Origin of the sequence: Levilactobacillus senmaizukei DSM 21775 = NBRC 103853, assembly GCF_001592085.1 — a bacterium.
Classification (GTDB): domain Bacteria; phylum Bacillota; class Bacilli; order Lactobacillales; family Lactobacillaceae; genus Levilactobacillus; species Levilactobacillus senmaizukei.
Window position 1 is genome coordinate 1 of the sequence record NZ_BCWD01000012.1, and the last position, 57,671, is coordinate 57,671.

The following is a 57,671-nucleotide window of genomic DNA, read 5'->3' on the forward strand; positions in this document are numbered from 1 at the left end:
AACGATAAGAGAGTCATCGAGTTCTGCATCTAATTCTTCACGTTGAGGGAAGCGGGTAAGGGAACCTTCCAGCTTGTCAGCGTCGAATTGGACGTATTGTGGACGGCCAACAACGGCTTCCACAGCACCCTTGATAACTGGCATGTCCTTAGACTTTTCACGTACGGAGATGACTTGGCCAACTTCGACTTCGTATGAAGGGATGTCAACGCGCTTGCCATCAACGGTGATGTGACCATGGTTAACCAATTGACGAGCTTGGCGACGAGTCGTTGCCAAACCTAAGCGGTAAACCACGTTGTCAAGACGACGTTCGAGCAAGATCATGAAGTTGGTCCCATGGGTACCTTCCTTGATCTTACCAGCACGCTTGAACAAGTTGAAGAATTGACGTTCAGTCATGCCGTAAGTGAACCGGAGCTTTTGCTTTTCACGCAATTGCGTACCGTATTCAGATAACTTTTGACGACGACCTTGACCATGATCACCAGGTGCGTAGGGACGACGGTTTAATTCTTTACCAGTGCCGGAAAGGGATACCCCTAAACGACGGGAAATACGCCAGCTTGGGCCAGTGTAACGAGACATAGATAGTTCCTCCAATAAAATAAGTTATTTGGAGTAAAATAAGCTGTTTATAAGTTTAGTATTCGTGCAGATTGCTTTGCAGGTTTCACCGTATGCAGCCGCAGGTTACTTCCTGAACCAATGTAACGGCAACAATCTGTTGACGAGCTTACCACTTATCGCTGCATTATTTTACACAAACTCCATTATACCCAGATTAGTTAGGCTTTGTCAATGTGTGACAATAAAACAGCTGCAAATTTTTCCAGAATGGCTTGATCAGCCGTGGTGAACCGTCCCTTAAGTGGGGAGTCGATATCCATGACGCCCAGTTTAGTGCCATCTTTTAAGGTCAGTGGCACCACAATTTCAGCGTTGCTGGCCGAATCGCAGGCAATATGACCGGGGAATTGATGAACGTCCGGGACCAGTTGAGTGGTTTGGGTAGCTAGGGCCGTCCCGCACACCCCGTTGTTGTTTTCGATGTGGACACAGGCCACATTTCCCTGAAAGGGCCCCAGGATCAGATCGTCGGTATCCGGTTGGTAAAGATAGAATCCCGACCAGTTGATGTCGGTCAGAGTTTGCATCAATAGTGCGGAGGCATTGGCTAGATTAGCCACTAAATTGGTTTCCCCATGAAGTAGGGCGTCGAGCTGGTCGTTAATAATCGGATTAATTGGTTCACTCATGAAAAGGCCTCCAAATTTTTTGTCATTCTGATTCGCTCATAGCGAAAAACGTTCAGTGAATCCCGAAAACCTAGTGAAGCGTAGGCGTCACTTATGCTATAATCGAAATTAGATTAAATTGTAAAATGAACGACGCTTTTTTGCAACTTGTTAGCGTTTTTAAAAGCGGATGAAGGATGGGGTCAAAATGATTGGTGTGCTAATTGGAATCGTTATTCTGGCGATTATCGTCTACCTGGGCGTACTCGCTTACCAGCAACGGGTACGGAAACAGGTGGCAGCCCTCACCACTAAGAAAGAATCCATGATGACCATCCCCTTAGCGGATGAAATTAAATTAGTGGGGGAGATGAGCCTAACTGGCCATTCTCTTGAAAATTACGAAGACTTACAGGCGGATTATACGGATATTAAAGAGAATCGGTTTGAACGAATTGACCAACAATTGAGCCAGTTAACCGATGATTCTCGGGGGATTAATTTACCCCAACTACGACAGTCCTTAAATAAGGTGACCCAGTTAGTTGATGAGACCGACGAGTTAATCCAATCCGTTCAAGCTGACTTGGCCAATCTGCAAGAGGTGGACAAGCAACATCGTCAGGCCGTCCATGAATTAGAGCAAAAGTATCAGGGACTCCGTAAGACCCTGTTGGCTAAGAATTTTGCCTTTGGCCCCAGCATTGACCAGCTCGAAGAACGGCTCAGTCAATTGGAAGATGATTTTGATACCTTTACCCAGCTGACTAAAGAAGGGGACCACGAGCGGGCAGCAGATGTCCTCGAACAGTTGAAGGAAGATACCAGTATTCTTGATGACTTGATTGCCGATATTCCGCCATTGTACAGGGACTTAACGGTGACCTATCCTGATCAGGTTAAAGAGTTAAAGAGTGGATACCAACAACTCAGCGATCAGCATTATCACTTCGGTGAAATGAACTTACCTGATCTGATTCAAAAGATTGAGGGCCGGATCAACGAGAACTTGGCGACCCTGAAGGATTTACGTCCCGAGGATGCTCAGGTGGTTAACGACCGGATTGCCAATCAGATTGATCAGGTCTACGACTTGATGCAGACTGAGCTTGATGCGAAGGCCCCAGTGACGGCTAATCTAGATGGTGTGGCTAAGTTTATTGCCCACGCCCAGAACCAAAGTCATACCTTACTTAATGAACTTGACCGGCTCGGTCAGAACTACACCTTGGACCATCAAGAATTGGAAACTGCCCGCGAACTTAATGAGCAGATTCGGACGATTGATGGTATTTACCAGGCGGACGTTCAGGCCATTGCCGACAAACAAGCTACATATTCTCAAATCTTGGAACATCAGGAACATCAAAATAAAGATCTCACTCAGATTGAAGAACAACAGGGGCAAATTCTGAAGAGCGTGGCTGGTCTGGTCGATGAGGAACGGCAAGCCCGCGAAACGCTACAACAATTCGACTTTAACCTGCACAGTCTCCGTCGTCAGGTGGAGAATCTTAATTTACCCGGGATTCCCCAAACTTACCTGGACTATTTCTTCGTGGTTCGTGATGAGGTGGCGCAACTGGCTACTGACATGGATCAGCCGCAGATCGACATGGAACGCATCACCAAGCAATTGCTGATTATCCAGACCGACCTAGATACCCTAAAGGAGAAGACTGAGGACTTGATTGATAGCTCGCAGTTGGCCGAGCAGTTGTTGCAGTATGCCAATCGCTATCAAGTCAGTCACGAAGACGTGGCGACCGCCAGCAAGAAGGCGTCGCAGCTCTTCGAAAAAGACTTTCAGTATGCTCAAGCATTGGAAACCATTGCCACCGTCCTGGATGAAGTTGAACCTGGATCGTACAAGCGCCTAGAGGATGCCTATTACAATCGTAAGGGAACCCAAAAGCCAGAGAAAAAGCCAGCTGAATAAGCATGAGTAACGAGGTGGGACCATTGAGTCGGCGCCTCGTTTTTTTGTGACGGGACCGGTTTTGCCCGAACAACAGGACTTGTGGTTAAGAACATTTGTGTTTATAATGAAAAAGAATTTCTATCGGAGTCGAACCAATAGAATAGATAAGAGGGTTCTGTATGATTTATTTTGATAATAGTGCAACGACTAAGCCCGCGCCGGCCGTCGTTGATACGTATGCCAAAGTGAGTGCTAACTACTGGGGAAACCCATCTAGCCTGCATAATTTTGGTGAGCAAGCCTTCAATTTACTGGAGCAGTCTCGCCAGCAAATTGCCGATTTGGTGGGGGCGTCGCTGAGTGAAATTTTGTTCACTAGTGGTGGTACCGAAGGTGATAACTGGGCCATCAAGGGTACAGCGATGAAGAAACGGGAATTTGGCAACCATTTGATTACGACTGAGGTTGAACATCCAGCCGTTCACAATTCCATGGAGCAATTAAAGCAATTGGGGTTTGAGGTTACCTATCTGCCTGTTGACGAAAACGGCCGGGTCTCCGCAGCCGACCTGCGGGCCGCTATTCGTCCAAGTACGATTTTGGTTTCAACCATGGCCATCAATAACGAAATTGGGGCCGTGCAACCCTTGGCAGAAATTGCGGATGTCTTACGGGACTTTCCTAAGATTCACTGGCATATCGATGCCGTGCAAGGAATCGGGAAGGGTCTGTTCAAGCAGATCTTTAACGATCGCGTGGACTTCGTGACCTTCTCCGGTCATAAGTTCCATGCGCCACGAGGCATTGGTTTTATGTACAAACGTCAAGGCCGGATGATCGCGCCATTAATGGCCGGTGGTGGTCAAGAGCGCGATTTGCGTTCCGGGACCGAAAACTTACCAGCAATCGCCGCGATGGCTAAGGCCATGCGACTACTGTTGGAAGATGAAGAGGCCAAGGTTAAGCAACAACGTGAGATTCGGTTAGCCATCTTGCAGCATGTTGAAAAATTTTCGAATGTGACGATCTTCTCGAAGGACTTACCAGTCTTTGCCCCACACATTCTGTGTTTTGCCATCGCCGGTGTCCGCGGGGAAACGATTGTCCACGCTTTTGAGCAACATGATATTTACATTTCGACCACGAGTGCCTGTTCATCCAAGAAACACGTCGAATCTAGCACTCTGCAGGTCATGAAAATTGATGATGGCCTTGCCACGAGTGCGGTGCGGATCTCATTGGACGAGCATAACACGATGGCCGAAGCTGAGAAATTTAACCAAGTCTTTGATGAACTGTACACGGAGTTCGCTAAGCTAAGCTAAACGACGAAAGGGGTCGCGGAATGAAATACAGCGAAATCATGGTACGCTATGGCGAGTTGTCGACGAAGGGTAAGAATAAGAAGGACTTCATCAAGCAACTCGGTCACAACGTCCGCAAAGCCTTACAACAATTCGACGATGTCGAAGTTAAGGCGCAACACGACCGGCTACACGTCACCCTAAACGGCGCAGATTCTGCCGCCGTGATGGACCGATTGGGCGGCGTCTTCGGTATTGAGAATTTTTCACCTTCCGTTAAGGTGGAAAAGGATATCGACGCCATCAAGGCGACAGCCTTGGCCATGGTCAAGGAAATCTTTAAACCGGGCATGACGTTTAAGATCAACACGCGTCGCCAGGACAAAGCCTTCGAATACGATACCAACCATTTGAATGATTTGCTTGGAGGCTACATCTTAGAGAATGTTCCGGGCATTCAAGTTAAAATGAAAAAGCCCGATCTTACCTTACGAGTTGAGGTGCGGATGAACGGGGTCTTCTTGTCTGGTCAAACTATCCAAGGAGCCGGGGGCCTGCCGGTTGGAACGGGTGGTAAAGCCGTAATGATGCTTTCTGGGGGGATTGATTCGCCGGTCGCTTCATATTACGCCATGCGTCGGGGGGTTAAGTTGGATATGGTGCATTTCTTCAGTCCGCCATACACCTCGGAGCAAGCCCTAGCTAAGGCTAAGGAATTGACCGCCCGAATGGCCGGTTACTCCGGTGGCATTCAGTTTATCCAGGTGCCGTTCACGAAGATCCAAGAGACCATTAAGGAACAGGTGCCAGAGGGTTACCTGATGACCATTCAACGACGGCTAATGTTGCGCTTAACGGCCGCTATCGCCGAGATGCGGCATGCTAAGGGGATTTTTAACGGTGAATCGTTGGGCCAAGTGGCTTCACAGACGCTGGAAAGCATGATGGCCATTAACGATGTGACCACAATGCCAATCTTACGACCACTGTTGTCGATGGATAAGACGGAAATTATCAAGGTTGCCGAAGACATCGACACCTACGACCTGTCTATCCTGCCGTACGAAGACTGCTGTACCATTTTCACGCCGCCAGCACCAAAGACGCGGCCTGATTTGGAAAAGTCGCGGAAGTATGAAAAGTATATCGACGTTGAGGGCCTGATGAAGGAAGCCCTGGACGGCATCACGATTACGGATATCCGGCCAAACGATAAGTTCTTGAACCAAAACGAGGACGTTTTCGCGGAGCTGCTTTAATCAATCAATGCTCAAGGATCTGGCCTAGCGCCGGGTCCTTTTTGGATTGGTGGGCCGGTAGATAGAGTTTTTTGGCTTTTTCGATGAAAACGCTTGTCAGGCCAGGGGGCAATGCGCGATAATTAAGCTAATGATCGGTGGAAGCCGGTTAATCAATTTGAAGGGGTTGATCTGCGTGGAAGTATCATGGCGCGGCGACAAGATGGCTCTCTCTGGGACTGTCCCAGACGTAGGAGACCAATTACCAAAGTTTAAACTGTTTGATCAGAGCAATGCCAAGGTCAAGACGGCTAATTTGATTGGCAAGGTTGCTTTGATTAGTGTTGTTCCAGACTTGGCAACACCAGTTTGCACCCTGCAAACTCGCAAGTTTATTCAGCAGGCGGATCACTACCCAGACGCTAAATTCCTGACGGTTTCGAACAATACTATTGCGGAACAAACCGGTTGGTGCGCGGCTCAAGGCGTGGAGAACGTTGACTTATTATCCGATGAAGAACTCTCCTTCGGTTACGAAATGGGTCTGTACGTTCCCAACGCCGGGAACCTGGCACGGTCAATCTGGATCATTGATGATACTGGTAAGGTAACTTATCGGGAAATTGTTAGCGAACAAACTGACGAACCAAACTACCTGGCAGCCATTGAGGCACTGGAAAAGTTGGTTTCACGAGTTGACGCTGACTAAATAATTGAGTACACTATTAAAAAGTGGCGTTGATCAAGTCAGTAGCGCTAGTGGGATTGCTTAGAGAGCCGGGATTGCTGGGAACCGGTCAAACCACTGGGGTGAATGTAGCTTGGGAGCCGAAGGACTGAATTTGAGTAAGTCCTGTCCGGAGCACACTCCGTTAACAAAGAAGTTAAGTGGGGCTTGAACGCCCAATTTAGGTGGTACCGCGAAGAGACTTCGTCCTAATGATTTTAGGAGGAAGTCTTTTTTTGTGCGTTTTGCCACAGACTTCGATGTCAAGAAAGGAATTGAAAATATGGCAGATAAAGAAGTTGACATGGCCACCAAGTATGACCCGACTGCGATTGAGGCAGGCCGGTATCAGACTTGGTTGGACGAAGATGTATTCAAACCCAGTGGGGACCAAAAGGCAACCCCGTATTCAATCGTTATTCCACCGCCAAATGTTACTGGTAAGCTGCATTTAGGCCATGCTTGGGACACGACCCTGCAAGATATGATTATTCGCCAGAAGCGGATGCAGGGGTTCGATACGCTCTGGTTACCAGGGATGGACCATGCCGGGATTGCGACGCAAGCTAAGGTTGAAGCCAAGTTGCGTGAACAAGGTATTTCCCGTTATGACCTAGGTCGTGAGGGTTTCATCAAGAAGGTTTGGGAATGGAAGGACGAATATGCCGCAACCATTCACCAACAGTGGTCCAAGCTGGGCCTGTCCCTTGACTACTCACGGGAGCGTTTTACGCTGGATGATGGGTTATCGGATGCCGTGAAGAAGGTCTTCGTAACCCTGTATAAGAAGGGCCTGATCTACCGAGGCGAGTACATCATTAACTGGGATCCGCAAGCCCGGACCGCTCTTTCTGATATCGAAGTTATTCACAAGGATGACAAAGGGGCCTTTTATCACGTGAAGTACCCATTTGCCGATCCGGACTTTACCTTCAATGGCGAACATTACATTGAAATTGCCACGACTCGTCCCGAAACGATGATGGGGGATACGGCCGTTGCCGTTAACCCTGGTGATGAACGCTATAAGGCGCTGGTAGGCAAAGAAGTTGTGTTGCCATTAGCCGACCGGAATATTCCAATCATCGCCGACCAATATGTTGATCCTGAATTTGGGACGGGGATGGTGAAGATTACGCCGGCCCATGACCCAAATGACTTCTTAGTGGGTAACCGGCATGACTTGCCACGGATTAACACCATGAACGAAGACGCTTCGATGAACGACAAGGCCGGCAAGTACGCCGGTATGGACCGTTTCGACGCACGTAAGGCCATGGTTGTCGACTTGGATGCCCAGGGCTTGATGTTGAAGATTGACCCAATTGTGCACTCCGTTGGTCATTCCGAACGGACCGGGGTTCAGGTTGAAGCCCGGCTCTCGACACAATGGTTCGTGAAGATGAAGCCATTGGCCGAGGAAGCCGTTAAGAACCAGTCCGGTGACAACGCTGTTGACTTTGTTCCCGAACGATTCGAACATACCTTTACGCAATGGATGGATAACGTTCATGACTGGGTTATTTCTCGGCAGCTTTGGTGGGGTCATCGGATCCCAGCCTGGTACAACAAGCAAACGGGTGAGGTTTACGTTGATACGGAAGCCCCTAAGGATCCAGAAAACTGGGAACGAGATCCTGACGTCTTGGACACCTGGTTCTCCAGTGCTCTGTGGCCATTCTCCACGATGGGTTGGCCCGATGAAAACAGTGCCGATTACAAGCGTTACTTCCCAACTGACACTTTGGTTACGGGTTATGACATCATCTTCTTCTGGGTTTCTCGGATGATCTTCCAAAGTCTGGAATTTACGGGTAAACGGCCATTTAAGCACGTGCTGTTACACGGCTTGATTCGTGATGAAGAGGGTCGTAAGATGAGTAAGTCCCTGGGTAACGGGATTGACCCAATGGATGTGATCGATAAGTATGGTGCCGATGCCTTACGGTGGTTCCTGTCCACCGGTTCGACGGCCGGGCAAGACGTTCGTTTCAGCTACGAGAAGATGGACTCCGCTTGGAACTTCATTAACAAGATCTGGAATGCTAGTCGGTTTGTCATCATGAACTTGGGTGAAAATACCAAGCCAGTGGTGCCTGCCGAAAGCAAATGGGACCTAACGGATCGCTGGATTCTGAGCCGATTGAATGACACGGTTAAGCATGTTACCGAAATGTTCGACAAGTTCGAATTTGGTGAAGCGGGCCGGGCCCTTTACAACTTTATCTGGAACGACTTCTGTGACTGGTATATTGAAATGAGTAAGGAAGTCCTGACCGGTGATGATGCCGCTGCCAAGGCAACCAAGCAGGATCTGTTGGCCTACGTTTTAGACCAAACGCTACGCTTATTGCAACCGATTATGCCATTCGTTACTGAGGCCATCTGGCAAGCCATGCCACATGACGGTCAATCTTTAGTGACCGCCGCTTACCCAGTGGCCCATGCTGAATTCGATAACCCAACGGCCGAAAGTGAAATGACCAGTCTAATTGACTTGATCAAGGCCGTTCGGAATATCCGTGCGGAAGCCAATGCACCAATGTCCACGCCAATTGACCTACAGATCAAGACGAGTGACGCCCACTTGCAAAGGGTCTTCGAGAATAACCGGGACTACATCGACCGGTTTGTTCACCCGAAGGACTTCGCCATTGGTGCCGACCTCGTGGCGCCTAAGTTGGCCATGACCAGTGTGATCACGGATGCGGAAGTTTCCGTACCGTTGGCTGAATTGGTGGACTTGAACGACGAAGCTCAACGCTTAGACAAGGAAGTTGCCAAGTACACGGCCGAAGTTGACCGGGCAACCAAGAAACTTGGGAACGAACGCTTCGTGGCGAACGCACCGGAAGAGGTCGTGGCCGCCGAACGTGAAAAACAAGCGGATAACGAAAAGAAGTTAGCTGCAATCAAACAACGATTAACTGAAATCAAAGCCCAACTTTAATGTGGGAAAACGAAAGAGCCTGGGGCAAAACCCCAGGCTCTTTTGCTTGGCCATTTTATGTAAATAGACGTTAGCAAGCAGCCGGGACCGCCTAAAGCTGATCAGTAACCAGGCTAAAAGCAGACGCTTTGGGCGTTCAACCAGACGGTTTGTTGGCTAACCCCGTTTCGTTCACTTTCTTTTTTCGTCGTTCGCCAGGAAGTCTGCTACACTGGATAACAGAAGCTTGACGGGAGGTTTTAGAGTGGTTAAAACATATGCGGAGGCCTTGCAATTCATTCATGGCCGGGATCGGTTTAAGAAGAAGCCCACGCTGGATCGGATGCGGCAGTTCATGGCACGGTTGGGTGACCCCCAGCACGAATTAACGATGGTCCACGTTGCCGGGACCAATGGCAAGGGGTCTACGGTAGCATTCCTTCGGGACTTGTTCATGGCCAGTGGGGATACGGTGGGAACTTTCACCTCGCCGTTTATCACCCGTTTCAACGAACGAATTAGTCACGATGGGGAACCAATTAGTGACGATGAGTTGGTGGCCTTGGTGAATCAGATTCAGCCAATAGTTGCTCAACTAGATGATGAATTAGCGGAGGAGGGGCCAACGGAATTTGAAATTGATACGGCGCTAATGTTCTGCTATTTCGCGGCTCATCCGGTAGATATTGTTGTGGTTGAAGTGGGCCTAGGTGGTTTGTATGATTCGACCAATATTATAACGCCGTTGGTCTCAGTCATCACAACGATCGGGATGGACCACATGCGGATCCTGGGGGATACCATTCCGAAGATTGCGACGCAAAAGGCCGGGATTATTAAGCCTAGGGTGCCGGTAGTCTGTGGCCGATTACCTGAGGATGCCTTGGCGGTGATGGATCAGACAGCGGCGGCTAATGTGACGACAGTTGCTGCGCTGGGTCGAGATTTTCGGGTAAAAAACGAACCAGAAGCCCAATGGGGTGAACGGTTTGCCTATGAATTTGGTCCGGAACACTGGGAACAATTACAGGTCGGCTTGTTGGGGCAATATCAAATTGATAATGCGGCGACCGCACTGACCGCCTTTACGTTGGCTCAGCGATTACGAGGATTAACGGTGACCACGGCTGAAGTTCGTCAAGGGCTGAAGGGGACTCGATGGCCGGGTCGTTTCGAACGGGTCAGTGAGCAACCGCTGATTGCCATTGATGGTGCGCATAACGAACCGGCAATGGTGGAAATGGCGACCTTGTTACGACGCCACTTTGCCCAGAATGACGTTTATATTGTTTTGGCAATTCTGGCCGATAAGCAGTATCAGAAAATGGTGGCCACACTCCTTGAGGTCCCCAATGTTCATCTGATCTTGACCCAATTTCAGGGGCCGGGTCAGCGCGCTGCGGCCACCCCTGATGAATTAGAGGGAGCCGTCAACCAGTCTGATCGGGTAACGATGGCGCCAGACTGGCCCACGGCGTTACGGACAGCCTTGGGGACGATGTCGGCGGAGGATCTCCTTTTGTTAACGGGTTCCCTGTATTTTATCTCAGAGGTTCGGCATTACTTTAAGGATGATGAAAAATAATCGTACCAGTTATCGGAGTTAGGCCCTAAGGGGATGACGACTGTGAAACGAGTACGACTGACGAGGGTAAACGAACGACAACTGGTTCGGCGCGTGTTACGCCAATTAGGATTACCAGCGATAGCCGAGGTAGATCGTTTCTTTGCGTTCTTCACGAGCGGGGATCAGTTGCGCTATGCCAGCCAGCAACAGCGTCGGGCGTATGTTGCCGGTGACTCACGCCGTTGGGGACTTTTGACGGCGATCGAGCTGGGTCGATGGGTGCAGCTGGCACCGCGTCAATTTGTCGGTCAGGTCTTGAGTTCTAGCCAATTGGGACAATGTCTGATCGATGAACTACGATATCTGGGCCAAGAGCGAGTGGATGTCTTATTACTGGATAATCAACACCGCATTTTGTTGCGGCAACCCGTCTTTCAGGGAACCTTAAACCAATGTCCCGTCCATCCTCGAGAGATTTTTCAATTGGCGGTGCTTCACGAAGCGGCAGGACTCATCATCGCACATAATCATCCGAGTGGTAGCGTCACGCCATCCACGGAAGACCTGGCCTTTGTGCGGCGGGTTGTCCAGTGTGGCGAATTGATGGGGATTCCCTTGCTAGATGCTTTCGTGGTGGGCGCAACGACCTATTTTAGTTGGCGGGAGCAGGGTGTGCTTCCATTACAACAGTGACGAAATAAGTCATAACCTTTAAAAACTGATTAAAATCACTTAATGCTATTTCTTTCTGATTAAAAGTTCGGTATTCTTGACATTGTCGACGTGTTCTCACTTAGATGAGTATGTTATAATACGTCTATCGATCAATAATAAGTCAAAAATCCATTAAAATTTTGTTGACAATGAAGGGATGAAACACTGTGTTCGGATTAGGAACGAAAAATATAGGAATCGATCTTGGTACCGCCAATACAATTGTTTATGTTGACGGTAAGGGCATCGTTCTTCGCGAACCTTCCGTTGTCGCCAAGAACACGAAGTCCGGAGAAATTGTGTCCGTTGGTGAAGACGCACGGGCAATGATTGGCCGGACGCCAGCAAGTATTGTTGCCATTCGCCCAATGAAAGACGGGGTCATTGCGGACTACGATACGACGGTTGCCATGATGAAGTACTTTATCGAAAAGACTGTTGGGAAGTCTAGCGGTAAGCCATACGTGATGGTCTGTGTTCCAAGTGGCGTTACGGAAGTTGAAAAGCGGGCCGTCATTGACGCTACTCGAGTAGCCGGTGCACGAGACGCTTACGTCATTGAAGAACCATTTGCAGCCGCAATCGGTGCCGGGTTACCAGTGATGGACCCAACCGGTAGTATGGTTGTAGACATGGGTGGTGGGACCACCGATGTGGCAACAATTTCCCTTGGTGGGATCGTTTCCAGTCGTTCAATCCGGGTAGCCGGTGACAAGCTGGATGACGCTATTGCCACCTATGTTCGTTCCAACTTCAATCTGTTGATTGGGGAACGGACTGCTGAAAAGCTGAAGATGGACATTGGCTCCGCTTCAGTGGAAGAAGCCGACAAGATTGAGGGCGCAACCATTCGTGGGCGTGACTTAATCACTGGGTTACCTAAGGCTGTGGAAGTCTCCGCTGTTGACGTAGCCAAGGCTATTCAAGAACCTGTACAAGATGTCATTTCCGCCATTAAGGAAACCTTGGAAGAAACGTCGCCAGAAATTGCTGCCGATGTGATTGACCATGGGATCGTCTTAACCGGCGGTGGGGCATTACTTAAAAACCTCGCTGAAGTTATTGCTGATGCGACTAAGGTTCCGGTTTCCATTGCTAGCGACCCGTTAGATTGTGTTGCTGCTGGGACCGGTGAATCCTTAAAGAGCATCGACGTCATGAAGAAAAAGTAAGGACTAGCGGGAAGGCAGCTTCCCGCTTCTTTATTGTGACGACATTGGTAGTGATCCAATGTTAATTAAGATGGAGGTCAAACATGCAGAAATTTTCTTTCAATCGGCGACTGGTAATTATTATCGTCTGCTTGATTGTTAGTTTTGCCTTGATGACGGTGTCCGTGGCTATTCGTAATAAGAAATCGACGCCCCCATTGATCCAACAATTCGGTAATGACATTGTCGGTCTGACGGACCGGGTCGTTGCAATTCCAGCGAATGGACTGAGTGGTTCAGTCGGCGCGGTTTCCGAATTGTTGAATACGTATCAAGAGAACCAGCAATTAAAGCAACAAGTTAGCGAATTAGCCCAAACCAAGGTGCGTGACCAAACCCTGGCCAAGGAAAATAAGCAATTAAAACAAGAGATCAAACTAAACGAGTCTTTAACCGATTATGCCGCAATTTCAGCCGCTGTGATTACGCGGACGCCATCTTCATGGCAGAACCAAGTCATCATTAACAAGGGGTCTTCTGCCGGGGTAGTTAAGAATATGCCGGTCATGTCTGGTTCCGGTTTAGTTGGCCGGGTTGCCGAAGTGAACAAGACCAATTCCAAGGTTGAACTTATTACCGACAACAATGATTCTGCTAACCGGTTTGCCGTTCAGATTACCACTAAGTCTGGCAAGACGGTTAATGGAGTTCTGAGTGGCTATAACAACACTACGGGTCAGATTACCATGAACAATATCACCACGAAGGCCAAGATTGGTAAGGGTGATAAGGTCGTGACGAGTGGCCTTGGTGGCGTAACGCCGAAGGGACTTTACGTAGGTAAGGTTGCCAAGACTAGTGGGGATGACTACGGGTTGTCAACGAAGCTGAATATTAATCCAGCTACCGATTTAAGTGACCTGAACATTGTGACGGTTGCTGTAACGAAGCAGTAGGGAGGAACGGCACGTGTATCGATTATCAAAGTTACGCTTTGGCTTTCCGATTATCCTGTTCTTAATGCTGCTGCTCGATGGGTCGATCAGTCAAAACTTTAGTACCCACATGTTCCATTATCCAACGGCTATGGTCAGCCATCTGGTTGTTTTATGGTTAGTCTGTGGGGTCTTATTTGAGGCGGATGCCAATGATTTTGACATGCCGATTGGTCGGTGGGCAGTAGTTGCTGGGATCGTATTTGATGTCTATTACACGGGGATCTTTGGGATCTATATCTTTATTTTCCCGTTAGTGGTCTACATTACGCGATTACTGGTTAGCTATATCCGGCCAAATTTTTTGAGTGGGTTGTTGATCTACTTTATCGACATTACTGTCTTGGAAGCGTTGGGATACCTGGCCGGCCGGGCAGTTCACTTGTCGTCAATGTCGGGAAGTGACTTCATGGTGAACACGTTAGGGCCAACTTTGGCCTTTAATCTAGCCATGTTTGTCCTCTTATTCTTCCCCATTCGATGGGTGTATAATTGGTTAAAATAGGCGAAGGGAACGAAGACTATGCAAGCTGCCGTATTACGGGGAACGCAAAACGGTTATGATTTAGTACTAAAACAGTCCGCCAGCTTCGAACAAGTCATGGTGGATCTTAAGGACCTGTTGGAGAACTTGAAGGCCGACCCCCAGGCTCTCGAAGCCAGCAAGGTTTCGTTAGATGTCTTGACGGAAGACCGGATCTTAACCGCGGATGAACGGACTCAAATTGAACAATTGGTGGGTAATTACTCCCGGTTTGAAATCCATAAGATTACCGCGAATGTTATGACTGTGGCGGATGCCATTCAATTGCGTGAACGTGAGAATGTTCACCTGTTGAGTAAGGTTATTCGGAATGGTCAGGAGGTTTCTATGCAAGGGGATGTCCTTTTCTTAGGAACGATTCACGAGGGTGGAAAGCTTCGGACGACCGGTAACATTTTCTCAATGGGGAATGTGGCAGGAATCTTGCAGGCAGGTTACCCGGATGACGAATCCAAACTGATTATGGGAAATCTTCAAACGGCGCAACAAATTAGAATTGCTGAACAGTTTGACATTATTGAACCGGACCAGTTGACGGATTCAGGCCAAACGATTGCCTACGTCAATGACTTACACGTCCTGTCGTATGGCCATCTGGACAATTTAAAGAAGATTAATCCGAAGTTATATAACCGGATTGGAGGAATTTGAGATGGGAAAAGCGATTGTAATTACCTCCGGTAAGGGTGGTGTCGGTAAGACGACCACCAGCGCTAACATTGGGACAGCGCTGGCCTTAATGGGCAAACGAGTCTGCATGATGGACCTGGATATTGGTCTGCGGAACTTGGACGTTGTCTTGGGCTTAGACAATCGGATCATCTACGATATCGTGGATGTTGCTGAGGGCCGGGCCAAGCTCGTCCAAGCACTGGTTAAGGATAAGCGATTCGATGACAAATTATTCTTGTTGCCAGCCGCTCAAAACACGGATAAGACAGCTCTTCAACCCGAAGATGTGAAGGAAATTGTTGACGAACTCAAGCCGGATTACGACTACGTGTTAATCGATTGTCCGGCCGGGATCGAACAAGGCTTCATGAATGCCGTTGCCGGTGCCGATGCCGCAATTGTCGTCACGACACCAGAAATTTCCGCTGTCCGAGACGCCGATCGAGTCGTGGGCCTGTTGGAACAGCATCCACTGAAGGAAGCACCGCGCCTGCTAATCAACCGGATTCGCCGGAACATGATGCAGGATGGTTCCATGATGGATATCGACGAGATTACCCGGCATCTGGGGATTGAGTTGTTGGGGATCATCTTTGATGATGATGCCGTGATTACGACGTCTAACCAAGGTGAGCCGATCGTCTTAAAGACCGACAATCCGGCGGCTCAAGGTTACCGGAACGTGGCTCGGCGACTTGAAGGTGAAACGGTGCCCCTCATGAAGTTAGAGGAACAGGAAACCGGTGGCTTCTGGCATACCATTAGCAGCTGGTTCCATCGCGGCTAAAAAATTAGCTTGACGGTACGGGAAAAAACTCGTAGTATATTGGCAATGAATAAAAAGACATTGAACGGAAGAGTAGTTTCGTGTTGGACCAACAGAAAGCCCCGGTGATGGAAAGGGGCGGTCGACGGGAAACGAACCACATCTGTGAGTCGGTCGTCTGAAGCAAGTAAGACGATTCGGGTTAGCCCGTTACAGCTGGAGTTGTTAACAACTCACTGAGGTCGTCTTAGCGATAGAACGACAAACAGAGGTGGAACCACGATTTAATCGTCCTCTTAGTCCCGAATTTCTGGAGACTAAGGGGATTTTTTTATTGAGGTCAGTTAGCAACTCACTGAGTCAGCGTGGCGTGAGCCCGTTGTAAACGTGAGGTGGAACAGCGTCTGGACGCCCTCTTGAGAACTTTTCTCAGGAGGGCGTTTTTTGTTTGCTAAAGGAGGAGAATTACGATGCACTATGTTGAACAGATCTTACCATCATTAATTTCCGGGACGGGGATGACCTTATCCATCTTCTTCTGGACGATTATCATTGCCATTCCACTAGGCATTCTGGTGGGACTGGGAATGACGACCCGGTTCAAACCACTGACATGGCTGATCAACATTTACGTTTGGTTGATGCGTGGAACCCCGCTATTATTGCAATTGATCTTTGTCTTCTATGGCCTACCAATCATTGGCGTGGTCTTTCAACGCTATGATGCAGCCCTCTTCGCCTTTATCTTGAACTACACGGCCTACTTTGCGGAAATCTTCCGTGGGGGGCTACAAGCCATTCCTAATGGTCAGTACGAAAGTGCTCGGGTCCTCCGATTAACCAACTGGCAAACATTACGGAAGATTGTCATTCCTCAAGTTGTGAAGATTGTCCTGCCATCAATTGGTAATGAAGTTATTAACTTAGTTAAGGATTCTTCGTTAGTTTATGTGATTGGTTTAGGAGATCTGTTACGGGCCGGTAATGTGGCCATGGCCCGCGACGTGACCTTGCTACCAATGCTGCTGGTTGGCGTGATCTATCTCTTGCTGACGGCGGTCTGCACGCTGATTCTGAAACGGCTTGAAAGACACTACAGTTACTGGCGTTAGAGAAGGGATGGTCAATCATGTTAGAACTTAAAGGGATCACTAAAAAATTTGACGGTAAAACAATCTTGGACAAAATTAACCTGACTGTGTCAGACGGTCAGATCCTAACGATTGTTGGACCATCCGGTGCTGGAAAGACGACGTTACTCCGTTGTATCAGTGGGTTAGCAAGCGTTGATGGCGGGTCATTTATGCTCGATGGTGTCGCCTTTGATCCGGCAACCAATCGGGACAACGACGCCGTTATCGGGGTTGTCTTCCAAGACTTCCAATTATTCCCCAATCTGACTGTCTTACAGAACGTCACGCTCGCACCGACGATGGTCTTGAAGAAGTCCGCTGCTGAGGCGGAACAGGAAGCTCGCCAACTGCTAAAACAATTGAATTTGGAAGGCAAGGCTGACTTATTTCCTTACGAGTTGTCGGGGGGGCAGAAGCAACGGGTCGCGATCGTCCGGGCGTTGGCTATGCATCCTAAATTGCTGTGTTACGACGAACCGACGTCAGCCTTGGACCCCGATTTACGGCGGGAGGTTGAGCAGATCATTCTCGACTTAAAGCAGGAAGGGATGACTCAAATCGTCGTGACTCATGACATGCCTTTTGCGGAATCGATTGCCGATCAAATGTTACGGGTCGAACCAAAAGCTTAGGAGGGACCAATTGAATGAAAATTAAACCATTACGATTCTTGGTCATCTTGGGTCTGGTCGTGGGCCTGAGTGGGATGTTGGTTGGTTGTGCGCAGACCAGCGTCACCCACCGGGCAAATACGGCCGACACGTGGTCGAGCATCCAGAGAAAAAAACGGGTGGTCATCGGATTAGATGATAGCTTTGTCCCGATGGGGTTTCGGCAGAAGAGCGGCAAGCTGGTAGGGTACGACATTGATCTAGCCGAAGCAGTCTTCAAACTGTATGGTGTCAAGGCGGACTTCCAAAGCATCGATTGGAATATGAACGTTACGGAACTTCACAACGGGACGATCGATTTGATTTGGAACGGCTTTTCAATCACGCCACAACGGCAAAGACAGGTGGCCTTTTCCGATACTTACCTGAACAATGACCAAGTCCTGGTGTCCCTGAAGAAGAATCGGATCGATTCGTATGCCGACATGCAGGGCAAGGTGCTGGGCGCCCAAACGGGTTCGTCGGGGGCCAACGACATTGACACCTATCCCAAACTGTTAAAGGACCGGATTAAGAATCACGACGCGGTCACCTATGATTCCTTCACTAACGCATTCATCGACCTGAATGTGGGCCGGATTCAAGGTTTGTTAATCGACAGTACCTACGCGAACTACTATATCAAGCACCAAGCGCATCCGGAAGATTATCGAGTCACCGTGGGCGCCTTCCCTAAGGAACGTTTTGCCGTGGGGATGCGTAAGGGCGACGTGACGATGCGTCGGAAGATCAATGCCGGCTTGAAGCAATTGGCCGCCAATGGTGACCTAGAAAAGATTAATGAAAAGTGGTTTGGTCACAACGTCGATACGCCGTTGTTGCAAAATCATTGAGAATAAATAATCCCGGGCTGATGTTGCCATGTCAACGTTAGCTCGGGATTATTTCGTGGCCTTCGCTTGTATTTGGTCAGGGGTTCCCTTAAAATTAAAAGTCGATTGAACTTTTTTACTAGAGGAGGCATTGGTTCGTGCGTGAACGTAAACCAGAGGGTGTAACCCTCGATGTATCATCCACCCAACAATTTAAAACCATTGGAATCAAGGTGGACTTTGTGGCACCACTAACTGTCGATGCCATTACAGCGCGGGCGTTACTGGACCAAGTGCTGGAGACTAGTACGGCAGCCTACCCCACCCAAACGGCCTTGTCGCGGGAGTTATCACGACTGTATGGGGCCAGTTTTGGTATCAGTGTCTTGAAACTTGGCACGAAGCACGTGATTCGGTTGACGTGCTCCGTGGTTAATGAAAAGTATTTACAGAATTTTACTGACCAACGGCCGTTATTCGAACAGGCCATGGCCCTATTAAAGGCCGTCATTTTCGCACCATTGATGCCAGCAGGGCAGTTTGATGAAACGACTTTTAATCAACAGCGGCAGAACTTATTTGCTGCCGTGAAGTCACTGGATGATGATAAGCAATATTTGGCGAACCGTCGTTTACAGGAGTTGGTCTTTAAGGATGAACCAGCGCAGGCGATGAGTGCCTTAGGTGACATGGCAACCTTGCGTCAGTTGACGCGGTCAGATATTGCCGCGACGTATCAGAACATGTTGGCCAACGATGCGGTGCATGTGGCCGTGATTGGCGACGTAACCGAAGAACGAGTAGCCACGGCCTTGGCCGCCTGGCCACTGACCGATCGACCAGGTGATGAAACAACACCATATTATGATTGGGCAGCCCAATCTGAGGTGACCCATGCCGATGATGTGGCACCCGTGGTTCAAGCCAAGTTAAACCTGGCCTACCGCCTACCCATTTACCGTAACGATGACGACTTCTTGGCGACAACGGTGTTTAATGCCGCCTTTGGTGGGACGCCACTTTCATTACTGTTCACCAACGTGCGGGAGAAGGCTAGCCTGGCGTACTATGCCAGCAGCAGTTACAATCCTTATGCTGGCATCTTGGGAGTTCAAACCGGGATTCAATTCCAGAATCGGGATCAGGTCTTAGCCATCGTGGCCAAACAATTGGCCACCCTCCAAGCCGGGAAACTTAGTCAGGAATTATTAGATGAAGTGAAGGCGAGCCTGTTGAACGCTCGCCTGGCTGCGTTGGATAGCCCGCAGCGGCGGCTAACGGGGTTACTCAATACCCAATTAACGCGGCAGCGGTTGCCACTCAAGGAGTGGGAAGATCAGTTAGCAGCCATTACAATTGCCGATGTTCAACGAGTGGCAAAGCAGGTTCAATTACAGGCCACATACTGTCTACACGGGGGTGATCAGGATGTTAAATAAGAAAGATTATCCAGAACTAGGAGAGAGCCGTAGCACCACGACCTTGGCCAATGGCCTTAAGGTTATCCTGATTCCCAAGACCGGGTTTCATAAGACTTACGCCTTGATGACCACGGACTATGGCTCGATCGATAACACCTTCGTACCTCGTGATGGTCAAACTGTGGTTCGATATCCGGATGGAATTGCCCACTTTTTGGAACATAAGATGTTTGAGAAAGCCGACCACGACGCCTTCGATCTCTTCGGCGAATACGGCGCCAGTTCCAACGCGTTTACGAGTTTTACCCAGACCAGCTATCTTTTTGCCACCACAAATCATTTACGAGAAAATCTTGATATTCTACTAGATTTTGTCCAGGATCCCTATTTTACCGAGGCAACGGTAAATAAGGAAAAGGGGATTATTGGCCAGGAAATTCAAATGTATGATGACGATCCCGGCTGGCAGAGTTATTTTGGGATGATCGGTAACTTGTACCCCAAAGAACCGATGCATATTGATATTGCCGGGACGGTGGACTCGATTGCGAAGATTACCGCCGATGACTTGTATGCCGCTTATAACACGTTCTATCATCCCAGCAACATGAGCCTGATGGTCGTGGGACAATTTGACCCCGATGAAATGTTAGGCTGGATTGAAGCTAATCAAAAAGCCAAGACCTTTCCGCCAGTGGTTCCAATTGAACGGAAACGGGGCCCGGTTGCCACGCCAGATGAGGTGGTTGCCGAGACCACACGCCACCTGTCAGTTAGTCGTCCCAAGATTAATATTGGTATTCGGGGCTTCGATACCGTTCCCACAGGGACGGATGGTCTGAAATACAGCCTGGCGCTTTCACTGGTCTTTGATTTGCTATTCAACGATACCAGTGACAATTATTTACGGTTGTACGATGCGAACATCATCGATGATAGCTTTGGGTACGACTTCCAGGTTCAACGAGATTCACACTTTGCACAAGTGGCCGGCGATACGGATCATCCGGATCAGTTTGTAACGGCTTTGACGGCGATTCTGGACCATGCGGAGGATCAGTTGGTGGCGGCACGTGACCAGTTCGATTTGGTTAAGCGCGAGGCCATTGGTCGGCTAATTGGGGCCATTAATTCTGAAGAGGCCATCGCAAACCAATATGACGGACCGTTGTTTGGCGGTGCGACAATCTTTGACGAATTAGAAGTTCTGCAACAGATTCAATTCAGTGACTTACGGGCGAGCGCCCACGCATTCTGGCCGCAGAGTCGGCGGACCGTTTATACCATTTTGCCGGAATGAGGTTGAGGTTAAGAAACCGTTAAATCCAAAATTATCGAGGCTGTTGCTAAAAATGAAGCGGCGCCTATGCTATACTGCATTGTAGAGAAATCTTGAACAGGTGGAGAATTAAACATGAGTGATAACAGTAAGATTACATTGGGAAAAACACTGCGCGATGCTCGAATTGCCAAGGGATTCACCCTTGACGATTTGCAGCAATCGACGAAGATTCAAAAGCGCTACTTGATTGCCATCGAAGACCAAAACTTCGATGAACTACCAGGTGATTTTTATGTGCGGGCGTTTATCAAACAATACGCCGACATGGTTGATCTGGATGGTGCGGAACTGTTGAAACAATTCGACAGTACTTTGCCAAGTACGCAAACCCAGGAGTATGTGGATAAAGTTAATGAAAATAATCCAGAAACGCGTTCCCAGCAGCGAAAAGTGGATGACCGCTATGTAAAGTTACGGCGAACCATTCCGATTATTGGGATTGTCGTGGTGGTCTTGGTTGTCTTGATCGGTATCTGGGTTGCCGCTTCACGGAGTGGTCATTCAACCACTAAGAATAACGTTGACAGTAGCTCAGTGAGCGTTTCCGGAAGTAGCAACAAGAAGAGCAGTAGCAGCAGTAAATCGAGCTCGAAGAAATCTTCTTCAAAGAAGACCAGTGTGGCTAAGTTTAAGCAGTTGAGCACCACGGCTAACGGATCAACTTGGGAAATGAAGCATGCTTCCTCCAAGCCAAAGATCTCATTGTCGGCCACTGGGAGTGCTTGGACATCTGTCACCATTGCTGGTTCAACGGTTTGGCAAGGGACGCTGTCTTCTTCGACCTCTCACAGCTTGACAGTTCCTAGTTCAGCAACCAGTGTCACCTTTAACTTTGGGAATGCCCCGGTAACGTCCGTCAAGGTGGATGGGAAGAAGTTTAAGTTTAACTCTGCTACGAGTGCGAGTGCGGCTTCGACCACGTCTAGCTCAACGACGACGGGCACCACAACCGCAACGAGTTCAAGTACCACGACCTCGTCACAGGTTCAAGAAGTGACCTTGGAATTCAAGTAATTTAAAGGCGGGTCGGGCCGTGACGGCCGACTCGTTTTTTATTGAGTGAAAATCCTAAAGGAGGATCTTTTCGTGAATTTACCAAACCGTTTAACCATTATTCGTATTTTCTTAATTCCCGTTTTCCTATTGTTGTTGGTTTTACCCTTAAATTGGGGGGAAGTTGTCTGGTTGGGCACTAGTATTCCCGTGACTCAAGTCATTGGGGCGGTCATCTTCGCCGCGGCGTCCATCACCGACTTCTTGGATGGGCAAATCGCCCGGCGCCAGCACCTCGTGACCAACTTTGGGAAGTTTGCCGATCCGTTGGCTGACAAGATGATTGTCATGACGGCCTTCATCGTGTTAGTTGCCATGAAGGCCGTCCCAGCTTGGGGCGTGGCCATCATCGTTTGTCGTGAGTTAGCTGTGACTGGGTTGCGGTTGATCGTGGTTGAAACCGGCGGCCGGGTCTTAGCGGCTGCTTGGCCGGGAAAGATTAAGACGGCCACCCAAATGGTCGGGATTATCCTATTATTGCTAAACAATATTGGTTTTGGCACGATTCATATTCCAATGGCGTTAATCTTCTTCTATGTGTGCTTGTTCTTCACGATCTATTCGGGGATCGATTACTTTGTTCAAAATCGGCAGGTCTTTGCTGATTCTTCAGCCGAATAGGCCGCTAACCGCCGGTTATTTATCGGCGGTTATTTATTTGAAAAAATTTGACAGAAATGACGGTAGTTAACGGAAGTATCTCAGTCATCTCGGGAGGGGTTGCACATGCGCGCGGAAATAATTGCGGTTGGAACAGAAATGTTACTGGGGCAGGTTGTTGACACCAATTCGGCACTGATAGCACGTCACTTGGCGGCGTTAGGTATGGAGGTCTATCATCACGAGTTGGTGGGGGACAATCCGGAACGGTTAGGCGCCGTGATTCGTCAGGCCAGGGATCGGAGTGATCTGATCGTGGTTAGTGGTGGCTTGGGACCGACACCCGACGACCTGACCAAGCAAGTCGCGGCCGAGGTGTTGCAGGTGCCCTTGGCGACCGACGAAAAGGCTTTGGACCAAATCACCCGGCACTTTCAAGTAACCGGGCAGCCGATGACGGCTAATAACCGGTTACAGGCGCTGTATTTGAATGGGGGCGTAGCCTTAGAAAATCACAATGGCTTAGCCGTTGGCAGCTTCTATCGGGTTGAAGCGGGAGCCGATGTCCTCCTGTTACCCGGACCGCCGTCCGAGTTAACGCCAATGTTGGAGCAGACCGCGGTGCCGTTACTGCAACAGGCATACCAACAGGATGAGTTCTTAGAGTCGCAGGTCTTACGGTTCTTTGGCATCAGCGAAAGTCAATTGGTTACGAAACTGGCAACACTGATCGATCGGCAGACTAATCCCACAATCGCCCCATATGCCAAGGTAAATGAGGTTACTTTGCGGGTGACTGCCAGGGCAACCACGGCGGCCGCAGCGCAAGAAATGGTGGCTAAGACGGTTCAGCAAATTAAGGCGGTTGTTGGTGAGTATCTGTATGGCTACGGTGACGAAGGGAGCTTGGCTCAGGTCGTGGTGGCAATGCTTGTTGCCCATCATATGACCATTACAGGGGCCGAAAGTCTAACGGCCGGTCAATTTCAGAGTACTCTGGGCGACGTGCCAGGGGTGTCAGCCGTGTTCCCTGGCGGCTTCGTGACTTATGCCGATACGGCTAAAGAACAGCTGTTAGGTGTTCCTGTGAGCGTGGTTGCAGAACACGGAGTCGTCAGTGCCGAGACGGCGCAAGAGATGGCTGAACGTTCGCGGCAAAAGTTGAATACGGATGTTTCGTTGAGTTTTACCGGTGTGGCTGGACCCGATTCCTTGGAAGGCCAGCCAGCCGGCACGGTTTGGCTAGGGCTGGCTCAACGAGGGAAACAACCTCAGGCCCGCCTATTTCATCTCTCAGGCTCACGAGCCCGGATTCGGGAGCGGAGTGTATTGTTGGGGTTAGACTGGCTGAGAAGGACTTTACAGGTCACAAAATAAAGGCGAACTTTTGTTCTCTTTTTGCTTGCTTTTTGGTTGGCAAGCCGGTATAGTATTACTTGAAATGACGCAACCAAAGGAGGATTTGGATGGCTGACGAACGACAAGCTGCCTTGGATAAGGCGCTTAAGCGAATTGAAAAAGATTTCGGTAAAGGTTCAATCATGCGGTTAGGTGATAACGCCAACATGCAAGTTGAAACTGTGCCTTCTGGCTCGTTGGCTCTCGACGTAGCTTTAGGTGTTGGGGGTTACCCTCGAGGCCGGATCGTGGAAATCTATGGACCTGAATCATCAGGTAAAACGACGGTGGCTCTGCATGCCGTTGCCGAGGTACAAAAGAGGGGCGGTACCGCTGCTTATATCGATGCTGAAAACGCCTTGGACCCGGCCTACGCCACGTCACTGGGTGTAGACATTGACAGTCTGTTACTGTCACAACCTGACACTGGTGAACAAGGGCTACAAATTACGGATGCCCTAATCTCTAGTGGTGCAGTCGACATTGTCGTGGTTGACTCTGTTGCTGCCTTGGTTCCCCGAGCAGAAATTGAAGGTGAAATGGGTGATGCCCACGTTGGGTTACAAGCTCGTTTGATGTCACAAGCCTTACGGAAGCTCTCTGGGACCATCAACAAGACCAAGACGATTGCCTTGTTCATTAATCAAATCCGTGAAAAAGTCGGCGTGATGTTTGGGAACCCCGAAACCACCCCTGGTGGTCGAGCTCTTAAGTTCTATGCGACGGTTCGGTTGGAAGTTCGGCGTGCTGAACAAATTAAAGACGGTACGGATGTTATCGGTAACCGGACACGGATCAAGGTCGTTAAGAACAAGGTTGCCCCGCCATTTAAGCGAGCCGAAGTTGATATCATGTACGGTAAGGGAATTTCTCAAACTGGTGAATTGATTGATATGGCGGTTGAAAAGGACATTGTGGACAAGAGTGGTTCTTGGTATTCTTATGGCGAAGACCGAATTGGTCAAGGGCGTGAGAATGCTAAACAATATCTGACGGATCATCCTGACATGATGGCCGAAGTGAACCAGCGTGTTCGGACGGCATATGGTGTCGGCGATGAAGAAGATAGTCAAGCCAAGGGCGAGACCCCAACCGCTGATAAGGCAGATAAGGCTAAGGCTAAGAAAACTACTGGTAAAGCAACCAAGCCAGTTGATGGTCAGATGGAATTAACCCCTGACAAGCCAACCAAATAAAACAATTGTGAGCATCTTCGTCCGAGAGACGAGGGTGCTTTTTTGGTTACGGTTTGGCTGAATGGTTTCTGGTGAGTTTAGTTGACAGCGTTGGTGGCAACCATTAGAATTAGATTTGTGTCAATCATTATATAAACATCTAAAAAAGTCTGATTTTAAATTAGTCATTTTTGATGATGCGGAGGTGGAATCATGACTGTTCCAAATGTAATCCTCGCAATCATCGCTATCGTTGTTGGTGTCGTGGGCGGTTATTATTATCGAAAATCTGTTCATGAACGTCAGTTAGATGCTGCCAAGTATACGGCCAAAGGTGTACTGGCGGAAGCAAAAAAACAAGCTGAGACTGCAACTAAGGAATCCCTACTGGAAGCCAAGGAAGACAGTCATAAGTACCGTGCAGAGGTCGAGCAAGAGCTGAAAGAACGTCGTGCCGAAGTTCAGAAGCAAGAAGATCGCTTGATTCAACGGGAGGAAACGTTAGACCGGAAGGACAACTCACTGGAAAAACGAGAAAACTCATTGAATCGTCGGGACAAAAAGCTTAATGCTGAAGAGCAGAATTTAGCGAAGAAACAACAACAAGCAGACTCACTGATTGAAAAGCGGCAGTCGGCGGTGGAAGCCGTGGCTGCATTATCCCAGGACGATGCACGGGACCTGATTATTTCGGAGGCTAAGACAGCTCTGGCAGGCGAACGGGCAAAGATGATCAAAGAAAGTGAAGAGACAGCACGCAAGACGGCTCAGGCTAACGCCAAGGACCTGATTGTGTCTGCGATTCAACGGAGCGCTGCTGACATGGTAACTGAAACCACAATTTCTGTGGTCACGTTACCTAATGACGACATGAAAGGCCGGATCATCGGTCGTGAAGGCCGGAATATTCGGACGTTAGAAACCTTGACCGGGATTGACCTGATCATCGATGATACGCCGGAGGCAGTTGTGTTAAGTGGCTTCGACCCCTTGCGGCGAGAAGTGGCTAAGATCGCGTTGGAGAAATTGATTCAAGACGGTCGGATTCATCCGGCCCGGATTGAAGAAATGGTGGCCAAGGCCAAGAAAGAACTGGACGAACGTGTCCGGGAGCTTGGTGAGCAAGCAACCTTTGATCTGGGGATTCATTCGATGCACCCAGAACTGGTTAAACTTGTTGGTCGTTTGAACTTCAGAATTTCTCATGGGCAGAATGCTTTAGCCCATTCAATCGAGGTTGCCAAGATCACTGGGGTGTTGGCGGCTGAATTAGGTGAGGATGTTACGGTAGCAAAGCGTGCGGGATTGTTACATGATATTGGCCGAGCTGCTGAGCATGAAGATGACAACTCATACATTACGACTGGGACTGAATTAGCGAAGAAATATCGTGAAAGCTCAGTTGTCGTGAATGCCATCGCGGCTCAAGCAGATCAAACGGCACCACAGTCTGTGATTGCGGAACTGGTCGGGACTGCTGATTTAATTTCAGCTACTCGTCCAGGTGCACGGTCTGACTCCTTGGAAAGCTACATTCACCGTTTGGATAAATTGGAAACGATTGCCAATGCCTTTGATGGCGTTGACCATAGTTTTGCCATTCAAGCGGGGCGTGAAGTACGAGTCATCGTGCGGCCAGAAAAGATTTCCGACACGGATGCTGTTGTTTTGGCACGAGACATCAAGAAACAGATTGAGGATGATCTGGATTACCCAGGTCACGTCAAGGTTTCGGTCATTCGTGAAGTTCGGTCAGTTGAATATGCAAAGTAAGACAGAGAAGCTAGGCCATTTGGTTCTAGCTTTTTTACGTCGTCAAAGGTTAAAGCATGGTAAAATAGAAAGTATTTAATAGACCAGTGGGCAACAATATGGAACCCAACGCGGTTTTAAGATAGGGGAACGATCATGCGAATTCTTTTTGTTGGTGACGTCGTGGGAAATATTGGCCAGGACATGATTCATGAATACCTGCCACAGTTGAAACGAGACTTGAAGCCCCAGGTCACCATTGTGAACGGTGAAAACTCCACGCCAGTGGGCCGGGGAATCAGTCAAAATATTTATAAACAATTGCTGAAGGATGGGGCCGACGTGGTCACGATGGGGAACCACACGTGGGATAATGCCGAGCTCTATGATTTTATTGGTAGTGCCAAGCGTCTGGTTCGGCCCGCCAATTTTCCTGGGAACGCACCGGGTCAAGGCTGGACGAAGGTTAAGGTGAACCAGCAGACGTTAGCGGTGGTGAATATGCAAGGTCGGGTCTTCATGAATCCCATGGACGATCCGTTTGCCAAGATGCAATCTCTGTTGCCGGAGTTAGATACCGACTTTGTCTTCGTTGATTTCCATGCTGAAACCACGAGTGAGAAGCGGGCTTTTGCCATGCGGTATGATGGTCAATTATCAGCGGTTGTCGGCACCCATACCCACGTTCAGACGAGCGATGCCCAAGTGCTTGCCGGTGGAACGGCATTTATGACAGAGGCTGGTATGACTGGCCCCGCCGACAGTGTGCTTGGAATGCAGGCCGACAGCGTGATTGAACGATTTGAGAACCAGCGACCAACGCGCTACACGGTGCAGGAAGTTGGCCCCGGCCTGTTGTCAGGGGCGGTGCTCGACTTGAACGATAAAACCGGGCATGCTAGCAGCATTCACCCCATTCTAATCAGTCCACAACACCCCTACCAGGCCTAACGATAACGGAAGGATGACCCATTTTTCATGACGAAAGCTAACTTGACGCCAATGATGGTGCAATATCAAAAGATTAAAGACCAGTATCCCGATGCCTTTCTATTTTATCGGCTCGGAGACTTTTATGAGATGTTTAACGAGGATGCGGTAAAGGGGTCACAACTGCTGGAGTTGACCCTGACAACGCGGAGCCATAGCGCAAAGAATCCCATCCCGATGTGTGGTGTGCCGCACAAGGCGGTTCAAAATTATATTGATATCTTGGTTGATCAAGGCTATAAGGTCGCTATTTGTGAACAAATGGAGGACCCCAAATTGGCTAAGGGGATGGTTAAACGGGAGGTCATTCAACTGGTGACACCCGGGACTCAGACCGATACCGGAGCTGCTGGTGCCAAGCGCAATAACTACTTAACGGCGCTGACGATGCCAGCGCAAAAGCAATTTGGATTGGCCTATACTGATCTCTCGACCGGTGAGTTGAAGGCCGCCCAAATGACCAATTTAGATATGGTGGTCAATGAGCTCATGAGCCTGCAAACGAAGGAAGTCGTGGTGGATGACACCATCGCGGATGACTTCCTGGATCGGTTACGACAGCTGGGGATGCTAATTTCCCATCAAGATGATGTCCAAGGCAGTGCCGAAGTCAGCTATGTTGAACAAGATTTGAACACGGCAACTTTGAAACAAGTGGTGGGGTTGTTGGTGACCTATGTCACGGTAACCCAGAAGCGGAGCTTGGCGCACCTGCAACGGGCAGTGGCTTACGAGCCCGCTTCTTTCCTGAAGATGGACCATTCCTCCCAGGTGAATTTGGAAATCACTCAGAACCTGCGGACCAAGAAGAAATCCGGAACCTTACTTTGGCTGTTGGATGAAACCAAGACAGCTATGGGGGGCCGGCTACTGAAACAGTGGCTAGACCGCCCCTTAATCGACCGGGGGGCCATCGAAGATCGTCAAAGCAAGGTGGCCGCCTTGCTGGAACACTACTTTGAGCGGAGTAACTTGCAGGAAGAATTGGTGAAGGTCTATGACTTGGAACGACTGGCTGGCCGGGTGGCCTTTGGCAGCGTCAACGGTCGGGACTTGATCCAGTTACAGACGTCGTTGGAACAGGTTCCTCAGATTGAGCACACGATTGAGGAGCTGGGTGATCCGATCTTCAAATCGCTGCTCCAAAATCTCGATCCGGTGAGCGATGTTGCCGATGCCATTCGGGCCGCAATCGTACCGGAACCGCCCCTGTCCGTGGCTGATGGTGGCGTGATTCGTGATGGGTTTAACGCCCAACTCGATGAGTATCGGGATGCCATGCGTCACGGTAAGAATTGGTTAGCTGAGATGGAAGCGCACGAGCGAGAAGTCACCGGTATTAATAACCTGAAGATTGGTTATAATCATGTTTTTGGCTACTACATCGAGGTTACCAAGGTTAACCTTGATAAGTTGCCAACGGATCGATATGAACGGAAACAAACGTTGGCGAATGCCGAGCGCTTCTCGACGCCGGAGTTAAAAGAAAAGGAGCGACTGATTCTTGAGGCCGAGGAGAAATCCGTGGCGTTAGAGTATCAGTTATTTGTAACGCTTCGAGAACAGGTGAAAACGGCGATTGGGCGGCTACAGAAACTCGCCGCCATTATTGCCAGCTTGGATGTCTTTCAAAGTTTTGCCGTGGTCAGCGAAGATTATCACTTCGTTCAGCCTCAGTTGGTTGCCGGCCATAATTTGAAAATTACTCAGGGACGTCATCCGGTGGTTGAAAAAGTCCTGGGGCGTCAGACCTATGTTCCTAACGACGTTACTATGGACCCAGACACTAATATTCTCCTGATTACCGGGCCGAACATGTCTGGGAAGAGTACCTACATGCGGCAGTTAGCACTGACCGTGATCATGGCTCAGATGGGGTGCTTCGTCCCCGCTGAGGCGGCAGAGATGCCAATCTTCGACCAGATTTTCACCCGAATTGGCGCCGCTGATGATTTGATTTCTGGACAGAGTACCTTCATGGTTGAAATGCAGGAGGCCAACCGGGCATTGAGTAACGCTACGGCCAATAGCCTAATCCTGTTTGATGAGATTGGTCGAGGGACCGCCACCTATGATGGGATGGCCTTGGCGCAAGCTATCATCGAGTATGTTCATAACCGGGTCCATGCCAAGACCCTGTTTTCCACTCACTATCATGAGTTGACGGCGCTCGCAGATACCCTTAAGGAACTGAAAAATGTTCATGTCGGCGCGGTGGAGCGTGATGGCGATCTGGTCTTCTTACATCAGATGCAGCCCGGTCCGGCGGATAAGTCCTATGGGATTCACGTGGCCAAGTTGGCGGGAATGCCTAACAGCCTATTGGGTCGAGCGGAAGTCATTCTGCAAGACTTAGAGGAGGCTGCCGATCAAGAGGCCCCAAAGTTGTCCGCACCAACGACCGCACCGGAAATAACACCGGTAACGCCACAAGCTGCGACGCCAACGACCGCACCTGCTGCGAGTGAGTCGGCACCGACACCAGTTGACGAACAACTCTCGCTCTTCGGTGATGCGGCCGATCTGACACCGGCTCAAGCCAAGGTGCTCCAGCAGATCTCCGGCCTGAATCTGATGGGGATGACCCCAATGGCTGTGATGAATGAAGTTTATAAGTGGCAACAAAAGTTGAGTAAGTAACGAAGAAAGGAAGCCGTGTGCATGGCCAAAATTCATGAATTAGCCTCCGTTTTAGCTGACCAAATCGCGGCTGGAGAAGTCGTTGAGCGTCCAGCTTCGGTGGTTAAGGAGCTGGTTGAAAATGCGATTGATGCTAACAGTACCCAGATTGATATTACGGTTGAAGAGGCCGGTCTGAAGCGGATCATGGTCGTTGATGACGGGGATGGTATTGCCGATGAGGATACGGAGATGGCCTTCAAGCGTCATGCGACCAGTAAAATTACCGACCGCCGGGACCTCTTTCGGATCAAGTCCCTAGGGTTTCGTGGTGAAGCGCTACCTAGTATTGCCTCGGTAGCCGACGTGACCATGGCAACCTCGACCGGGGATGTCGGCACCTTGATCCACAATGTGGGGGGCCAGATTATCACGCACACGGCTGCTGCCGCCCGTAAGGGGACAACGATTACCGTGAAGGATTTATTTGGTAATGTTCCGGCACGATTGAAGTATTTGAAGTCACCGGCAACCGAACTTTCTCGCATTACAGATATTGTGAACCGGTTGGCCTTGAGCTATCCCGACGTCGCGTTTTCCCTGGTCCATGATGGCCGCGAGTTAACGCGTACCACCGGACGAGGTGACCTGCGGCAAGTGATCGCTGGCATCTATGGCGTACAGACCGCCCGCAAGATGGTGGCGATTCAAGGAAAGAACCCAGATTTCACGGTCCAAGGGTATGTGAGTCTGCCAGAGCTAACGCGGGCCAGTCGCCAATACATTTCACTATTGTTAAATGGCCGGTATATTCACAACTTTCAGTTGAGTAAGGCCTTGATTGCTGGTTATGGATCGAAGCTGATGGTGGGGCGTTATCCGATTGCCGTGTTGGACATTCAGATGGATCCGGTGTTGGTGGACGTCAACGTCCATCCGACGAAGCAGGAAGTTCGTATTAGTCAAGAACCGGAGTTGACCCAGTTAATTCAAGAGACTGTATTCAAACGCCTTGCTCAGGAAAATCTGATTCCAGACGTGGCCGATGAGGCGCCAGTTCGTCATCGGGAAAGGGCGACAGCGGATCAACTGACGATGGCGTTGAATGAGGCATCAACGAAATACGAAGCACCGCACGTGACGTCGACGCCTACCCATTCGGCGCCGTCAGTTGCCCAGCCGGAGGTAAAGTCGGCGCGACCAACGTCATCCGCAACGACCACAGCCGGGCCACAACCAATGACTGCCCCTAGCACGGTGCCGGTTGAGCCCTTGATGATTCGGCAACGAACGGATCTTAAGCTGCCAGCGGTTCAGGACTTTGACCAGCGTTATCGTTCCGAACCGGCTTTTGCACCATTGGGTCAGGCCCCGATCGTGACCGACCCAGCCCCCGAGTCGCTAGAACCGGAACCAGTACCTGCACAGCGGTTTCCAGAGCTCAGATATTTGGGCCAGGTTCACGGGACTTATTTGTTAGCGGAAGCGGACGATGGCCTGTATTTGGTGGACCAACATGCCGCTCAGGAACGGGTAAATTACGAGTATTATCGGCAAGCCATTGGTGAGGTGAGCGATGATGAGCAGAAATTATTGGTACCCATCGTTTTAGATTACCCGACCACGGACATTCTGGCCTTAAACGACCATTTGCCAACATTGGCCAGTGTCGGGATTCATTTGGAATCCTTTGGGCCCAACAGCCTGATTGTTCACGAGCACCCAACCTGGTTCAAGGCTGGTCAAGAGACCGATACTATTAAGGAAATGGTGGACTGGGTGTTGAAGGACGGTAAGATTTCGGTAGCGGCCTTCCGTGAGAAGACGGCGATCATGATGAGTTGTAAGCGGGCCATTAAGGCTAACCACCACCTGGATGATCAGCAGGCACGTGCATTGTTAAAGAAGTTGGCAACAGCTGAGAATCCCTTCAACTGTCCCCATGGGCGGCCGGTATTGGTGCACTTTACGGATCAAGATCTGGAGAAGCTCTTCAAGCGGATTCAAGATCCCCATCATAGCGGGGATGATTGGAGTGAGGCCTAGGCTTCCAGTTTGCGGTGCCAGTGTGGTACAATTTGTAAAAGCAAACGTATGTTTTATTTAAAGGAGCTAATTTAACCGATGTATGAATACCTTCGCGGTGTCATTACCGCAGTATATCCCGATCACGTGGTTGTTGACGTGGGTGGCGTGGGTTATTTGGTCAATACGGCCAATCCCTATCGTTACCAGGTCAGTGATGATCCCACGACGATCTATGTGTATCAGGCCGTGAGTGATACCGCTCAAACCCTATATGGGTTCGTTGATTTTGCGGAAAAACAATTATTTTTGAAGCTGATCAACGTGAATGGTATTGGGCCGAAGAGTGCCCTGGCAATTCTCGCCAACCCTGACCATCAAGGACTGCTGGTGGCCATTAAGACCAATGATGTGGGATTCTTGACCAAGTTCCCTGGTGTGGGGAAAAAGACGGCTGGCCAGATCGTGCTTGACTTGCAAAACAAGCTCGATGACTTGGCGCCCAGTGCGGCAGGCGAGCTATTTACGCCGGAAACGGTTCCCGATGTGCCAGACAATTCTGAGCTGGCCGACGCGTTAGCAGCCTTAGGGGCGTTAGGTTATCGGGAGACCGCAGTTAAGAAGATCACACCACAACTCCGTAAGTTTACGGGTAAAACAACGAATGATTATCTAAGCGAAGGCTTACGATTGTTGACGAAATAGTGGGAAGGAGACGAGACAATGGACGATGACGAACGGTTAGTTTCACCAGAACCATCGGATGACCAGGAGGATTCGGTCGAGAAGTCCTTACGTCCCCAGACACTGGCTCAGTACATTGGGCAGGCACCCATCAAACATGAGTTGGGCGTTTATATTCAAGCGGCTAAACAACGAGAAGAATCGCTAGACCATGTGCTTCTATACGGACCACCTGGTCTTGGGAAGACGACGTTAGCGATGGTCATTGCCAACGAGATGGGTGTACAGATTCGGACCACGAGTGGCCCCGCAATCGAGAAGCCCGGGGACTTAGTGGCATTATTAAACGAGTTGCAACCGGGTGATATTCTCTTTATCGATGAAATTCACCGCCTACCTAAAGTCGTTGAAGAAATGTTGTACTCGGCGATGGAAGACTTCTATATCGACATTGTGGTGGGACAAGGACCCACGGCCCATCCGGTACATTTCCCGTTGCCACCATTCACATTGATTGGTGCCACCACTCGGGCTGGGTTGCTGTCGGCGCCGTTGCGGGATCGCTTTGGGATTGTCGAACACATGGCTTATTATGAGACGGCGGATTTGCAGGAGATCGTTTCTCGGTCGGCGGATATTTTCCACACGAAGATTGCCATCGAGGGAGCCCATGAGATTGCCTTACGATCGCGGGGGACCCCCCGAATTGCCAACCGTCTGCTGAAGCGAATTCGGGACTTCGCCGAGGTCTCACCTGACCATACCGCCATTGACCTGGCTATTGTGGACCATGCACTTTCGCTCTTGCGGGTAGATTCCGCGGGACTCGATGCGACGGACATTAAGTTGCTGACCACGATGATTGACTACTACAACGGCGGGCCAGTTGGGCTCAACACGTTGGCAGCCAATGTTGGTGAAGAGACCGAGACGGTGGCTGCCATGTATGAACCCTATCTGTTGCAACGGGGATATCTGAAACGTACCGCTCGGGGACGGGTTGTCACGGCCGCAGGCTATGCGCATCTTGGTCGTCAGCGACCAGATATTAATCAAAAGTGAAAACCGAAAGTTCCACAGGACTTGCGGTTTTCGTTTTGGGTGTTTAGGGTCATTGGCGAGTGAGTGAAGATGACACCGCTTTTTTGAATCGGATGCGAAAGCCCGAACATCTTTAGAAATTCCAGAAATAATTGGACGGATCCCTTAGATTCTGGTAAAGTTGTCCAGTAGATAACTTATGAAGGAGTGAACCAAAAGTGTTTAATACTTTAATCGTCGCCATGGCCAATCCATTTCAAAATAATTCGTCATTATTCATCTTAATTATTTTCTTGTTCCTGTTGTATTTCTTCATGTTGCGGCCACAACAAAAGCAACAAAAGAAGCATCAACAAATGGTTAGTCAAATCAAGAAGGGTGACCACGTGATCACCATTGGTCGCTTGCACGGTGTTGTTGATGAAGTTAACCAAACCGACAAGACGGTTACGCTTGATTGTGATGGCATTTACCTGGTCTTCGACCTACGGGCCATCTCAACGGTATCCGCACCAGCCCCAACTGCGGCGCTCGAACCTGAAACTAAGGACGAAGCCGACAGTGAAGCCAGTGAAACGGTCGACAGTGAAGCTAGCGATAGTGAAGCCGATGCCACGGACGATCCCACAAAGTAAATGATCGATTAGAACGACCCTTAGGGGCCGTTTTTTTGTGCCACAGTAATTGTTAACAAACGAACGTTCGGGTATAATTTACTTACAAAATAAGCCTGGAGGAGGGGAGATCGTTGGTTCCAGAACAATTTACGCAACGCAAGATTATCCATGTCGACATGGATGCCTTCTATGCCTCAATTGAGGAACGCGAGAATCCCGAACTCAAACGCCGTCAGCTGATCATCGCCCAAGATCCCCGGAAGACTGGGGGTAGAGGGGTGGTGACGACGGCCAACTATAAGGCCCGTCAACTCGGGGTTCATTCGGCGATGAATGCTAATGAGGCCCTGAAGTTGGCGCCCAATGCCCTCTTTCAGCCGCCAAACTTCCCGTTGTATCGCCAGGTTTCCGACCAGATTCACGCCATTTTTCATGAATACACGGATAAGATTGAACCGGTGGCGTTTGATGAAGCGTATCTGGATGTAACGGAAAATAAAAAGCACTTACACTCGGCGGTGCAGATCGCCCATGCCATTCAGGCAGAGATTTTTGATCAGACCCATCTGACGTGTTCCACCGGGATCTCCTATAGTAAATTTTTAGCCAAAGAAGCCTCAGATTTTCGCAAGCCAGTCGGGGTGTGCATCATCTTACCGGAAGATGCGCATGATTTCTTGATGGCATTGCCGATCGAACGGTTCCGTGGTGTCGGGAAGAAAACGGTTCCCAAGATGCATGAGTTGGGCATTCAGAACGGGGCCGACCTGTTCAAACGCAGCCAGTTGGAATTGATTCATGATTTTGGCAAGTTTGGGTACATCTTGTATCAGCGAGTGCGGGGGATCGACGAACGACCGGTTGAGTATCAGCGGGAGCGTAAGTCGATTGGCAAGGAGCGGACGTATGGGCCACCACTGACCACGCAGGGAGAGGTTGAGAACCAGCTCCAATATTTGGCTAAGTTGGTGGCGACGACGGTGCGCAAGAAGCAGCGTCACGGCAAGACACTGGTCTTGAAGTTCCGGGACAGTGAATTTCATACCGTGACGAAGCGAGTGACCCAAACGGAGTTTTTAGTCAACGATCCGCAAATCTATTACGATCTGGCCCTGGAACTCTACCACAGCGTGGCGGAGGATGGGGAGCAGGTTCGACTCCTGGGAATCACGATTACTGGATTAGCCCCACAAACATTTGAGAATTTAAAATTGCCGTTATTTGACGATGATCGCCGGAAATAGCAGACTTTCTTTGATATTAAGCCGTAAAACTTGTATACTAAAACGCGGTATCGACGCGGCTAAGTCGAAAAAATCGGATAGAAAACGGGTGGAGCTCATGGCAATTGAAACCGCCATTTTAGATAAAATCAAAGCAGCACAAACGATTATTATTCATCGGCATCAACGACCGGATCCCGATTGTATCGGGGCCCAACTGGCCTTAAGAGGGATTCTGCGAGCTAGTTTTCCCGATAAAACCGTTCTCGCGGTTGGCAAGCACTATCCGGGATTTGATTGGATGGGGCAAGCGGATCAGGACGTTGCCGACGACATGTATCGGGACGCCTTGGTAATTGTGGTCGATACGGCCAACCAACCACGAGTGGACGACGAACGGTGGCAGACTGGTAAATCGGTGATTAAGATTGACCACCATCCCAATGACGATGCCTTCGGTGATCTCCAGTGGGTCCTGGACCAAGCGTCCAGCACTTCGGAGATTATTTACGATTGGTTTGCCGTCAACACAACCGACTTAACGATGCCTGACGATGCGGCACGACTACTATATGCCGGCATTGTTGGTGATACCGGGCGGTTTATGTATCCGGCAACCTCGGCCAATACCCTAGCGGTGGCCGGGAAACTGTTGACGTATAACTTTTCAGCGACGGCCGTTAATCAGGCCGAGGATGAGATTACGCCAGCCCTTGCGCGATTATCAGCTTATTTGTACCAGAACCTAGAGATTTTACCGAGTGGTGCCGCCTTTCTGAAGCTGACCGACGAAATTGTCGAGTCTTTTGGATTGGCAGCGAAGGATTCGACCTCGGCAATTGTCCCGTTACCAGGTAAGATTACCACCGTTGTGGCGTGGGCGATCTTCGTTGAAGCTAAGGACCATACCTTCCGCATTCGTTTGCGGTCGAAGGGACCTTCCATCAACGACCTAGCCAAGCACCACGGTGGTGGCGGCCATGCTTTGGCCAGTGGCGCGACTGCGCACGATCAAGCCGAGATTGACCAGGTTATCCACGAGCTCGACGAGTTAGTGGCTAGCGATAAAGGAGAAAATGAATGACCGTAGATTTTAAAGCATTCAACTTGCAGCCGTATATTATGACGGCGCTGCAAAAGATTAACTTCACCACGCCAACCAAGGTGCAAGAGAAGTTGATTCCGGTAATTGCTTCCGGAAAAGACGTCGTGGGCCAGTCCCAGACGGGGAGTGGTAAGACGCATACGTTCTTACTGCCCATTTTTAACCAACTAACTTCAGAGAACCAGGTCCAGGCGGTGATCACGACTCCTAGTCGGGAACTGGCTTACCAGATTCGAACTGCGGCAGAACAGTTAGCCGCTGAGGCGCCCTTTGAGATTCGGATTGGGAACTACGTTGGGGGAACCGATAAGCAGCGGCAGGTCGCAAAGTTGCATCATTACCAGCCCCAGCTCGTTATCGGGACACCCGGTCGGGTACTGGATTTAATTCAGGACCAAGCCTTGGATGTGCATACGACCCGTCAGTTCGTGGTTGATGAAGCCGACATGACGTTGGACCTTGGCTTTTTGGACCAAGTTGACAAGATCGCCGGCCGGATGCCTAAGCAACTGCAAATGATGGTGTTCTCCGCGACGATCCCGCAACGGTTGGATCCATTCTTACGAAAGTATATGAATCATCCGGTCATTGAAGAAATCCCAACGGCGACGGTGATTAGTTCCACCATTGACAACTGGTTGATTTCCACCAAGGGTCAAAATCGTAATCAATTGATTTACCAATTAATTACGATGGGTGAACCTTATCTGGTCTTAATCTTTGCCAACACGAAGACGCGAGTTGAACAGATTAACGACTTCTTAAAGGCTCAAGGATTAAAGGTTGCTATGATTCACGGGGGAATTAAGCCTCGTGAGCGAAAGCGGGTCATGCGTGAAGTGAAGAACCTGCAATATCAATTTGTCGTGGCCACCGATTTGGCTGCTCGGGGAATTGACATCGAAGGAGTTTCCCACGTCATCAACGATGACATTCCAGAAGATCTTGACTTCTTCATTCACCGAGTCGGCCGAACTGGCCGGCAGGGGATGCCAGGAACGGCGATCACCCTGTACTCACCCGACGAAGAGCGTAAGATTACTGAAATCGAAAAGATGGGCATTAAGTTCCAACCTAAGCGAATCAGTAATGGCGAAATTGTTGATTCCTATGACCGGAACCGGCGGACTAAGCGGGTTAAGAGTACCGCTAAGCTCGACCCAACCTTAATTGGGATGGTCATGAAGAAGAAAAAGAAGATTAAGCCGGGTTACAAGCATCAAATTAAGCAGGCCATTCACGCCAAGAAGGACCAAGAGAAGCGGATCGCTGCTCGACAGAGTGCCCGCAACGAACGAAAGCGGCGGAAACGCGATTCTGACCGCTATAAATAGTCCGTTTCTGGCGTGGCTGAATACGTTCGGCTGCCCGGTTAAACTGAGTGACCTTTGGAATTGACAAGGGCCGGTTAGCCACCTATAATTTTGAATGGACAATTAAATATCTTTCGAGGATATACCCCCAGTTGGCGATTTTCAGAAACGTTTTGGCTGTTGTGAAAAACGATTCGTTAGTTGGTGGGCGCTCCCTCAGTCACATCGCGACTCAGCGTTATGAGTTTAAGAGGTTAACGATTAAAACATCGTTGCAAGTAAAGTGGTACCGCGCTTCGGCGTCTTTACGGGCAACGGTGTTTTTGACATTTTTTGGAGGTTTTTACGAGATGAAAGAGCTATCAAGTAGCCAAATTCGGCAAATGTATCTCGACTTTTTTAAGTCGAAGGGTCACGCAATCGAACCCAGTTCGTCACTGGTTCCTAAGGACGACCCGTCCTTACTCTGGATTAATTCCGGGGTTGCTACGATGAAGAAGTATTTCTCTGGTCAAGTTGTGCCCGAGAATCCACGGATGACCAGTTCACAGAAGAGTATCCGGACCAATGATATTGAAAACGTGGGGAAGACGGCTCGTCACCACACGTTGTTTGAAATGTTGGGGAACTTTTCGGTTGGGGATTACTTCAAGAAGGAAGCCATCACCTGGGCCTGGGAATTACTGACCTCACCCGACTGGTTTGCCTGGGATCCGGACAAGCTGTACATGACGGTTTACCCTAAGGATACGGACGCCAAGGCCGATTGGGAGGCTGCCGGCGTTGCGCCTGACCACATCATTGCGGTTGAGGATAACTTCTGGGACATTGGTGAAGGCCCTTCAGGTCCCGACTCCGAAATCTTCTATGACCGTGGTCAAGCTTTCAACAATCTGGCCGATGACGATCCAGAAAACTATCCTGGCGGTGAAAACGAACGCTATCTGGAAGTTTGGAACATCGTCTTCTCGCAGTTTAACCACGAACCAGATGGGACCTACAAGCCGTTGCCTCGTAAAAACATTGATACGGGGATGGGGCTCGAACGGGCCGTTTCCATTTTCCAAAATGCGAAGACCAACTTTGAAACCGACCTCTTCTTACCAATTATCGAAAAGACCGCTGAGCTCAGCGATGGTAAGACCTACGGGGAAAACCAGGAAGACGACGTGGCCTTCAAGGTCATTGCCGACCATGCGCGGGCGATTACCTTCGCCATCGGTGACGGTGCCATGCCAAGTAATGAAGGTCGGGGGTACGTGATCCGGCGCTTGATTCGGCGAGCTATTGTGAATGGCCAAAAGTTAGGCATTCAAGGGGCCTTCTTGGACCAATTAGTGCCGGTCGTTGGCAAGATCATGCGATCCTACTATCCTGATGTCTTGAAGCAGGCAGACTACATTGCCAAGATCATCCGTTCCGAAGAGGATCGGTTTGGTGAAACCCTTGATGGTGGCTTGAATCTGTTGAACAGCGTCATTGCCGACTTGAAGAAACAGGGCGGTACCCAAATCGATGGTGCCGATGCCTTCAAACTTTATGACACGTATGGTTTCCCGGTTGAACTAACAGAAGAGTATGCGGACGACCAAGGCATTACGGTCGACCAAGCAGGCTTTAAGGCTGAAATGCAAAAGCAAAAGGACCGGGCCCGGAACGCCCGGGGCAAGCAAACGGCGATGGGCTTACAACATGATCTGCTGATCAATGTTAAGACGCCTAGCGAATACGTGGGCTACACGCAACTGACGACTGAGAGTGCCATGACGGAGTTAGTGGTTGACGACAAGTTAGCCGACGACGTCACGAGTGGTGTCGCGCAAGCCATGTTTGCCCAAACGCCGTTCTACGCCGAAATGGGTGGTCAAGTGGCCGACAAGGGGAATATCTTGGATGAGGCTGGCAACGTTGTTGCCCACGTCACCGACGTTCAGCATGCGCCTAACGGTCAAAACCTGCATACACTTGACGTGGTAGCCCCAATGAAGAAAGGCACCACTTACAAGTTAGTCGTTGACCAAAAGTTCCATAGCAAGGTTGAGAAGAACCATACGGCGACCCATTTATTGGACAAAGCGCTTCGTGAAGTCTTTGGTGAACACACCCAACAGGCCGGCTCCTTAGTTGAAGGGGACTACTTGCGCTTTGACTTCACCCATTTTGGTCAGGTTGATCCAGCCGATTTGGCGAAGGCGGAAGCCATCGTCAACGAGAAGATCTTTGCGGAACTGCCCGTTACCACGGTGGAAACGGATATTGAATCCGCTAAGAAGATGGGCGCAATTGCCCTGTTTAGCGAAAAATATGGCAAAGTCGTTCGGGTGGTTAGTGCTGGGGATTTCGTCACTGAGTTCTGTGGTGGGAACCACGTCAAGAACACCAATGAAATTGGCTTGTTCAAGATTGTTTCCGAAGCGGGGGTTGGTGCCGGTGTTCGACGGATTGAAGCCGTGACTTCGGCTGCAGCCTACAACTACTTGCATGATCATGACAACATTCTCCAAGCGATTGGTCATGACCTGAAGGTTAACCAAGTGACAGATACCGAGGCTCGGGTACAGGCTTTACAAGCTCAGGTCAAGGCACTACAACAAAAGCAGGCGGAACTAGAAGGCAAGTTAGCTAGTCAAGAAGCCGACTCCGTCTTTGACCAAGTCACGACGGCGGGCAATTACCGTCTCATCAGCGGGACCGTTCAGGTTTCCAAGATGGACCAATTGCGGGCATTGGCAGACAAATGGCGTGAACAGGCCTTGTCTGATGTGTTAGTATTGGGTGCCGAAGTGAATGGCAAGGCCAACTTGATCGTAGCGGTCAGTGCTGATAAGCAGAAGCAAGTTAAGGCTGGTGACCTAATCAAGGCCATTTCACCGAAGATCGATGGTGGTGGCGGTGGTCGTCCTAACTTGGCCCAGGCCGGTGGGAAGAACCCGACAGGCCTGCCAGATGCAATGACAGCGGCAACGACATGGCTTGAAGCACAAGACTAATCTGGTGTATTACGAATAGATTAAATTGTGGAGGGGCCGTTGTAGTTTCACAAGCGATCAGGTAGAATTGAGACTAAATGAGGAAGTGCGGGGGTGTTTTATAGTGAGTTCATTAGACAAAACGATGTATTTCGACTTTGGTGCTAATCAACCCAAAGATGTTCATGATACACTGGTAACGGTTTATCAAGCACTAGAAGAAAAGGGTTATAATCCCATTAATCAGATTGTCGGTTACCTACTATCAGGCGATCCTGCATATATTCCGCGCATCAACGATGCCCGGAACTTAATTCGTAAGCACGAGCGCGACGAAATCATTGAAGAATTGGTTCGGTTTTATCTGAACCAGAATGGACCGGTGAAGCCTTCATGAAGTTAATGGGATTAGATGTCGGGTCGCGAACCGTTGGGATTGCGATCAGTGATGCTTTGGGCTGGACGGCTCAGGGGATTGAAATCATCCGCATTAACGAAGACGAAGAGGTCTTTGGTTTAGACCGGGTTGGCGAATTGGTCGCTAGCCACGAGGTTGGAGGATTTGTTGTAGGCCTTCCTAAGAATATGAATAATACTCTGGGACCTAGAGCGGAGGCTTCACAACGTTATGGTCAAATGTTGACGGACCGGTTTCATTTACCCGTTGACTTCGAAGACGAACGGTTGACAACGGTTGAGGCCGAGCGTATGTTGGTTGAACAAGCCGACACATCTCGGAAAAAGCGCAAGCGCGTGATTGATAAATTAGCAGCCGGGTTAATCCTGCAGAACTATTTAGATCGGCACGGAAAATTAACCCGAGAAAAGTGAGGTTTCCCATGAACGAAGACCAAGAACAAATTACTTTAGTAGACGAAAACGGTAACGAAGAATTATACGACGTTTTATTCACGTTTGAATCCGATGATTTCGGTAAGTCATACATCTTGATTTACCCATCTGGCAAGAGCGATGATGAAGAGGTTGATATTCAAGCATATGCCTTACCAGCAGACGATGATCCAGCTAACCCTTCCGGTGGCGATCTCCAACTGATTGAATCCGATGACGAATGGGATATGGTTGAATCCGTATTGAACACTTTCTTAGCTGATGGGACCATTGATCCTAACGCCGGCAAGAAGGACTAGTTTAAAACGAGAAAGGACGGAAGGAATTCCGTCCTTTTTTGTACGCTCAAAGCGTGGGCGAATGGCTCGTTTAATGTTAAAATAAGGCATTGTGTCTAACAGGGGGAAGAAAAAATGACTGAAAACACCCACCGGTTTAAGGCCGTCATTGCGGGTAAGACGTACACGATTGTTGGCCAGGCCACGGACGAGCACATGCGGGCTGTGACCACGGTACTAAATGAACAATATTCACAGCTTAAAAAGCTGTCACCAAACATGTCTAAGGAAGACGCGGCCATTCTAATGGCTTTTAATGCTGTTTCTGACCAATTAAAGCTGAAGGCCGCTAACGACACGGAATCTACTTCAGACGCGTCCACAGAGGAAACCAAGTAGCGTGTTATTGAATATAGGTATCATCCTGGTGTTGGCCTGGGGATTCTGGCGGGGCTACCGGCGGGGATTGGTTTTACAGGCTTTGACCACCATTGGTTACTTGGCCGTTTGGCTGATTGCTCGGGTCGTGGCGCAACCGTTAGCCAGTGGTATCAGTGGGATGTTCTCCGGCGGGACCCAGCTGAATCAGTCCGCCGGCACGGTGGCAGCGAACGATGCTGGGGCCTTCTTTTTGAATGGGTTGGTCTTTTCGAGCATCCTGACGATCGGGTACTTTATTGTTCGCCACTTTGCCCGCCGGGTGAATCGGATTACCCGTATTCCGGTGCTGCATCAAGTTAACGCCTTATTGGGTGGAACGATTAATCTCGTAATCCGTTACGTGGTTGTCTTTATTATTTTGAATCTATTAATCTTATTACCAATTGACTCTTTTCAACGGCGCTATGACACGGCCCCGGTTGCTCAGTGGATTGTCAAAAAGACCCCGGTCTTATCGACCGAGATCCACCACTGGTGGCTGAAGTAAGTCATTAGCCCCGTCAGTCAGCGAGAGGAGAAGCTGATGAATCAGAAAACTTTAAAAATTATGGAATATGACCGCATTAAGCAGGTCCTGCGGGGGTTCTTGGTGTCGGCCGCCGGTCAGCATGAGTTGAATGAACTCCAGCCGACCTCTAATGCCGATCACTTACAGAAGTGGTTGGATGAAACTAAGGATGGGGCGGATATTTATCGCTTAGAGAGTGGTATTCCGCTGCCTAAGCTCGATGATATTCGGCCACATCTGCACCGTTTGGCCATGGAGGCGGCCTTAAACGGCCTGGAATTGGCGCAGATTAGTCGGGTCCTGTGGACCACGGCTTCGGTGGCCAAGTTCTTTGCCGATCTGGCGGAACGTGAACTGACACTTCGGCGCTTGGACCGAGTCGTGAAGGGTCTGGTGACCTTACCAGATGTGACGCGGCGGTTGCGAACTTCATTGGAGGGTGACGGCCATATCACTGATGAGGCGTCACCGGCCTTGAAATTGATTCGACAACACATTACCCAAACGGAGGCGGCCATTCGTTCCATGATGGACCAGTACACCCGGGGTAAGGATGCCAAGTATTTAAGCGAAACCATTGTGACAATTCGTGACGATCGTTATGTGATCCCCGTTCGTGCCGAGTATAAACAACGCTTCGGTGGGATCGTGCATGACCAAAGCGCCAGCGGCCAAACGCTGTTTATCGAGCCTCAAGCGGTGGTGAGCCTGAATAACCGGCTACGGCAAAATCAAATCGATGAACGCCATGAGGAACAACGAATTTTGGCCGAGCTCACGGCCTTACTGGAACCCTACCAAGAAGAAATCTTACGAAATGCTGAGTTATTGGGCCATTTGGACTTTGTTAACGCCAAGGCACGGTATGCCCACCAACTGCGTGCGACGGAGCCTAAATTATCCGCGGATAATCAAGTTAACCTGCGGCAAGCTCGGCATCCGTTGATTGACCAGCATAAGGTCGTTGCCAATGATATTGCGATCGGTCGCGACTATAAGGCGATCATCGTCACTGGTCCGAACACCGGTGGGAAGACGATTACTCTGAAGACGTTGGCATTGGTGCAACTGATGGGACAATCTGGTCTATTTATTCCGGCAAACGAGAATAGTGTGATCGGGGTCTTCGATGATATCTTTGCGGATATCGGTGATGAACAATCGATCGAACAGAGTCTGAGTACTTTCTCGGGGCATATGGAAAACATTGTGGCAATCTTGAAGCAGGCGGATAAACGGAGCCTGATCGTCGTCGACGAACTGGGTGCCGGGACTGACCCTCAAGAAGGGGCCGCCTTGGCGATTGCCATTTTAGATGAGATCGGGACGCTGGGTAGCTATGTGATGGCTTCGACCCACTATCCCGAGTTAAAGGCCTATGGTTACAATCGGCCCGAGACCATTAATGCCAGCATGGAATTTGACGGCGAAACCCTGCAGCCGACGTATCATTTGCTGATTGGGATTCCTGGTCGGAGTAATGCCTTGGACATTGCCGCTAGACTGGGGATGCCTAGTCAGGTAATCACGGCGGCTCGTGGCTTAACGGATCAAGACAGTCAGGACTTGAATGCCATGATTAGTGATTTGACCGAACAGAAGCGACGAGTGGATCGCGACTATGACGACTTACAAGGGCAATTAAAGGAAACGACCGCCTTACACGAAGACTTGCAGAAGCAATTTGACCAGTATCAACGGCAAAAGGATCAGCTGATGTTGGATGCCAAGCGTGATGCGAACCGACTGGTTGACGAATCGCGGAAGCGGGCCAACCAGATCATTTCGGACCTGCGTAAGAAGCAGTTAGCCGCTGGCCAGAGCGTGGTCAAGGAAGACGAGTTGATTGCTGCCCAAGGGGCGTTGAATGCCCTTCAACAAGATACGAAGTTGAAGAAGAACCGGGTCTTGCGGCGTGAGAAAGCTAAACTCGATTTTCATAAGGGTGACAATGTTTTGGTGAAGTCCTATGGTCAGGTTGGGGTTTTGATGCAACAGTTAGACGACCAACACTGGGAAGTTCAGCTGGGGATCTTGAAGATGAAGATTGCGGTTAATGACCTGGAACGGACTAAAGATCCGGCCAAGTCTAAGAAACAACCGCGGGCCAGCGTTAAGCGGAGTGGATCGAGTGGCATGTCACCAACCCTGGACCTACGGGGACATCGTTACGAAGAAGCGATGCAAGAGGTTGACCGCTACATCGATTCGGCCCTATTGGCCGGCTATCCATCCGTGACGATTATTCACGGTAAGGGAACCGGGGCCTTGCGAACCGGGGTCACGAACTATTTGAAGCGGAATAAACGCGTGAAGGATTTCGGCTTCTCGGCACCCAATGCGGGTGGCGATGGATCGACCGTGGTACGGTTTAAGTAGCGCTAATAAATTGTAAGCAACTTAGTTGTGATTTCGCTAATTTCTGGTAGACTATGGGTTGCAGACAATGATAACTTTGGATAGGGAGGCAATAATTTATGGTTACAGAAACGACTGATAAGACGTTTGAAGCCGACACGGCCGATGGCGTAACGTTGACTGACTTTTGGGCAACTTGGTGTGGTCCTTGTCGGATGCAGTCACCAGTAGTTGAACAACTGGCTGACGAAATGGACAACGTGACCTTCAACAAGATGGACGTTGATGCAAACCCTAACACACCCCAATCATTTGGGATTATGAGTATTCCAACGTTGCTGGTTAAGAAAGACGGCAAGGTTGTTGACTCCATTGTGGGTTATCATTCAAAAGACCAATTAAAGAAGATTCTTGACCAATACCTGGAAGCATAGAGGTGTAGGTTAAGCAAAAAGGACGATCACCATTTGGTGGTCGTCCTTTTATTTTTAGTCAGTCGCTTTTTCTGTTGCATGATGATTAACGATGGTCAACGGCATTGGGGCGTCAAAGTCCGGAATCAGGTTTTCTGGGTCGGTATATACCGCAAACGTCACGGTATTGGAGCGTAGCTTCCGAGGCGTCTCGATCGGTTCTGCCTCAGTCAGGACCCCTAATTGTTGCGCCATCATTTCGGCTAGGAAGCCGGCCTCTAGCGTGAAATCAGCGGCGGTATCCAGTTCCTTGTGTAACTTCACGGGTTCACCGGAAAGTTGCCACTGGGTCATGTCGGCCGTTTGTTTAAGTAACGTTAAGTCACCAAAGCCGGCCTGTTTGAAGAAGACCTGGGCATCCTTAGGGCTACCAACGGGGAAACGTCTAGCCAACGCTTTACCAGCCCAGTAACTGATATCACCCTTATCATTGCCTAATAGTTCTGACAAGAGGGCATCACGCATTAAGAATTGAGGTAGGTAGGGGGCGCCGTCAGGGTCACTCATGACGGTCTGATATAGATTATTCACGATTATTGACTCCTTCATCCGATAGTTTATACGGCCTATTATACCGTACTTTAGCGGTAAAATTAGGTTCCAGAGAAACTTAAATGATTTTTATCACCCATGGGTCGTTGAGACTGAGTGGTTGCTTGAATCTATCTGGCAAAAAGGCGATAATAAAATTTCAGGTAGGCTAAACGGTCGCTTTGATCATTCCGGTGGTCGAGGTTGCCGGTTGGTGGAACCGTTGGGAAGGTGACCGGCCCAAGGTGTCGGGAGTCTTGCCTGAAGATGGACTGGTTAGCGAGATGGAGGCGGAGACCCAAAATGGAACGAACACTGGTGATAGCAACGAACAACCCGGGAAAAGCCCGCGAGTTTCGGGCGATTTTTGAACCCAAGGGCTTTACGGTGAAGACCCTGGCCGATTTCCCTGATCTGCAGCAGATCAATGAAACGGGTAAGACTTTTACTGAGAATGCCACGTTGAAGGCGACAGCGGTCGCTGAGGCTACGCAATTGACGGTCTTGGCTGATGATTCCGGATTGATGGTGGATGCGTTAGACGGCGCACCAGGCATCTATTCTGCCCGCTACGCTGGAGACCATGATGATGCCAAGAACAATGCCAAGCTACTCGCCAATCTGGCGGACGTTCCCGCCGACAAGCGTGGGGCGGCCTTTCATACGAGTTTGGTCCTACGCAAGCCCAACGGTCACCAGTTGGTGACGACGGGGGAGGTTCGCGGTCGGATCCTCACCGCGCCGCGTGGCGAGGATGGTTTTGGTTATGATCCGTTATTCTACGTTCCTAGTGAGCGGCTGACCTTTGCGGAGATGCCACTGGCAACCAAGAATCAGCACAGTCACCGGGCTAAAGCTACGACGGCCATGTTACCGCTCTTCGATGAATGGTGGGAGGCTGAACAATGAGTAAATGGCTGGTAATCAGTGATAACCACGGGGATGTCGATATCTTATCGAAGATGCAGACCGTGCTCCAGCCAGACGTGGTCTTCCACTGCGGCGATTCCGAAATGGCTCACGATGATCCTTGGTTCAAAGGGGTCTACGCGGTTCAGGGAAATATGGACTACGATAGCGAATTTCCATTAGTCGAAACGCCGACCATTGATGGCCTCAAGGTGTTATTGACGCATGGCCACTACGATGCCGTTCACTGGGACCTGACCAAATTAAGCCTCCACGCGGATGAGGAACAGGCAGACGTCGTCTTCTTTGGCCATACCCATGAATTGGCGGTCGAGGTCACGGGTGGCCATTTGTTTGTTAATCCTGGAAGTATCAGTCAACCACGGGGTGAGTTTCGCCGCCTCGGTGGGACTTGTGCTCTTTTAACGGTTGACGACCAGCAAGTGAAGGTTCAATATTATACTAGAGATGGACAACCGGTGCCCGATTTGGCTTTTGTCTATCAAAGATCACAATTCTAGAAAGGATGACTTGACCCATGATTGACCCTGCTGTTGAGCAGATGTTACGAGAAGATCCAGCAAGCTACGTGATTCCAGCGGAGGTGGTTGCCAATGTGACGGCGACCAATACCTTGGAACATGCCCTGATGGTCCTGTCGAAAGTGGGCTACAGTCGTGTCCCCGTCCTGGATCCCGATGATCGGCTCCAAGGGATGATTTCATTGGCAGCCATTACAGACCGCCTACTCCATGTGCCTGGTGCGGCGGTCGATCAGCTGAGCCGTTACACCGTGGCGGATGCCATGTTGCCCGTTGACCACTGGGTGGACGACCCAGCTAAGCTGGAAACCATTTTGAATTACATGATCGACGAGCCGTTTGTGCCGCTGGTCAATGAAGATGGGATCTTTCAAGGCATTATTACCCGACGAGAGATTTTGAAACGCGTTAACTATCTGGCACATAACTTAAATGATCAATACAATGTGACGCCAAAAGAACACACTGAGTCATAAGGACTTTTAGAGGGCAACCATTATCGGTTGCCTTTTTTGTAAAAAAATCACCTCATCAAGAGATGAGGTGACGGCGCCCATGTTTATTTATTGGGGACCGTGGCGTGACTGGGTAGGGTGATGCCGGCCTGGCGGATGGCCTTTAGGTAAGCCGTTAGGAAAGTGGCTTGAATGGTAAATTGGCTGCCGCTCTTCGCGACCACCACGACCTGATAGACCAGCTCGCCGGTTGGCAAGGTGACGACTCCGGTCAGGATCGGTTCACCAATCACACTAGGGTGCTCCGGTAAAAGCTTGGCATTGGTGTCGGCGATGATGCTTGGCAGTTGTTCCACCGGTGTGGTGGGCGCGATGGGAATGTTGACCGTGGCGTGCATGTTATTACGCGATCGGTTGGAAATGATGGTAATATTTCGATTGGGAATAAAATTAATTGTCCCATCCGCGCTGGTCACCTGGGTGGTGCGCAATCCCATGTTGGTGACGGTTCCTTCGATCGTTCCGATCTTAACGGAATCACCAACGTCTAGCTGCTGTTCGAATAGGATGGAAATCCCAGTGACTAGATCGCTGACAAAGCCTTGGGCCCCGAGTCCTAGAGCTAAACTGAAGATTCCGGCGCCGGCGATGAGCGTGCCCACCGGCACCCCCAAGGTGGACAGGAGAGCGTAAATCCAGAAGAATAGGATGGTATAATGAAATAGATTCATGCTTAGCATACTAATGGTTTGCACGCGGTTACTCGATCCGGATTTGGGAATCAGGTAGCGCTTAAAGCTCCGGTTCAAAATGGCTTTACCGACTAGGTTAATCACGAAGAAGAGCAGGGTCAGTGAGACCAGAGTCAAGAAGCGACTGGTAATCAGATGGAGAAATTTTTCGCCACTAAAGGAATTGAGATAATTTTGAAACCACTTAGATGAAGTGGTCGACGTTGCGACTAGGTCCATCAAGGGATGAGCCTCCTTTGCTCAGTGTATTTAGAGTCTAGTTTAGCAGACTTTGACGGTTCCGGGTGAGGGAGATTGGAATTGCTCGTGAAATTAGGGATTTAATTGCGTGTGACCGGCGAGAATGCTATTCTATTGATAAGTAAATGAGCACAAGGAGGGGTTGTCATGACCGGTGGACAAGTAGCGGGCCTGATTGCAGCAATTGCATTCTTAATCTTGGTCCTCTTCATTGGCATGTTCTTAGTAAAGATGAATAAAACGTTGAGTGAGGTTAATCGCTCGATGAAAACCATGACGTCGGATGTGGACGTGATTAGTCACCAAGCAGAAGATATTATGGCTAACGCCAATGAGTTACTGGAAGACGTGAACAAGAAGGTTGCCACGATCGATCCGGTTTTCCAGGCCGCCGCTGACTTAGGCGAGAGCGTTTCGGACCTGAATACCGCTACCCGGAACCTAACGGAAAAGGTGGGCGACACGGCTAAGCAAACGGCCAAGACGACGTTAGCTGCCCGGGTTGGTAAGACCGCATTTGATTTATATCGGAATCATAAAAATAAGGATTAATCACGGAAAGGGAGTCATGAGAATGGCAAAACACAAGTTATTAGCAGGATTAGTACTGGGTGGGGCAGCGGTTGCTGCCTACCATGCACTCGACCTGGAACAGCGGGAAGCCTTGAAAGATGCTTGTCGTGAACGGGTGAATGCCTTGAAAGACCGCGCCGTAGATTACGCCTTTTATGCCGCCGATGCCGCCGATGATTTCAAGGAATCCTTGAATGATCATTTGGCAGCTAAGACGGATGCACCAGCTTGGCAAACCTTAAACGATGATGATACGGCGGACGATGCTGACGATGACATCGTTTTGAAGAGTGCCGAAGTGGCCGATCTGAATGACAATGCCGCCGGTGACGATGAAGCCAGTGACGACACCGTCGATCCCACTGATGACACCAGCGACTCGGACGCCGACTAAAAACAAACCGACTAAAAAAGCTCGTCGAAATTAACTTCGACGAGCTTTTTTTAATGGCTTACGTTTTAACCAACGTAGGTGAGTTCCTTAGAAGTGTGGGTGAAAGGCAGACTCCCGTCGGCTGTGACATGGATACAGTCTTCGATCCGCACACCGGCCACACCAGGAATGTAAATCCCGGGTTCAATAGAGAAGCACATGCCGGGTTCGAGAACTAACTTGTTGCCTTCCATGATGGAAGGAAATTCGTGGTCACTCATGCCCATTCCGTGACCGGTCCGGTGGATGAAGTATTCACCGTAGCCGGCCTTGGTGATAATGTCTCGAGCAATTTTGTCGACTTCTTCAGCGGTCATGCCGGGCTTAACAGCAGCCTGAGCGGTTAGCTGCGCTTCTAAACAAACGTCGTAGATTTCTTTTTCCTTAGCGGTTGGCGTCCCTAAGGCGACGGTCCGAGATGCATCGGAGATGTAACCGTCATAGACTGTCCCTAAGTCGAAAAGTACCAGTTCGTTGTTTTGGAATTTAGTATCGTTGGTGGCACCGTGTGGTTCGGCGGCATGGGCCCCGGCTTGAACCAGGCTACCGAAGGACATTTCCATAATGCCTTCCTTCATCAACGCATACTGCAATTCGGCGACGGCAGACTCTTCAGTCCGGCCGGCCTTAACCGCGGCGAAACCATGCTCAAAGGCAAAGTCGTCCCACTTACCGGCGATTTCCAGTTTCTTAATCTCGTCGGCGGACTTGATCAACCGCATGTGTTCAATGTAGCTGGTAATATCGATGTCGAATTGAGGGTTACTAAATTGAGCGGCAAGGGCTTCCATCCGAGCAACTTGCAATTGGCCTTTTTCCACGGCGATGTGGGTGGGGTCAACGTGGCGTTGCTTAACTTGGTCCGCAATCATCGCCCATGGGTTCTCGTGATCCAGGTAGCCGATGACGGGAAATTGCCAACCGGTGGCCTTAATGACTTCTACTTCGAGGGCCGGGGCGAAAATAAAGGGGTCCTGGTCGGGGAAGACGACGAGGGCGAGCACCCGTTCGATGGGGTCGCTACCGAAGCCGGTTAAGTATTGGATGGTCTTGGGGTTACTAAGGTAAGTCATACTAGCGTGCTGTTCTGCTGTCCACTGCTGAATCTGTTCAAGTTTAGTCATTGAATCACCCCTTCAAAATATTGGGTTAATTATACCATATCGTAGAATGAAGCTTGAATAATCGTGGAAATTAAGGTATTCTTCTATGTGAAAGCGTTTTCAATGTTGCGTGAAAGTAAGAGATTCTGTATACTAGTCAAGTTGCTTGAAAACGGATGAAAACGACTCAAAACAAGAAAGAAAGGGCTATCGCTATGGAAAAACAAACTGTAACAATTTACGATGTTGCGCGCGAAGCAGCGGTATCCATGGCCACGGTTTCCCGAGTGGTTAATGGTAATCCCAACGTTAAGCCAGCGACACGCAAGAAGGTTCTCGAAGTGATTGATCGCCTCGACTACCGGCCAAATGCTGTTGCTCGTGGCCTCGCTAGCAAGAAGACCACCACGGTTGGGGTCATTATTCCTGACGTCACCAATGCCTATTTCTCGTCACTAGCACGGGGGATCGATGATATCGCGATGATGTATAAATATAACATCATCTTGACGAACTCCGATGAAAACGGGGGTAAAGAGGTTCAAGTTCTCAATACCTTAATGGCCAAACAAGTTGATGGAATCATCTTTATGGGTAACCAGGTGACCGATGAACTCCGTGAGGAATTCAAGCGATCTAAGGCTCCCGTTGTTTTGGCAGGTTCCGTTGATTCGGAAAAAACGCAGCCTAGTGTCAACATTGATTACATTGCTGCAGTTGCGGAAGCCGTTAAGAACCTAATCGATCACGGTAACCAGCGGATCGCCTTTGTCTCGGGTTCAATGGACCAGGCGATCAATCACGATTACCGGCTTAAGGGGTACAAGAAGGCCTTGAAGGATGCTGGTATCAGCTACGACAGTAAGTTGGTCTTTGAGACCGACTACACTTACAAGGCGGGTCAGTCCTTAGAGCCTGCCCTGACGGCAGCGGGTGCCACGGCGGCTTTCGTTGGTGACGACGAATTGGCCGCGGGAGTCATGAATGGGCTGACCGATGCTGGGGTTAAGGTTCCAGATGAATTTGAAGTCATCACGAGCAATGATACCAAGTTAACGGAATTGGTGCGGCCTAAGATGAGTTCCATCACCCAACCACTCTATGACATTGGAGCCGTTGCGATGCGATTGCTGACCAAATTAATGAATAATGAAACGGTTGAAGAGAACACGGTCATTTTGCCCTATGGGTTAATGAAGCGCAGTTCGACGAAGTAGACCGATCTATGAAAAACGTTGTCGTGAAAGCGACAGCGTTTTTTATTGAAGAAAATCGGGCGACGGTGTGAAAAGTCGATGAAAAAGTATAAATTTTCATGTGATTAAGTCCGCCTTGACCTTTCGGGAAAAGGAATATGCTAAAATAGTGGACAAATCATTTTATGCGATGAGGAGGTGCAGAGTTTGGAAACACAGAGTCGAATGGCCCGTTACCATGCAGATGAAGCGACGCCCCAACAATCGGGGCCGACAACGACCTATCAACGGCGACCGGGATTGGATCGCTGGTTGGCGTTATTACTTGCCGTCTTAACGCTGACTCTGGGCTTGCGCTTTACCGTGTTTAACGCGTCTTATACAGCCGGGGTCGTCTCACGGTCATCCGTCGGCGAAAAGGTCATCAACCGCTTAAATGATGATCTGGAGGAATTAGGCGTCACCGGAAGTCCAGTGACCCCCGGTATTGCGGAGCCCTTCTTGGCACAAGGCATTGAACGGCTCTACGGTCAGCCGGTGATTGCGGTGGACACGACCGATCTGACCACTGCGATTAAGACGCAAGCTGCCCAAACTGGTGTGACTGCCAGTGATAGCTTAACGAAACGGGTGAGCCAAGCTGCTCAGAGACAGACGAGGGCGACCCTAAATTCCGCATCGATGTTGGCGACGATGACGCGGGTTCAATTGCTGCAGAAGCTGAATCTGTGGATCATGATCGCCAGTGCTTTATTGGCCATTGTGACTCTTATTTATGCAGTGGGGATGCATCACTTTCTCGGCAGTCTGGGGCCGGCGCTCAGCGTCGGTGGGTTCTTGGCTGGTCTGGTTAGCACCGGGGGACTTTTCCTGGTACCATTTGTCATGACATCAACGAGTAAGCTAGCGACTCAGCTCATGAGTACGGTGTCCCGTAGTGGGCTCAGCGTGATCATTTTCGTTGGTGTCGTTGAGATCGTACTCGGGCTGTTGGTGATGCTTGGTCATCGAGCTTTTCGTCGTGAATAATCATTTGTATATGAATAGGAAATAACCGTAAAAAGTTCACCCATTAAGCAATTGATTAAGGGGTGAACTTTTTTGTGTTCGTGAATATTTCTTGCATTTATTGATTGACCCACCGGCTTACTGGATATATTATATTAATCAAGGATTTAATGAGTAAACTGAAATTTGGAAGAATTGGTTGGCTATTTGGTAATGTTTAGAGACAAACTTGGTTGCACAAATGACTATTAGTTGCACTCAGGTATTAAGGTATTAAAATGCCATGTTGAGGAACATAAACCGTTGATTTAAAATTTGTCAGGATTATGAGGACTGGTCAGCCCGCTATTTGAGAGGAGCACATCAACGATGGAAACAAAACGACACTTTAAGATGTACAAGGATGGGAAGCACTGGGTTTTTGCTGCCATCACAGTTGCAACGATTGGCCTCGGAACACTTGCGGGCCAAGACGTTTCGGCACATGCTGATACCGCAACGGGGCGTACAACAAGTAGTCAAACAGCGGCTGAAACTTCAGAAAATGATGCCAAGCAAGCCACATTAGGTTCCGTAGCGACTAATAATGGAACAACCGATGACTCCGTTACCGATACCGGCACCGGGAGTGATTCTGGCAACGAGGCAGGAACCGTTACTGGTGATAACGGGACTAATACGGGTAGCTTAGGCACGGGTGGCGGCGCCGGTGAGAATACCGGCAGCTTAAGCAATGATGCGACCGGTTCCAATGGTTCCGATACTGGAAGTGGTTCCGGGACGGTTAACGATAACGGTTCGACGGGTACCAACGACGGCACCGGTTCCGGCTCCGGGAGCAATGACGGCACCGTTGATGAATCTAACACGTCTGACCTGAACACATCGGGCGCTACGGAGAAGAACACCGATGGGAGTTCCGTTGACGTTAACGCAATCAAGATTCAAGCTCTGGATGCCGAGGCACCAGCGGACAACAGCGGGTTTACCTATACGGCACATGATGATGGTACGGCAACCCTTGATGGCTTGAACAAGGTCTTTGAAGGCGATACCATGGTTATTCCGGGGACGGCCGAGATCAGTACGGATGGCGGCACCACCTACCAGACCTATAAAGTGACAGATATTGCCGGTGGTGCTTTTGCCGCGGGTACTGGCATGATGGATAATGTCACCAAGGTGGTCATTAGTGACGGCATTCAAACGATTGGTGATAATGCGTTTGCTTACCTGAAAAATTTACAGGTGGTGGACCTGAGTGAAAATCATTCTTTAACTACGATTGGTGATCAGGCCTTTGTTATGAGTGGTTTGACTTCGATCGATCTGCCAGCGACGGTCACGACGATTAGTGATGGGGCCTTTCAAGGTACCCAACTGACGAGTGTGGTGATGTCGGCTTCACTGACGAGTATCGGTGACAAGGCCTTTATGTACACGCCACTGACTAGCGTGGATTTCAGCTCGGCCACTAATCTGACGACAATTGGCAATGAGGCCTTTACTAGTGCCCACCTAACCACGTTAACCTTGCCAGACAGTGTGACGAGTATTGGTGATCAGGCATTTGAATACAATAATTTGCAATCCGTGAAGCTTTCCAAGGATCTGAATGCCATTGGCTCGTTGGCCTTTGCCAGTAATGCGGAATTAGCCAACGTGGACTTTTCCGCCGCAAATGTTCTTGCTAACATCGGGGATGGCGCCTTTATGAATGATGGCTTGACGACCTTGGATATTCCAAGTGCCACGACCATTGGCAACGGTGCCTTCTCAGGTAATAGCGCCTTAACCGCGGTTAACCTGGGAGCAGGTGTTCAAACGATTGGTAATTCTGCTTTTTCTGAATACACGTCGGCGGATGGTTCCGTTATTGGTGGGGATGACACTGGCTTAACGGCGGTGACTCTAGGAAGTAACGTCACCAGCATTGGTGATAGTGCCTTTGCCCGGGCTAAGCAATTGACCACTTTGACGATTCCTAGCGATAGTCAATTAACGACTATTGGAAATAACAGCTTTTATGGTAGCAGCTTGACTTCCGTTATTTTTCCAGCCACGCTGACCTCAATTGGGGATGGTGCCTTCGAGTCTAATCTAAATTTGGCTGACGTGACGTTTACGAGTGGTGCTAGTGATCCCGATCTGACGATTGGGGCGGCGTCCTTCGCCTACGATGGTCATTTGACGACCATGAACCTGCCGGCTAACTTGGTCTCCATCGGTGATAGTGCCTTTGCTGCCGATAATTTAAAAGACGCCGATGGCAACGCTGCCGGTGGTCTGACGACAGTGACCTTTGGTGATGGCAGTCGGTTGACCACGGTTGGGGACAATGCGTTCATTTATGACACTGCACTGACCGACATTACCTTGCCGGATACGGTGACCATCATTGGTAAGCAGGCCTTCTTGGCGAACTCGGCACTGACTAACTTTGTGCTTCCTGCTGGATTAGTAACGCTGGGCAACAATGCATTTACCTATGATGACAATTTGAAGACGGTTGATACCAGCAAGGTCACTAAGCTGGCGTCGATTGGTACCGGGACCTTTGAATATTCTGGCGTAGAGGGATCAGGCACGACGAATGCCGATGGTGAACCAGTCTTTGATATTCCAGAAAGCGTGACGAACATTGGTGACTTTGCCTTTGCCGGCAGCCATCTGCAAAATGTGACGCTTCCTGCCGGATTAACCTCGATTGGTGAAGGGGCCTTCACCTACAACGACCTCGGCGGCAGTATCGATCTGCCAGAAACGGTGACGAGTGTTGGCACTAAGGCCTTTTATGGGAACCAAATCAATAGTATCAATGTGCCAACGAGTGCTTCGGTTGGGACAGACGCGTTTAGTTACAACCGGATCACGGCGTTGACGTCGGGTACCGGTGATAGCTCACTGGCGCTTAACCAATATGCGGCCTACTTCGGTAGTCCTGCTGATGTGACGATTGATTCCTTATTCGATACTCACGTTGGAAATCTGACGAACAAGGACCTGCTGGTGTCAGCATTGACCAATGGCGTGACCTATAACACCGCCGATGGCACATTTAATATTCCTACTGGAACGTCCGGATTTAAGTTTGACTGGTCGCTGAATGACTCCCAAGGAAATACGTATGCCGGGGCCTACCAAGTGGTTTTAAACGACCCAGACATCAAGGTTGTCGATGGGCAAGCCTGGTACATGGATAATTGGACGCCAGAACAAAACTTTATTAGTGCGGAACAATCGGACGGAACGAGCATTAGTTATAACGATTTAACGGTGACGATCAAGAATGCGGCCGGTGACGACGTGG

General features: G+C 49.7%; 52 protein-coding genes and 2 other annotated features (1 of these 54 running past the window's edge). Of the genes, 47 read left to right on the forward strand and 5 right to left on the reverse strand.

Going from position 1 to position 57,671, the window contains the following annotated elements:
- Nucleotides 1-588, reverse strand: a 588-nt coding sequence (rpsD, locus tag LSE01S_RS05840) for a 30S ribosomal protein S4 (protein WP_061776695.1), incomplete at its 3' end; no start/stop codon positions are given.
- Nucleotides 589-788: 200 nt separating this feature from the next.
- Complete coding sequence (gene msrC, locus LSE01S_RS05845) at nucleotides 789-1,259, reverse strand: free L-methionine (R)-S-oxide reductase MsrC (protein ID WP_061776696.1); 471 nt, start codon at nucleotides 1,257-1,259, stop codon at nucleotides 789-791.
- Between the two features lie 187 nt (nucleotides 1,260-1,446).
- On the opposite strand from msrC, the gene ezrA reads away from it, so the two are divergent.
- The 39 genes from ezrA (at nucleotide 1,447) to trxA (ending at nucleotide 46,580) form a co-directional block, all read left to right on the forward strand.
- Nucleotides 1,447-3,177, forward strand: a complete 1,731-nt coding sequence (gene ezrA / locus LSE01S_RS05850; protein ID WP_061776697.1) for a septation ring formation regulator EzrA — start codon at nucleotides 1,447-1,449, stop codon at nucleotides 3,175-3,177.
- A 161-nt stretch (nucleotides 3,178-3,338) separates the two neighbouring features.
- A complete protein-coding gene (locus LSE01S_RS05855) occupies nucleotides 3,339-4,484 on the forward strand; it encodes a cysteine desulfurase family protein (RefSeq protein WP_061776698.1) in 1,146 nt (381 codons plus the stop codon).
- Nucleotides 4,485-4,504: 20 nt separating this feature from the next.
- On the forward strand, nucleotides 4,505-5,722 hold the full coding sequence (gene thiI / locus LSE01S_RS05860; protein ID WP_061776699.1) for a tRNA uracil 4-sulfurtransferase ThiI: 1,218 nt from the start codon (nucleotides 4,505-4,507) through the stop codon (nucleotides 5,720-5,722).
- A gap of 175 nt (nucleotides 5,723-5,897) precedes the next feature.
- On the forward strand, nucleotides 5,898-6,410 hold the full coding sequence (locus tag LSE01S_RS05865) for a thiol peroxidase (RefSeq protein ID WP_061776747.1): 513 nt from the start codon (nucleotides 5,898-5,900) through the stop codon (nucleotides 6,408-6,410).
- Between the two features lie 20 nt (nucleotides 6,411-6,430).
- Nucleotides 6,431-6,643 (forward strand) — a binding site (T-box leader).
- 68 nt (nucleotides 6,644-6,711) lie between these two features.
- Nucleotides 6,712-9,378, forward strand: coding sequence for a valine--tRNA ligase (locus LSE01S_RS05870; RefSeq protein ID WP_061776748.1), 2,667 nt, complete (start codon nucleotides 6,712-6,714; stop codon nucleotides 9,376-9,378).
- Nucleotides 9,379-9,622: 244 nt separating this feature from the next.
- Nucleotides 9,623-10,942 carry a bifunctional folylpolyglutamate synthase/dihydrofolate synthase gene (locus LSE01S_RS05875; RefSeq protein ID WP_061776700.1) on the forward strand — a complete coding sequence of 440 codons (1,320 nt, stop codon included), beginning with the start codon at nucleotides 9,623-9,625 and terminating at the stop codon, nucleotides 10,940-10,942.
- 33 nt (nucleotides 10,943-10,975) lie between these two features.
- Entirely contained in the window at nucleotides 10,976-11,617 is a 642-nt protein-coding gene (locus LSE01S_RS05880; protein WP_235808307.1) for a JAB domain-containing protein, read from the forward strand.
- A 188-nt stretch (nucleotides 11,618-11,805) separates the two neighbouring features.
- Nucleotides 11,806-12,810, forward strand: coding sequence for a rod shape-determining protein (locus LSE01S_RS05885; protein WP_061776702.1), 1,005 nt, complete (start codon nucleotides 11,806-11,808; stop codon nucleotides 12,808-12,810).
- A gap of 83 nt (nucleotides 12,811-12,893) precedes the next feature.
- Nucleotides 12,894-13,745 carry a rod shape-determining protein MreC gene (gene mreC, locus LSE01S_RS05890; protein ID WP_061776703.1) on the forward strand — a complete coding sequence of 284 codons (852 nt, stop codon included), beginning with the start codon at nucleotides 12,894-12,896 and terminating at the stop codon, nucleotides 13,743-13,745.
- A 13-nt stretch (nucleotides 13,746-13,758) separates the two neighbouring features.
- On the forward strand, nucleotides 13,759-14,289 hold the full coding sequence (gene mreD / locus LSE01S_RS05895) for a rod shape-determining protein MreD (protein WP_061776704.1): 531 nt from the start codon (nucleotides 13,759-13,761) through the stop codon (nucleotides 14,287-14,289).
- Nucleotides 14,290-14,307: 18 nt separating this feature from the next.
- Nucleotides 14,308-14,979, forward strand: a complete 672-nt coding sequence (locus LSE01S_RS05900) for a septum site-determining protein MinC (protein ID WP_061776705.1) — start codon at nucleotides 14,308-14,310, stop codon at nucleotides 14,977-14,979.
- Nucleotide 14,980: 1 nt separating this feature from the next.
- Nucleotides 14,981-15,787 (forward strand): septum site-determining protein MinD, encoded by an 807-nt coding sequence (gene minD, locus LSE01S_RS05905; RefSeq protein WP_061776706.1) that lies wholly within the window; start codon nucleotides 14,981-14,983, stop codon nucleotides 15,785-15,787.
- Nucleotides 15,788-15,838: 51 nt separating this feature from the next.
- Nucleotides 15,839-16,065 (forward strand) — a binding site (T-box leader).
- A 171-nt stretch (nucleotides 16,066-16,236) separates the two neighbouring features.
- Nucleotides 16,237-16,878, forward strand: a complete 642-nt coding sequence (locus LSE01S_RS05910; protein WP_061776707.1) for an amino acid ABC transporter permease — start codon at nucleotides 16,237-16,239, stop codon at nucleotides 16,876-16,878.
- Nucleotides 16,879-16,895: 17 nt separating this feature from the next.
- The gene (locus LSE01S_RS05915; RefSeq protein ID WP_061776708.1) at nucleotides 16,896-17,531 is read left to right on the forward strand and encodes an amino acid ABC transporter ATP-binding protein; all 636 of its coding nucleotides are present in this window, start codon (nucleotides 16,896-16,898) and stop codon (nucleotides 17,529-17,531) included.
- Between the two features lie 74 nt (nucleotides 17,532-17,605).
- Entirely contained in the window at nucleotides 17,606-18,403 is a 798-nt protein-coding gene (locus LSE01S_RS05920; RefSeq protein WP_420843294.1) for an amino acid ABC transporter substrate-binding protein, read from the forward strand.
- Nucleotides 18,404-18,540: 137 nt separating this feature from the next.
- Nucleotides 18,541-19,821: an EF-P 5-aminopentanol modification-associated protein YfmF gene (gene yfmF / locus LSE01S_RS05925; RefSeq protein ID WP_061776710.1), complete on the forward strand. Its 1,281-nt coding sequence runs from the start codon at nucleotides 18,541-18,543 to the stop codon at nucleotides 19,819-19,821.
- Nucleotides 19,811-21,103: an EF-P 5-aminopentanol modification-associated protein YfmH gene (gene yfmH / locus LSE01S_RS05930; RefSeq protein ID WP_061776711.1), complete on the forward strand. Its 1,293-nt coding sequence runs from the start codon at nucleotides 19,811-19,813 to the stop codon at nucleotides 21,101-21,103. Before yfmF ends, yfmH begins: the two co-directional genes overlap by 11 nt.
- A 114-nt stretch (nucleotides 21,104-21,217) precedes the next feature.
- Nucleotides 21,218-22,159 carry a helix-turn-helix domain-containing protein gene (locus tag LSE01S_RS05935; protein ID WP_061776712.1) on the forward strand — a complete coding sequence of 314 codons (942 nt, stop codon included), beginning with the start codon at nucleotides 21,218-21,220 and terminating at the stop codon, nucleotides 22,157-22,159.
- A gap of 72 nt (nucleotides 22,160-22,231) precedes the next feature.
- Nucleotides 22,232-22,819: a CDP-diacylglycerol--glycerol-3-phosphate 3-phosphatidyltransferase gene (pgsA, locus tag LSE01S_RS05940; RefSeq protein WP_061776713.1), complete on the forward strand. Its 588-nt coding sequence runs from the start codon at nucleotides 22,232-22,234 to the stop codon at nucleotides 22,817-22,819.
- Between the two features lie 105 nt (nucleotides 22,820-22,924).
- Nucleotides 22,925-24,175, forward strand: coding sequence for a competence/damage-inducible protein A (locus tag LSE01S_RS05945; RefSeq protein ID WP_061776714.1), 1,251 nt, complete (start codon nucleotides 22,925-22,927; stop codon nucleotides 24,173-24,175).
- 89 nt (nucleotides 24,176-24,264) lie between these two features.
- Nucleotides 24,265-25,392 (forward strand): recombinase RecA, encoded by a 1,128-nt coding sequence (recA, locus tag LSE01S_RS05950; protein WP_061776715.1) that lies wholly within the window; start codon nucleotides 24,265-24,267, stop codon nucleotides 25,390-25,392.
- A gap of 192 nt (nucleotides 25,393-25,584) precedes the next feature.
- The gene (gene rny / locus LSE01S_RS05955; protein ID WP_061776716.1) at nucleotides 25,585-27,144 is read left to right on the forward strand and encodes a ribonuclease Y; all 1,560 of its coding nucleotides are present in this window, start codon (nucleotides 25,585-25,587) and stop codon (nucleotides 27,142-27,144) included.
- 135 nt (nucleotides 27,145-27,279) lie between these two features.
- Nucleotides 27,280-28,074, forward strand: coding sequence for a TIGR00282 family metallophosphoesterase (locus tag LSE01S_RS05960; protein ID WP_061776717.1), 795 nt, complete (start codon nucleotides 27,280-27,282; stop codon nucleotides 28,072-28,074).
- A gap of 27 nt (nucleotides 28,075-28,101) precedes the next feature.
- A complete protein-coding gene (mutS, locus tag LSE01S_RS05965) occupies nucleotides 28,102-30,753 on the forward strand; it encodes a DNA mismatch repair protein MutS (RefSeq protein ID WP_061776718.1) in 2,652 nt (883 codons plus the stop codon).
- Between the two features lie 21 nt (nucleotides 30,754-30,774).
- Nucleotides 30,775-32,778 carry a DNA mismatch repair endonuclease MutL gene (gene mutL / locus LSE01S_RS05970; RefSeq protein WP_061776719.1) on the forward strand — a complete coding sequence of 668 codons (2,004 nt, stop codon included), beginning with the start codon at nucleotides 30,775-30,777 and terminating at the stop codon, nucleotides 32,776-32,778.
- A gap of 78 nt (nucleotides 32,779-32,856) precedes the next feature.
- The gene (ruvA, locus tag LSE01S_RS05975) at nucleotides 32,857-33,462 is read left to right on the forward strand and encodes a Holliday junction branch migration protein RuvA (RefSeq protein ID WP_061776720.1); all 606 of its coding nucleotides are present in this window, start codon (nucleotides 32,857-32,859) and stop codon (nucleotides 33,460-33,462) included.
- Between the two features lie 18 nt (nucleotides 33,463-33,480).
- On the forward strand, nucleotides 33,481-34,503 hold the full coding sequence (gene ruvB / locus LSE01S_RS05980; protein WP_061776721.1) for a Holliday junction branch migration DNA helicase RuvB: 1,023 nt from the start codon (nucleotides 33,481-33,483) through the stop codon (nucleotides 34,501-34,503).
- Nucleotides 34,504-34,724: 221 nt separating this feature from the next.
- Entirely contained in the window at nucleotides 34,725-35,117 is a 393-nt protein-coding gene (yajC, locus tag LSE01S_RS05985; RefSeq protein ID WP_061776749.1) for a preprotein translocase subunit YajC, read from the forward strand.
- A 158-nt stretch (nucleotides 35,118-35,275) separates the two neighbouring features.
- The gene (dinB, locus tag LSE01S_RS05990; RefSeq protein ID WP_156470483.1) at nucleotides 35,276-36,343 is read left to right on the forward strand and encodes a DNA polymerase IV; all 1,068 of its coding nucleotides are present in this window, start codon (nucleotides 35,276-35,278) and stop codon (nucleotides 36,341-36,343) included.
- A gap of 97 nt (nucleotides 36,344-36,440) precedes the next feature.
- Complete coding sequence (locus LSE01S_RS05995) at nucleotides 36,441-37,406, forward strand: DHH family phosphoesterase (RefSeq protein ID WP_061776723.1); 966 nt, start codon at nucleotides 36,441-36,443, stop codon at nucleotides 37,404-37,406.
- Nucleotides 37,403-38,761, forward strand: a complete 1,359-nt coding sequence (locus tag LSE01S_RS06000) for a DEAD/DEAH box helicase (RefSeq protein WP_061776724.1) — start codon at nucleotides 37,403-37,405, stop codon at nucleotides 38,759-38,761. The genes LSE01S_RS05995 and LSE01S_RS06000 overlap by 4 nt, the downstream gene beginning before the upstream one ends.
- A 329-nt stretch (nucleotides 38,762-39,090) precedes the next feature.
- A complete protein-coding gene (gene alaS / locus LSE01S_RS06005; protein ID WP_061776725.1) occupies nucleotides 39,091-41,730 on the forward strand; it encodes an alanine--tRNA ligase in 2,640 nt (879 codons plus the stop codon).
- Nucleotides 41,731-41,833: 103 nt separating this feature from the next.
- Entirely contained in the window at nucleotides 41,834-42,106 is a 273-nt protein-coding gene (locus tag LSE01S_RS06010) for an IreB family regulatory phosphoprotein (RefSeq protein ID WP_024746979.1), read from the forward strand.
- Nucleotides 42,103-42,540 carry a Holliday junction resolvase RuvX gene (ruvX, locus tag LSE01S_RS06015; protein ID WP_061776726.1) on the forward strand — a complete coding sequence of 146 codons (438 nt, stop codon included), beginning with the start codon at nucleotides 42,103-42,105 and terminating at the stop codon, nucleotides 42,538-42,540. The genes LSE01S_RS06010 and ruvX overlap by 4 nt, the downstream gene beginning before the upstream one ends.
- An 8-nt stretch (nucleotides 42,541-42,548) precedes the next feature.
- A complete protein-coding gene (locus LSE01S_RS06020; RefSeq protein WP_061776727.1) occupies nucleotides 42,549-42,860 on the forward strand; it encodes a DUF1292 domain-containing protein in 312 nt (103 codons plus the stop codon).
- Between the two features lie 114 nt (nucleotides 42,861-42,974).
- Nucleotides 42,975-43,238, forward strand: coding sequence for a cell division protein ZapA (locus LSE01S_RS06025; protein ID WP_061776728.1), 264 nt, complete (start codon nucleotides 42,975-42,977; stop codon nucleotides 43,236-43,238).
- A 1-nt stretch (nucleotide 43,239) separates the two neighbouring features.
- Nucleotides 43,240-43,767 carry a CvpA family protein gene (locus tag LSE01S_RS06030; protein WP_061776729.1) on the forward strand — a complete coding sequence of 176 codons (528 nt, stop codon included), beginning with the start codon at nucleotides 43,240-43,242 and terminating at the stop codon, nucleotides 43,765-43,767.
- 36 nt (nucleotides 43,768-43,803) lie between these two features.
- Complete coding sequence (locus tag LSE01S_RS06035; protein WP_061776730.1) at nucleotides 43,804-46,167, forward strand: endonuclease MutS2; 2,364 nt, start codon at nucleotides 43,804-43,806, stop codon at nucleotides 46,165-46,167.
- A gap of 98 nt (nucleotides 46,168-46,265) precedes the next feature.
- Entirely contained in the window at nucleotides 46,266-46,580 is a 315-nt protein-coding gene (trxA, locus tag LSE01S_RS06040; RefSeq protein ID WP_061776731.1) for a thioredoxin, read from the forward strand.
- 54 nt (nucleotides 46,581-46,634) lie between these two features.
- Here the strand turns inward: trxA and LSE01S_RS06045 are convergent, their stop codons facing one another.
- Entirely contained in the window at nucleotides 46,635-47,150 is a 516-nt protein-coding gene (locus tag LSE01S_RS06045; protein ID WP_235808308.1) for a YslB family protein, read from the reverse strand.
- 303 nt (nucleotides 47,151-47,453) lie between these two features.
- On the opposite strand from LSE01S_RS06045, the gene LSE01S_RS06050 reads away from it, so the two are divergent.
- The 3 genes from LSE01S_RS06050 to cbpB are packed head-to-tail and all read left to right on the forward strand — an operon-like array spanning nucleotide 47,454 to nucleotide 49,077.
- Complete coding sequence (locus LSE01S_RS06050; RefSeq protein ID WP_061776732.1) at nucleotides 47,454-48,059, forward strand: XTP/dITP diphosphatase; 606 nt, start codon at nucleotides 47,454-47,456, stop codon at nucleotides 48,057-48,059.
- Nucleotides 48,056-48,580: a metallophosphoesterase gene (locus tag LSE01S_RS06055; protein ID WP_061776733.1), complete on the forward strand. Its 525-nt coding sequence runs from the start codon at nucleotides 48,056-48,058 to the stop codon at nucleotides 48,578-48,580. The genes LSE01S_RS06050 and LSE01S_RS06055 overlap by 4 nt, the downstream gene beginning before the upstream one ends.
- A 17-nt stretch (nucleotides 48,581-48,597) precedes the next feature.
- Nucleotides 48,598-49,077, forward strand: coding sequence for a cyclic-di-AMP-binding protein CbpB (gene cbpB, locus LSE01S_RS06060; protein WP_061776734.1), 480 nt, complete (start codon nucleotides 48,598-48,600; stop codon nucleotides 49,075-49,077).
- An 83-nt stretch (nucleotides 49,078-49,160) separates the two neighbouring features.
- Here the strand turns inward: cbpB and LSE01S_RS06065 are convergent, their stop codons facing one another.
- Complete coding sequence (locus LSE01S_RS06065; RefSeq protein WP_061776735.1) at nucleotides 49,161-50,027, reverse strand: mechanosensitive ion channel family protein; 867 nt, start codon at nucleotides 50,025-50,027, stop codon at nucleotides 49,161-49,163.
- A 168-nt stretch (nucleotides 50,028-50,195) separates the two neighbouring features.
- On the opposite strand from LSE01S_RS06065, the gene LSE01S_RS06070 reads away from it, so the two are divergent.
- The gene (locus LSE01S_RS06070; protein ID WP_061776736.1) at nucleotides 50,196-50,600 is read left to right on the forward strand and encodes a DUF948 domain-containing protein; all 405 of its coding nucleotides are present in this window, start codon (nucleotides 50,196-50,198) and stop codon (nucleotides 50,598-50,600) included.
- Nucleotides 50,601-50,622: 22 nt separating this feature from the next.
- Nucleotides 50,623-51,015: a hypothetical protein gene (locus tag LSE01S_RS06075; RefSeq protein WP_061776737.1), complete on the forward strand. Its 393-nt coding sequence runs from the start codon at nucleotides 50,623-50,625 to the stop codon at nucleotides 51,013-51,015.
- Between the two features lie 65 nt (nucleotides 51,016-51,080).
- Here the strand turns inward: LSE01S_RS06075 and LSE01S_RS06080 are convergent, their stop codons facing one another.
- Nucleotides 51,081-52,178, reverse strand: coding sequence for a M24 family metallopeptidase (locus LSE01S_RS06080; RefSeq protein WP_061776738.1), 1,098 nt, complete (start codon nucleotides 52,176-52,178; stop codon nucleotides 51,081-51,083).
- A gap of 194 nt (nucleotides 52,179-52,372) precedes the next feature.
- Between LSE01S_RS06080 and ccpA the strand changes: the two genes are divergently transcribed.
- From ccpA to LSE01S_RS06095, 3 genes are all read left to right on the forward strand, one after another.
- Nucleotides 52,373-53,374 carry a catabolite control protein A gene (gene ccpA / locus LSE01S_RS06085; RefSeq protein ID WP_061776739.1) on the forward strand — a complete coding sequence of 334 codons (1,002 nt, stop codon included), beginning with the start codon at nucleotides 52,373-52,375 and terminating at the stop codon, nucleotides 53,372-53,374.
- A gap of 177 nt (nucleotides 53,375-53,551) precedes the next feature.
- Nucleotides 53,552-54,382 carry a hypothetical protein gene (locus tag LSE01S_RS06090; protein ID WP_235808309.1) on the forward strand — a complete coding sequence of 277 codons (831 nt, stop codon included), beginning with the start codon at nucleotides 53,552-53,554 and terminating at the stop codon, nucleotides 54,380-54,382.
- Between the two features lie 348 nt (nucleotides 54,383-54,730).
- On the forward strand, nucleotides 54,731-57,671 hold the 5' portion of the coding sequence (locus LSE01S_RS06095; RefSeq protein WP_061776740.1) for a leucine-rich repeat protein. It continues 1,361 nt past the right edge of the window; 2,941 of the gene's 4,302 nt are visible here — the first part of the coding sequence; it begins with the start codon at nucleotides 54,731-54,733; its stop codon lies beyond the right edge, outside the window.

Coding starts and splice junctions, on each gene's coding strand:
- msrC (WP_061776696.1), bottom strand. CDS start 1,259: ATGAGTGAACCAATTAATCCGATTATTAACGACCAGCTCGACGCCCTA.
- ezrA (WP_061776697.1), top strand. CDS start 1,447: ATGATTGGTGTGCTAATTGGAATCGTTATTCTGGCGATTATCGTCTAC.
- LSE01S_RS05855 (WP_061776698.1), top strand. CDS start 3,339: ATGATTTATTTTGATAATAGTGCAACGACTAAGCCCGCGCCGGCCGTC.
- thiI (WP_061776699.1), top strand. CDS start 4,505: ATGAAATACAGCGAAATCATGGTACGCTATGGCGAGTTGTCGACGAAG.
- LSE01S_RS05870 (WP_061776748.1), top strand. CDS start 6,712: ATGGCAGATAAAGAAGTTGACATGGCCACCAAGTATGACCCGACTGCG.
- LSE01S_RS05880 (WP_235808307.1), top strand. CDS start 10,976: ATGACGACTGTGAAACGAGTACGACTGACGAGGGTAAACGAACGACAA.
- mreC (WP_061776703.1), top strand. CDS start 12,894: ATGCAGAAATTTTCTTTCAATCGGCGACTGGTAATTATTATCGTCTGC.
- LSE01S_RS05900 (WP_061776705.1), top strand. CDS start 14,308: ATGCAAGCTGCCGTATTACGGGGAACGCAAAACGGTTATGATTTAGTA.
- minD (WP_061776706.1), top strand. CDS start 14,981: ATGGGAAAAGCGATTGTAATTACCTCCGGTAAGGGTGGTGTCGGTAAG.
- LSE01S_RS05910 (WP_061776707.1), top strand. CDS start 16,237: ATGCACTATGTTGAACAGATCTTACCATCATTAATTTCCGGGACGGGG.
- LSE01S_RS05915 (WP_061776708.1), top strand. CDS start 16,896: ATGTTAGAACTTAAAGGGATCACTAAAAAATTTGACGGTAAAACAATC.
- LSE01S_RS05920 (WP_420843294.1), top strand. CDS start 17,606: ATGTTGGTTGGTTGTGCGCAGACCAGCGTCACCCACCGGGCAAATACG.
- yfmH (WP_061776711.1), top strand. CDS start 19,811: ATGTTAAATAAGAAAGATTATCCAGAACTAGGAGAGAGCCGTAGCACC.
- LSE01S_RS05935 (WP_061776712.1), top strand. CDS start 21,218: ATGAGTGATAACAGTAAGATTACATTGGGAAAAACACTGCGCGATGCT.
- LSE01S_RS05945 (WP_061776714.1), top strand. CDS start 22,925: ATGCGCGCGGAAATAATTGCGGTTGGAACAGAAATGTTACTGGGGCAG.
- recA (WP_061776715.1), top strand. CDS start 24,265: ATGGCTGACGAACGACAAGCTGCCTTGGATAAGGCGCTTAAGCGAATT.
- rny (WP_061776716.1), top strand. CDS start 25,585: ATGACTGTTCCAAATGTAATCCTCGCAATCATCGCTATCGTTGTTGGT.
- LSE01S_RS05960 (WP_061776717.1), top strand. CDS start 27,280: ATGCGAATTCTTTTTGTTGGTGACGTCGTGGGAAATATTGGCCAGGAC.
- mutS (WP_061776718.1), top strand. CDS start 28,102: ATGACGAAAGCTAACTTGACGCCAATGATGGTGCAATATCAAAAGATT.
- mutL (WP_061776719.1), top strand. CDS start 30,775: ATGGCCAAAATTCATGAATTAGCCTCCGTTTTAGCTGACCAAATCGCG.
- ruvA (WP_061776720.1), top strand. CDS start 32,857: ATGTATGAATACCTTCGCGGTGTCATTACCGCAGTATATCCCGATCAC.
- ruvB (WP_061776721.1), top strand. CDS start 33,481: ATGGACGATGACGAACGGTTAGTTTCACCAGAACCATCGGATGACCAG.
- yajC (WP_061776749.1), top strand. CDS start 34,725: ATGGCCAATCCATTTCAAAATAATTCGTCATTATTCATCTTAATTATT.
- dinB (WP_156470483.1), top strand. CDS start 35,276: ATGGATGCCTTCTATGCCTCAATTGAGGAACGCGAGAATCCCGAACTC.
- LSE01S_RS05995 (WP_061776723.1), top strand. CDS start 36,441: ATGGCAATTGAAACCGCCATTTTAGATAAAATCAAAGCAGCACAAACG.
- LSE01S_RS06000 (WP_061776724.1), top strand. CDS start 37,403: ATGACCGTAGATTTTAAAGCATTCAACTTGCAGCCGTATATTATGACG.
- alaS (WP_061776725.1), top strand. CDS start 39,091: ATGAAAGAGCTATCAAGTAGCCAAATTCGGCAAATGTATCTCGACTTT.
- ruvX (WP_061776726.1), top strand. CDS start 42,103: ATGAAGTTAATGGGATTAGATGTCGGGTCGCGAACCGTTGGGATTGCG.
- LSE01S_RS06020 (WP_061776727.1), top strand. CDS start 42,549: ATGAACGAAGACCAAGAACAAATTACTTTAGTAGACGAAAACGGTAAC.
- LSE01S_RS06025 (WP_061776728.1), top strand. CDS start 42,975: ATGACTGAAAACACCCACCGGTTTAAGGCCGTCATTGCGGGTAAGACG.
- LSE01S_RS06035 (WP_061776730.1), top strand. CDS start 43,804: ATGAATCAGAAAACTTTAAAAATTATGGAATATGACCGCATTAAGCAG.
- trxA (WP_061776731.1), top strand. CDS start 46,266: ATGGTTACAGAAACGACTGATAAGACGTTTGAAGCCGACACGGCCGAT.
- LSE01S_RS06050 (WP_061776732.1), top strand. CDS start 47,454: ATGGAACGAACACTGGTGATAGCAACGAACAACCCGGGAAAAGCCCGC.
- LSE01S_RS06055 (WP_061776733.1), top strand. CDS start 48,056: ATGAGTAAATGGCTGGTAATCAGTGATAACCACGGGGATGTCGATATC.
- cbpB (WP_061776734.1), top strand. CDS start 48,598: ATGATTGACCCTGCTGTTGAGCAGATGTTACGAGAAGATCCAGCAAGC.
- LSE01S_RS06065 (WP_061776735.1), bottom strand. CDS start 50,027: ATGGACCTAGTCGCAACGTCGACCACTTCATCTAAGTGGTTTCAAAAT.
- LSE01S_RS06070 (WP_061776736.1), top strand. CDS start 50,196: ATGACCGGTGGACAAGTAGCGGGCCTGATTGCAGCAATTGCATTCTTA.
- LSE01S_RS06075 (WP_061776737.1), top strand. CDS start 50,623: ATGGCAAAACACAAGTTATTAGCAGGATTAGTACTGGGTGGGGCAGCG.
- LSE01S_RS06080 (WP_061776738.1), bottom strand. CDS start 52,178: ATGACTAAACTTGAACAGATTCAGCAGTGGACAGCAGAACAGCACGCT.
- ccpA (WP_061776739.1), top strand. CDS start 52,373: ATGGAAAAACAAACTGTAACAATTTACGATGTTGCGCGCGAAGCAGCG.